This is a genomic window from Thermoactinomyces intermedius (assembly GCF_013912365.1).
Taxonomy (GTDB): domain Bacteria; phylum Bacillota; class Bacilli; order Thermoactinomycetales; family Thermoactinomycetaceae; genus Thermoactinomyces; species Thermoactinomyces intermedius.
Map to the genome: position 1 here is coordinate 1 of NZ_JACETT010000022.1, position 41,050 is coordinate 41,050.

Here is a 41,050-nt window from a genome sequence, read left to right on the forward strand (position 1 = left end):
GATGGACCCGGATCATCAATGGAATCACAAGGTGTTCCCCATTCCTTTCGATACATTTCAGGATCAATTAAAAACGATTTTGCAAGGGATCGGCATCCATGCGTTAAAAACGGGCATGCTGGGATCAGTGGAGATCATTGAATATGTGGCCCAAACCATCCGGTCCCAAGATGTCCCGGTGGTGATTGATCCGGTGATGGTATGCAAAGGGACGGATGAGGTGCTCAATCCCGAAACAGCCGATGCATTGAGGGAAATCCTGATTCCGCTGGCGACCGTGGCAACCCCCAACTTATTTGAAGCCGGCCAGCTGAGTAAAATGCATCCGATCCGCACGGTGGAGGAAATGAAAGAAGCGGCGGCGCGCATTCACGACCTGGGGGCAAAAGTGGTCATTATCAAAGGCGGAAGCAAGTTGGAGCACGAAAAAGCAGTCGATGTCGTCTATGATGGCCATACCTTCGAAGTGATGGAAGAAGAACGGGTGAAAACCCCTTATGTTCACGGGGCCGGTTGCACATTTTCCGCAGCCATTACCGCCGAATTGGCCAAAGGAAAAACGGTTCCGGAAGCCATTCGCTTGGCCAAAGCCTTCATCACCGAAGCCATTCGCGGCGGATTTCCGTTAAATGAATATGTGGGTCCCGTGCTTCATATGGGTTACCGGCTGAAAAACGGGAACGAGGATTTGAAATAACAGGGCAGATGGACCAATCTGCCTTGTTTTCTTTTATTTTTAATGGAAAAAACAAGGGTTTATTTTCCATTTCGGGAAGGGAGTATCCAAAAGTAGAAAGGAAAGGATTTATTTTTTAAAAGGGATTTTTGATTATACAGAGAATATAAGGAATTGATAATATTTTTATTCAAAATAAAAAATAATTAATCGGAAAAATGGGAATCAAAAGAAGAAATCCGCTTATGATCGGATTTAAGAGGTTTTTAACAAATCGTTTGAGGTGATCCATTTGACTCAGCCCGTGTTGGATATCCGGCAATTGAAGCTGCATTTTTTTTCGGAAAAAGGAGTGGTCAAAGCCGTTGACGGGATTGACCTGACCATCCGCCGGGGAGAAATCGTCGGTCTGGTGGGAGAATCAGGATGCGGAAAAAGCGTGACCTCGCTGAGCATTATGGGGCTGGTTCCGCAACCGCCCGGAAAAATCGTCAATGGTTCCATTTGGTTTGAAGGACAAGACCTGACCAAACTTTCACAGAAAAAAATGCAGAAAATTCGCGGTAGAGAGATTGCAATGATTTTTCAGGAACCGATGACCTCCCTGAATCCGTTGTTTACGATTGGAAATCAATTGGTGGAAGCGGTACGGGCGCATGAAAAATGTTCCAAAAAAGAAGCGGAAGCCCGTGCTGTTGAGATGTTGGAAAAAGTGGGGATCTCCCGGAAGGGGATTTTGCGTGATTATCCCCATCAGTTGTCCGGCGGAATGCGCCAACGGGTCATGATTGCCATGTCCATGATCTTAAACCCGAAGTTATTGATCGCTGATGAACCCACGACCGCACTGGATGTCACCATTCAGGCACAAATTCTTGATCTGATGAAACAATTGAATGAAGAATATCAAACGGCGATTTTAATGATCACTCATGATTTGGGGGTTGTCGCGGAGATGTGTGACCGCATTGTGGTCATGTATGCCGGGCAAGTGGTGGAGGAAACCGACCGCCACCGTCTGTTCAGCGATCCGAAGCATCCTTACACCCGGGGATTGTTAAAGTCGATTCCCAAGTTGAATGAGAGGAAAAAACGGTTGTATGCCATTCCCGGCCAAGTGCCGACTCCCCGGAACATGCCCGCAGGATGTCGGTTTGCTCCGAGGTGTGAGTTTGTCATGGATCGTTGCCGCAAAGAAACACCTGAACTGACCGAAGCAGACAAGAACCATTACAGCCGCTGTTTTTTGCATCAGAGGGAGGAAACGGCACATGGCACTGATTAACGTGAAAAATTTAAAGAAAAGTTTCCCGGTTTACGGGGGATTGTGGAGCAAAAAAGTCGGGGAAGTCAAGGCGGTGGATGACGTCAGTTTCACCATTGAAGAAGGAGAAGTGTTGGGGATTGTCGGGGAATCGGGCTGTGGGAAATCGACAACCGGGAGAACCATCATCCGCTTGTATGAACCCAGCGGCGGCGAAGTGGAATTCAACGGGAAAAATTTGTTTGCCCTGGGCAAAGAGGAGATGAGAAAAACCCGCAGAGACTTGCAAATGGTTTTTCAGGATCCTTTTGCATCCCTCAACCCCCGGCAAAAAGTACGGGAAATCCTGGAAGAACCTTTGATTGTCCATTCCATGGGGACGCCCAAGGAAAGAAAAGAACAAGTGCAGGAATTGCTCCGGGTGGTGGGGCTCAATGCATTTCACGGTGAACGGTATCCCCATCAATTCAGCGGGGGGCAGCGGCAGCGGATCGGAATTGCCCGCGCACTGTCGACCAAACCCAAACTGATTGTTGCTGATGAGCCGGTATCGGCATTGGATGTGTCGATTCAGTCGCAGGTTTTGAATCTGATGATGGATTTAAAGGAACAGTTCTCATTGACCTATCTCTTTATTTCGCATGATTTAAGTGTTGTCAAACATATCAGCGACCGTGTCGGCGTGATGTATCTGGGGCGCATGGTGGAAATATCCCCGCGCGACGAGCTTTATGAAAAGCCGCTGCATCCTTACACCCAGGCCTTGTTGTCGGCCATTCCCGTTCCGGATCCGACGGCCAAGCGGGAACGCATCATTCTTGAGGGGGATGTGCCGAGCCCCGAAAATCCGCCGCAAGGCTGCGCGTTTCATCCGCGTTGTCCATATGTGACGGACCGTTGCAAGGAGGAACGTCCGGAATTGAAAGATGCCGGCGGCGGACACATGGTTGCCTGCCACTTGGTCCATGAGGGGTGAAAAAAGATCCTTTTTTGACTTGATGGGGGAGGTGGTTGGTCGGGAAAACGTGATGATGCAATCAAACAAGAAACTTATAAAGGAGGATGAAAGATGAAAAATCGTTTTTGGATTGTCAGTGTGATGGCTATTTTCCTTCTTTCCACCATCCTGGCCGGATGTGTCGAAAAAGATTCGGCGAAAAGCGGAAAGACATTGATTTACGGGCGGGGAGCCGACTCCAAGTTGTTGGATCCCATCCAGGTGACGGATGGAGAATCGTTTAAGCCGACAGACCAGATTTTTGACAATTTGGTCGAATATGACCAAAAAACAACCGAAGTGGTGCCAGGACTTGCTGAAAGTTGGGAAACCAGCGAAGACGGGCTCACATGGACGTTCCATTTGCGAAAAGGCGTAAAGTTTCATGATGGCACCCCGTTTAACGCCGAAGCGGTGGTTTATAACTTCCAACGTTGGATGGATCCGGAACATCCCGAGCATAAAGGCGGGGAATTCCCTTACTACGGATATATGTTTGGCGGGTTTAAAGGGGATGAAGGTCACGTGATTGACAGTGTGAGTGCCCTGGATGAATATACGGTGGAATTTAAACTGAAAAAGCCTTTGGGGCCTTTCCTCAGCAATCTGGCCATGTCTCCGTTCGGAATTGCATCCCCGACGGCCGTGAAAAAAGATCCGGTGCAGTTTGCGCAACATCCGGTCGGAACCGGTCCCTTTAAGTTTGAAAGCTGGAAGAAAAATGACACGGTCGTGCTCGTGAAAAATGAGAACTATTGGAAAAAAGGGCAACCGAAACTGGACCGGGTGATTTTTAAATCGATTCCGGATAATGCGGCCCGCTTTTCTGCATTGAAATCAGGGGATATTGACATGATGGACGGACTCAATCCCAATGATGTCCAACTGGTCAAACAGGATCCAAACTTTGAACTGTACGCACAAGAAGGCATGAATGTGGGTTATTTGGCTTTAAATACCGAGAAGGAACCGCTGAACAATGTCAAAGTGCGGCAGGCGATCAACCATGCGGTGAATAAAGAAGCCATTATCAAAAACTTTTATGCAGGCCAGGCCGTGCCGGCGGTCAACCCCATGCCTTCCATGATGTGGGGATACAATGACCAAGTGAAAGATTATGAATATGACCTGGATAAAGCGAAGCAATTGCTGGAAGAAGCCGGATATCCGGATGGCTTTGAAGTGGAATTTTACGCGATGACCGAACCCCGTCCGTATATGCCGAACGGAAAGAAAATTGCGGAATTTATTCAGGCGGATTTGGCCAAAATCGGCATCCGGGCCAAAATTGTGACTTATGACTGGCAAACGTATTTGGACAAAACCGGAAAAGGGGAACATCAAATGGCGTTGATGGGTTGGAACGGCGACAACGGAGACCCGGATAACTTCTTGTACGTCTTGTTGGATAAAGACAACACGCGGACGCCGGACGCCGGAAACATTGCTTTTTATAAAAGCGATGACGTGCATGACCTTTTGATTCAGGCACAAAGCTTAACCGATCAGGAAGAACGTGCCAAACTTTATGAACAAGCACAGGAAATCATCAAAGCGGATGCGCCTTGGGTTCCCATAGCGCATGCGACTGTCAGCTTTGCCGGGCGGAAAGAAATCACCGGCTTTGTTCCTCACCCGACCACACAGTTGAAATTGGAAGTTGTTGATCTGAAGAACTGAAAACAGGTGTAAAGGCGGCATTGCGGGGAGTCCGCAGTGCCTCCTTATTCATTGCAAGAGTCAGGTGGTGAATGGTTGTTATGTTGGCTTACACGATACGCCGGATTTTGATGTTGATTCCTGTGTTGATCGGCATGTCGCTCATTACCTTTTCCATCGTGCATGCCATCCCGGGGGATCCGGCCAAAACGATCGCGGGTGACAAAGCGACACCGGAACAATTGCAGGAAATCCGGGAAAGTCTGGGATTGGATCAACCGTTTTACATTCAATATTTCAACTATGTCAAAGGACTGTTGCATGGGGATTTGGGGACATCCTTGATCACCAACACCCCCATTTCCGAAGAAATCGTTCCTTTTTTGGCCGCCACGGCGGAACTCACCTTGGCCGCCATGTTGATTGCCGTCTTTTTCGGGGTAAATCTCGGGATTTTATCGGCTTGGAAGCAAAATTCATGGCTGGACTATGGATCGATGCTGATTGCGTTGGTCGGGGTTTCCATTCCCGTGTTCTGGCTGGGGTTGATGGAACAGTGGCTTTTTGCCCAGGTTTTGGATTGGTTGCCGTCCAACGGGAGAGTGGATCCCCGTCTCGGTTTTGAGCCGCTCACCCATTTTTATATCTTGGATTCCTTGTTATACGGGGATTTTGAGTGGCTGGGCGATGTGTTGAAGCATTTGATTCTGCCGGCGGTTGCACTGGGGACCATCCCGATGGCGATCATTGCGCGGATGACGCGCTCCAGCATGTTGGAAGTCATGAGATCCGATTATATTCGTACGGCCCGGGCCAAAGGATTATCCGAGTTTTGGGTGATTTACAAGCATACGTTAAAAAATGCATTCATCCCGATCCTGACCGTGATGGGGCTGCAGATGGGCTTGTTGCTCGGGGGAGCGGTTTTGACAGAGACCATTTTCAGCTGGCCGGGAGTGGGCCGATATATTTATGACGCCATCACACAAAGAAATTATCCGGTGATTCAGTCCGGAATATTGGTGCTTGCAACGATTTTTGTCGTGATCAATCTGATCGTCGACCTGTTGTATGCATGGATTGATCCCCGCATCCAATATGGGAAGGAGTGATGAAGGTGCAGCAAATTTCATCCGGGATTCAGCCGCCCGCGCCGGATGCGGCCGCTCATTCGGGGCTGGAAGAAAACATGGAAACCCATTCCCTTCGTGATTTTTTTCAAGCTTTTGTCCGGCACCGTTCGGCATTGATCGGCACTTCTTTGGTGATGATCTTTATCTTGCTGGCGATTTTTGCCCCGGTCCTGACTCCTTATGATTATCAATCTTCCAGTCCGGATACATTACAGCCCCCGTCGTCGTCCCATTGGTTTGGAACGGATGATTTGGGACGGGATATTTTTACCCGGGTGGTGTATGGTGCGCGGATTTCCTTGTGGATCGGTTTTGTGGCGATCACCGGGTCCATCGTGATCGGGAGTTTTTTGGGATTGATTGCCGGTTATTACGGCAAATGGGTTGATTCGGTTATTTCCCGCTTGTTTGATATTTTGCTCGCTTTTCCGAGTATTTTGCTGGCCATTGCAATTGTGGCCATGCTGGGGCCGAGTTTGAACAATGCTTTGATTGCGATTGCCATCATCAATATCCCCAACTTTGGCCGGTTGATGCGTTCCAGGGTGTTAAGCGTCAAGGCGGAAGATTATGTCCTGGCGGCCAAAGCGCTCGGGATGAAGAACAGCCGCATTTTATGGAAACATATCCTGCCCAACTGCTGGACACCGATCATGGTGCAAGGGACGCTGGGCTTTGCCACGGCGGTGATTGAAGCCGCGGCACTCGGGTTTTTGGGATTGGGAGCCCAGCCTCCCCAGCCGGAATGGGGAACCATGTTGTCCGATTCGCGTGAATTTATCCAGCTCGCACCTTGGACCATGATTTTTCCGGGAGTGGCCATGATGTTGACGGTTCTCGGGTTTAATCTGTTGGGAGACGGCCTCAGGGATCTTTTCGATCCGCGGATGAAACAGTAAGAAAACGGTGTGCCCGGTTTCGGGACACACCGTTTTTGCATTCTCAGGAACCAAAATATTCTTTCCAGCGTTCGTCCACTTTTTTTGTGATGGAGGGGGCGGGCACCAGTTCATCGGGGTATCCCGGCTTCATCCGTGCATCCACGATGAAGGGGAATTGGTAATGTGGATGGTGGTGCTGAAACCTGGTTTGTGCATGGATGTCCGTTGCCGGGTTGAACCGGGTGAAAATGGTCCACAAAAATGCGGTTTGCCCGCCGGCCGCCCGGATGTCATCAACCAAAAAGACAAAGGGCCATCCGGACAAGTCCTCTTTATGGTTGCGGAGGATCTGTTCTGCCAGTTCCGGATTTTGTTCATAAGGCTCCGCTTCCAGGACAAGGGCGCCTTTGCAATATACCCGGGCGTCGCGGATGCCTTTCATCTCCGGCCCGTCAAAGGATGCCGGCAACGTGCGTTTCGGTTTCCCGGTGCCGATCAGCACGGCTTTGCTTCCGTGATTGAGCCGTTTGCCGGTATAATCAAGGGTGTCCATCGAAGTGTGGTTAAAGATGAACAAATCGGTGGCCGGATCCATCCGTTCAAGAACAGTTTCAAATAATGTCGGGAAATCTTCGAGCGATAACGACTGATCGGTTAAGATCAGGAACTTGGTGAGTGTCAGCTGCCCTTCGCCCAAGATCCGGAAAGCATTGGCCAGCACCTCGCGCTGGTAGCTTTCCCGTACGACGGCAGCCGCCAGCGAATGGAAGCCGGTTTCAGAATACGTCCATAAATCACGCACACCGGGCATGACCATGGGGAAGGCCGGGGACAACAAACGCTGCAAAAACTCACCCATGTAATAATCTTCCTGGCGGGGTTTGCCCACAACCGTGGCGGGATAAATCGCATCTTTGCGATGATAAACTTCTTTCACATGGAAGACGGGGAATTCATGCGCCAGGGAATAGTAGCCGTAATGATCCCCAAACGGCCCTTCCAACCGGCGCTCATGCGGGGGGACCATCCCTGCCAGTACAAATTCCGCTTCCGCAATGAAAGGATAGCCGTTTTTACCGGTGACGACCGGCAGTTTTTCGCCCATGATCAAAGAAGTCAGGATCAATTCAGGCAAAAATTCCGGAACCGGTGCAATGGCCGAGGCAATCAGTGCCGGAGGCCCGCCCAGGTGAACATGGACCGGCAACGGCTCGTTAAGTTTTTCGGCTTCATAATGGTGAAATCCCCCGCCTTTATGGATTTGCCAATGCATGCCGGTGGTTTGTTTGTCAAAAATTTGCATGCGGTACATGCCGAGATTGTGTTGTTTGCTTCGGGGATGCTGCGTATACACGAGCGGAAGCGTGATGAAAGGCCCGCCGTCTTCCTGCCATGAAGTGATCACCGGAAGCCGGGTGAGATCGGTTTTGTTTTGTTTGGTTTCCAAAACCGGCGCTTTGTTTGCCGGCACGGTTTTAAGGCCGACTTTCAACAGCTCCTTGAAGACGTTCCGTTCGTTCCAAATCGCTTTTGGGGTCGGGGGCATCAACTTGTCCATGAGCGACACAATTTGTTTCATCAATTGCTCGGGACGCGGGCCAAATGCCATTTCCACCCGCCGGGGGGTGCCGAATAAATTGGAGACCACCGGGAAGGAACTTCCTTTTACCTGTGTAAATAATAAAGCAGGTCCGCCTTCTTCGATTACGCGGCGGTGTATTTCTGCCAACTCGAGGAAGGGATCCACTTCGGCATGGATTTCCACGAGCTCGTTTTCAGCTTTTAATTTTTGGATGAACTGACGTAAATTTCTATACAAATTGCATCTCTCCCAGTTTGATGGACTATTTAGGCTCTAGCCACATTATAACGGAAAACGGACGGTTTGCTTGCGCGGGATCATGAGGAGCAAAGGAGTGTCAGACATTGAAAGTGATCGTATATTCGAGGCCCCATTGTTTGGAATGCAATGTGCTGAAGCGGTTTTTGAATGACTATAAAATCCCGTATGAAGAAAGAGATTGCTCAAAAAATCCGGCCTACTTGGAAGAAGTGAAAAAAATGGGATTTTTGGGCGTTCCGGTGACAGTCGTGCATGGCCGGGCCATTGAGGGATTACAACCGGATGCGATTTTAGCCGCTTTGGAAAAACAAGACAAAAATGTCAATGTGGATTAAACCGGACGAAGGATCAACCCCCTTTGGAAACCAACGGTTTCAAAGGGGTTTTTTCTTTGATAAATTCTTTTGATTAAGCAAGAATTTATTATTTAATTTTACAAAAATTTAATATATAATATATACACAGTTTTATTTTCAAAATAATTTAATAAGAGAGATTTTTCGAAATCAAAAAGGGTTAGGGGGTTTCTGAGTGGAGATTTTCCGTAAGAAGAGTATTCAAGAAATGATTCAAACAACTCAACAAGGCACCACGCTCCGTAAAGAATTAAACGCGGTGGATCTGGCGATGCTGGGCGTTGGGGCGATTATCGGGACGGGGATTTTTGTATTGACGGGACTGGGATCCCTGGTCACCGGACCGGCACTGCCTCTCTCTTTTATTATTGCGGGATTTACGTGTTTGCTTGCCGCATTTACTTATGCTGAATTTGCCTCATTGGTCCCCGTGTCCGGATCCACCTACACCTACAGTTATGCCACATTGGGAGAATTTTTTGCCTGGGTGATCGGTTGGGATCTGATTCTGGAGTATTTGCTTGCCGTCAGTTCCGTCTCGGTGGGTTGGTCCGGCTATTTCCAGTCATTGCTGGCCGGGTTTGGAATCCAAATTCCTCATGTGTTAACCCAGTCACCCCTGATTGACGGCACAAGCATCATGAATTTGCCGGCCTTTTTGATCATTCTCTTCATTACTTGGTTGCTTTCCATCGGCGTGAAAGAATCGAAACGAGTCAACAATATCATGGTTCTGATCAAAGTGGCAGTGATTTTGCTCTTTATTCTGGTGGGTGCCTTTTATGTGAAGCCGGAGAACTGGACCCCCTTCATGCCGTTTGGAATCAAAGGCGTCTTTCAAGGAGCCGCACTGATCTTCTTCGCTTATCTTGGATTTGATGCAGTGAGTACGGCGGCAGAGGAAACCAAAAATCCGGCAAAAGATTTGCCGAAAGGGATTTTGTGGTCGCTTGGGGTCGTCACCCTGCTTTATATGGTTGTGTCTGCATTGATGACCGGAATTGTTCCGTTTCAACAATTTGAAAAGCATGCCGATGCTCCGGTTGCTTACGCCATCAGCATAACCGGACAGGATTGGCTGGTCGGGATTGTCAGCTTGGGGGCTGCCATCGGCATGATCACGGTCATGCTGGTCATGTTGTACGGCCAAATCCGGATCATTTTTGCGATGTCCCGGGACGGATTAATGCCGAAGTTTTTGTCCAAAGTGCATAAAAAATACCGCACGCCGTATGTTTCCACCTGGACGTTGGGGTTGATTGCCGCATTCCTCGGCGCGTTTGTTCCGTTGGATCAGCTTGCTGAACTGGTCAACTTGGGAACATTGGCGGCTTTTGTTCTCATCTCGGTCGCCGTGATTGTCCTGCGTTACAAACAGCCGGATTTGCCCCGGAAATTTAAAACCCCGTTGGTTCTGTATGTCCCGGTTTTGGCCATTATCTTCTGTTGTGTGTTGGCATTCAATCTCGAGGTGATGACGTGGGTCCGTTTTCTGATCTGGTTTGCTGTGGGGCTCCTCTTTTACCTCGTGTACGGATATGAACATTCGAATCTTCGCAAAAAATCGAATTCCAATTCGGAATGAATAAGGGAATGGATTTCAAGCAAGCATGGTGTGGGAAATCACACCATGCTTTTTCCATTTATTCCTCAATCGATCCATCTCCAAGTGTTTTTGAACGAAGCAGATTTTTTCTTTTTTTGCTTTTTTTGTTTGTAAGCTTCCCGTTCCCATTTTTTCAGTTGGGGATAGGGGTCAAATGAAAAAGTGTTTTCCCCGTTGAAACGGTAAATGCCATAATGCAAATGGGGAGGGAACTTGCCGGAGGTTCCCGGGGGTCCGTATCCGGAAGAGCCCACCGTGCCGATCAACTCTCCGGGTCGGACGATATCCCCTTTTTTCAGCCCTTTGCGGAAATGGTTCAGATGGGCGAAATAGTGATAGTTGTTATGGATGTCGCGAATTCCGATCCGCCAACCGCCATAGCGGTTCCAACCGATTAATTCCACATAGCCGTAGCAGGTGCTTAAAACCGGGGTCCCGTAACCGGCAAAAATATCCGTCCCTTCATGAATGCGCAACCCGCCCCAACCACGGCGGTCGCCCCAGGTATCATGGTATGTGTAATTATACCGGATCGGAATCGGAAAATTTTTTTCTTCCAGATCCAATCGGTTGAATTTTTGATAAATTTTCGCAATATGGGTGATCACATCCACTGCCACGGGATGTTGGTAATAGTCCCATAATCTGGCCCGGATCTGGTCTTCTTCCACTCCGTTTCCGGACAGGAAAAGAGCGACGGAATACAGGACGTCGATATCATTCTCCCGATTGGCCAGATGGTCGCCGTTCCCGTCTCTGCCGATGCCTTGAAAAAATGATATCGACTCCGGGATGTTGTCATCCGGATCCGGATTCAGCTTTCCGGCCCAACGTTCTTCCGGGATTTGAATGGATAATAATTTCCGGTCGGGGTTTTTTTCTTTGTCGTCTTTGGCTTGGTTCCGGTTTTTCCGGATATTTTTTTCATACTGGTTCATCGCCGCCAGATAATACCAAGGAACCCCGGATATGGATTCCATGGCTTCAAACAGATGAAGAAGTTCCTCTTGGCCGGCTTGATCCCGGCCGGTGGCGACGGCGGACGGGGAAGGAAAGAGAAATGCAAGAAAGAGAGCGAGTGTGATCAACTGTTTCATCATGAGAATCACCATGTGTCTGAAGTGAATGATAAGGATAGTTTGCACCGACCGGAAAAATTTATGTACGGATAAAAAAACAGCCCGGTGGCAGGCTGTTTACTCCGATGTGGCAGATTCTCTTTGTTTGATCATATTGATGTGCTGATTTAACTGATCCAGCATCAAGAAAGCGGCTTTGGCTCCTCCCGCAGTGTTCCAGATCACATCGTCCACTTTAAAAACCATGTTGTTTTTTACGGCTTTCAAATTTTTCCAAAGCGGATCGGACGTAAATTCTTTTTCCTGGGCATCGCCTTGGGTATCTCCGAAGTTATAAGTAAAGTAGAAAAGAATATCCCCGTCCGCCTGAGGGATTTGTTCTTTGGTGATCACGGTGGCGAAATCGTTTTTGTTTTGGATTTCCGGACGTTTAAAGCCGATATCTTTTAAAATGACTCCCGAAAAACTGTTCAATTGGTAAAGACGGGTGTTTCCCGCTATAAAACGGACGACGGATACTTCTTTGTTGATCAGATCCCCGGCATTTTTCCGTACGGCTTCCACCTTTTTGCGATACTCATTCAAAACTTCTTGTGCTTTCTTTTCCTGTCCCACGGTTTTCGCATACAACAAGAAGTTTTGTTTCCAATCCCCTCTCAGATCTTCAGAGAAGACGGTGGGGGCGATGGCACTCAATTGATTATATACTTTTTCCTGACGCATTTTATTGCCGATGATCAAGTCTGGTTTTAAACTGGCGATGGTTTCCAGATTGGGCTGAAGTTCCGTTCCCACGGATTTCACACCGGACAATTCCGATTCCAGATGGTCATACCACAGATCCCCGTCCGGGGTAAACCCTTGAACCGCACCCACGGGTTTGATTCCGAGTGACAAAAGGGCTTCCAAGCCTTCATTGGTCAGCACCACGATGCGTTTGGGATGCTCAGGAACGGGAGTGGTTCCCATGGCATGCTTAACCGACCGGGTGGGTGAGTTGTTTTCTGTGGTGGTGGAGAAGTTGGCGCATCCGGTGACGATGAGTGTCAGAAGCAAGCAAACGAGGATCCCGTTTTTGATCCAGCGAGGCATGTCCTTGACTCCTTCCTAATTGAAAATGATTATCATTTACCATGTATTTTTAATATAGGGGAGTGTGACATTCTTGTCAAACCTTTTTTGATAATGATTTTCAAAATCGTTGACACCTTTTAATGGATCACATAGACTAAAATTGATTTTTAAAAGAATATGTGCGTGTTTAACGGGGGAATGGGTTGGATAGAAAGGGGACGGGCATGGAGGAAATTTTTGCAACCAAGGGATGGAAATGGACGGGACTTTTTCTGGGAATATTTTTGGCTGGTTTCCTCATTGTGGTAAGTATCAGTGTCGGGGTGACGCCGGTTCCTTTTGAAACGGTGATTGAATCCTTCACCAATTTTCAGAACACGAATGAACATTTAATCATCCGGACAACCCGGGTGCCAAGGACGATCATTGCCGTTGCAGTGGGAGCCAGTTTGGCCGTTGCCGGCGCGGTGATGCAGGTTTTGACCCGGAACCCGCTGGCCTCGCCCTCGACTTTGGGCGTGAACCAAGGAGCTGGTTTGTTTATTGTTTTGGCGGTGTCGTTGTTTTCTGTCACCGCGATGTCATCCCTGATGGCGATGGGTTTTGTCGGGGCCGCGTTTGCCATTTTCATCGTGTATGTTTTGGGATCGGCCGGCCGGGACGGGATGACGCCGGTGAAGTTGACTTTGGCCGGCGCTGCGGTGATGGCGCTTTTTTCGTCGCTTACACAAGGATTTCTGACCATGAATGAAAGAAGTTTGGAAGAATTGTTGTTTTGGCTGGTCGGATCGGTGGAAGGAAGAAGTTTGGATTTGGCCATTCCGGTTTTTCCGTTTCTTTTGGCCGGCGCGGTGATGGCGCTTTGTCTGGCACGGACTTTCAATGTGCTCATGATGGGGGAGGACGTGGCCAGAGGACTGGGAATGAATGTCGGAATCATTAAGCTTTTGGGTGTGGTCATGGTTGCATTTTTAGCGGGCGGATCGGTGGCCATTGCCGGTCCGGTTGTTTTTGTCGGGCTGATTGTGCCGCATTTGGTTCGTGTGCTGGTCGGGAACGACCATCGTTGGCTCTTCCCTTATTGTTTGGTGTACGGTGCCATTTTGCTTTTACTTGCGGACATATCGGGACGGCTGATCATGCAGCAACAGCCCATTCCGGTCGGCGTGATGACGGCACTGATCGGAACGCCGTTCTTTATCAGTTTGGCCAGACGAAAAGGGAGGGAGCGGGGATGAAGCATTATTTTTCCGTGCGTTGCGGCTGGTTTTCCGTCATGATGGACAAAAAAGCGGTGTGGATCATCAGCTCGTTTGCCGTGCTGACGGGATTGGTTTTCACTTTCGGGTTGATGATCGGGGAAACCCCGGTTTCTTTGCCGGAAGTGATTCAGGCTTTTTTCGGCCGGGGAGAAAATGCTTTTGTCATCCTGACGCTGAGATTTCCAAGGATCTTGATCGCCATGATGTCCGGGGCGGCACTGGCCTTGTCCGGAGCGATCTTGCAGGCGGTGATCCGAAATCCTTTGGCTTCTCCGGATATTATCGGGGTCACCGGCGGCGCTTCCGTGGGTGCGGTTGGCGTGATCACTTTTTTCAGCGATTGGTCCAGCAACTTGTCCATTCATTTGTTTTGGGTTCCGTTTGCCGCTTTCATCGGAGCTTCCGTGGTTGGAGCGCTCATTTATTTGCTTTCATGGAACCGGGGGGTTTCCCCGCTTCGTTTGGTCCTGATGGGAATCGGCTTTTATACGGCAACCCAGGCATTGACCAATCTCATTATTTTATTCGGTCCCGTTTTCCATGCCAGCCAGTCCAAGATGTGGATCACCGGAACGGTTTACGGGAGCAATTGGGACCAAGTGGCGGTCTTATGGCCCTGGCTTTTGCTTTTGATTTCGGTCGCCTTGCTGTTTGCCCGCCATCTGAACAGCGGTCAGTTGGGAGAAGAAGTGGTCAAAGGGCTGGGGGGAAACAGTGACCGGATCCGTATCGGGTTCTTGTTGTTGAGTACCGGTCTGGCCGGATCGGGAGTGGCTTTTGCCGGGGGAATCAGTTTTGTCGGCTTGATTGCGCCGCATTTGGCCCGTCGGCTGGTGGGGGCTTCGTATGGGGCGATGTTGCCTCTGTCCGGATTGTTGGGGGCCGTTTTTGTGATGGTGGCCGATATCATCGGCCGGACTGTCCTGGCGCCGGCAGAGACCCCGGCAGGCGTGTTTACCGCTGTGATTGGTGCCCCTTATTTCATTTATCTTTTGATCCGGCAGCGCCGGTGAAAGGCCGGCTTTGTACACGGCTGGTCTTTTGATTATGCAAAAATGATTTTTTGCGTTATAGTATAAAGGAACATCGATTTTGCCATTTTAAGTGAAAATGATAAAAACACTTGTGGAAAAAACATTTTTTTGCAATGGTGAAAACGGAAACGATCCGGCTGTTCCCTCTTGTACTTTGTGAAATTTTTTGCAAGGTTGGGAAAGGCGGTTTGGTGTCGATTTTGATTGTGGAGGGATTCAAGTGGCAAGCGATAACCAAGCAAAAAACCGGCAGCGGAAACCAGAATGGCTGAAAGTGCGTTTAACCACCAATGAAAATTTCCGCGAATTAAAGAAGATGATGCGGGGAAAAACCTTGCACACGGTATGTGAAGAAGCGCGCTGCCCGAACATTTATGAATGTTGGGCGAACCGCACCGCGACTTTCATGATTTTGGGGGACATTTGCACCCGGGCCTGCCGTTTCTGCGCCGTGAAAACCGGGCTTCCGACCGAACTGGACTGGGCTGAACCGGAACGGGTGGCGGAAGCGGTGGAACAGATGGGAGTCCGTCATGCCGTTGTCACATCCGTGGCCAGGGATGATTTGAAAGATGGCGGGGCTGCCATTTTTGCCGCAACCATCAAAGCCATCCGCAAACGGAATCCATTTACCAGTGTGGAAGTGTTGATCCCTGATTTCCAAGGAAATTGGGATGCTTTAAAAGTCGTGATGGATGCAAAACCCGATATTTTGAACCACAATATTGAAACGGTTCGCCGCCGTTCCGACCGGGTCCGTTCCAAGGCAAAATACGACCGTTCTTTGGAATTGTTGAAACGGGCCAAAGAAATGCAACCGGATATTCCCACCAAATCCAGCCTCATGGTCGGTGTGGGGGAAACCTTTGAAGAAGTGGTGGAAGCGATGCAGGATCTTCGCGATCACCAAGTGGACATTGTCACCATCGGACAATATTTGCAACCGACGAAAAAGCACCTGAAAATCGAACGGTATTACACGCCGGAGGAATTTGAAAAATGGAAAGAAATCGGGTTGGAAATGGGCTTTTCCCACGTCGAATCCGGTCCGTTGGTGCGCAGCTCTTATCATGCGCATGAACAAGTCCGGTCTGCCAAACAAAATAAAGAAAAAATGGCTTGAATCTGCAAAAGCAGTGCCGTCCTTTACGGGATGACACTGCTTTTGTTCATTTTTCCAGCGGGTTGATATCCCGAAGCCCGTTGGGTTCGATTTGTTCGTTCACATCCGGTGGGGTGTCGTCTCCCAGCCGGCGCAACAAATCTTCCAAATCTCCCCGGACACCTTCCACATCGTTATTGGTGGACATCCGCATCCCGATATCGGTGATTTTCTCATTCAGGTTTTTGTCGCTGGTGACATGAACCCGGTAATAACGGGGGGTTAAGCTTTCGGCCGTGCGTTTCGCTTCTTTGACTGTCTTCGGGTCGACTTTCCCGTTTTTTGTGTTCACGCCGATGAACACCCGGTCATCCGTGACCAGTGCGGTGGCTTCTTTGACATTGGGCAGGTTGGTCACCATTTCCGCAATATGTCTTGCCAGCAAAGGACGGTCCACAAACACATCGGTTTTTCCCGCGCTTTTTTCGTCATAATTTTGGGGGGTGTATTTGAAATATCCGATTTCGTTTTGTCCCCCGCCGCGTGCTTCTTCATTCCCGTTGATCGAATCGTTGCTCGTTCTGCCGATGCGTGTGTCATTGTTTTGTTCGCGGTAAAGCGGTTCTTCATCACTTTGATTTTCCATTCCCTGATTTCTGTGGTTTTCTCCCCGGTTGTCAGGAGAACAAGCGGTCAGCGAAAAAGCAAAGATGCCAGAGAGTAAAAAGATGATCCATCGATTCATGCCATTCCCTCCTTTTGTTTTATAAACTGCCCAAAAGGAGTCCGTCATAACGGGGCTAAATTTTTCCGGAAAATAGGAGGGATATGGTAACATATAAGTAGAGATTTGTAATGGAAAAGGTAGGTCGTTATGGAGCGAATTTATATACATGGCCATGAGTATGAGTTATTGACCAACCATCGGGAAGGTTGGGATCCGGAAGCGTTTAAACGCCGTTTTAGCGAAATTCTGGAAAAATACGATTATATTGTCGGGGATTGGGGGTACGGACAACTGCGGTTAAAAGGATTTTTTGCCGATCACCGGTCACGTGCCACGGCTGAAACCAAAATCAGTTATTTGGAAGAATACCTCAATGAATTTTGCAATTTTGGCTGTGCCTATTTTGTGTTGAGAAAAGTGAATTCAAAAGCAAAAAGTTAACGTCAAACCGGCCCGTCGTGATTGAAGAGACGGGCCGGTTTTCGATGGAAAGCGGGTTGATTCATTGATCATCGGGTTCATCATGGGTCGGATGGCTGCCTGGAAACTGTCGTTGCAACCCTTCATGAAACTCCCGCATTTCATATGTAAAACGGGGAGAAGCGTGTTGTGCGGGCCGCCAGGGAGATGATTTTCCCGGCTTGCCGCTTACAGCCGCCCCGTAAGGTCCTTCGGGAAATTCTTCCGGAACCAGCTCGTTTTGTTGGGATTCCACCGTTTTCAGTTCCCGGAAATTCTGCTTTTTTTTCATGCACTGTTCCTCCCTTTGGGATTAAGGTGTGTGAACCAAAGGAAGGTTATACATTTAAACAAGGGTATGCAAAAATTGCCGTAATTCGTCCGCTTCGTCTTCTTTCAATTGATACACTTCTTCCAGATAACCCGGCTCATCCACGTCGTCCGGGCCGATGATGGCAAACCGGTTGGATTGGAGGTCCAAAACCAAAAGTTTGCCGTAGAAACGATCCGTAAAGGTAATGGCAAGGTCAAACCGGTTGGTGTTTCCGACAAAACTGACAAAACGGGTTCGGGTGTTTTCCTTTTCATCATATAAAACCATGAGGTCCTGATTTTCCATCTTTCTGCTCCTTTGTTGTCGTTTGACCCCATTATACATGAAAAGGATCCATTATAAGAGTCCGAAAAAACGGGCTTTTTTCTGCCGTCTGGGCAACAGTCCCTGTTCCCCGGTTGCCGCTGTCAGCCGTTGGGTGAAGGTCACATTGCGCAGCTCCATCCGCAATTGATCCTGTTTTTTTCGGATTTCATCGAACATTTGGTGAACTTCGTTGGCAGAGGCGGATTCGTATTGGACCGACAACAGTTTATGTTGCATTTCGTCCAGGGAATTAAACAAGCTCATCATATGCTTTTCGATATGATTGATCCGGTTCATCATCTCTTCCAGTAAATCGGTCATGCCATCCATCATCTCCATCATGTCTTGCAAGCTTCTTTCCGTCTCTTCCATGAACTCCTGGGAAGGGGAAGCGGGATAAGGGCTCATTTTCCCTTCCTGGATCAATTCCTCTTTGACTTGTTTCATGGAACGGTGCGGTTCTTGCAGCCGGCTTTTAATGTGGGACAGGCGTTGAAAGCTTTCTTTGGATAACAGATAATGTCCCCGTTCGTTAATATCGGGTTGAATATATTCTTCAAAAGTATCAATCCATTTCCGGATGGTGCGGGCATGGACTTGCAGTTGTTCCGCGGCTTCTTTGGTGGTCATGTGTGACTCTGCCATAACCGAATCCTCCTTTTTGCGCTGTATATTTGTTAACGATTTCGAGATCTGTAAATAAATTCCTTCCCTCTGACAAAGGAAGTCATTTGCTGACAATTTCCTTGTTCAACGGACAGAAAAAACCTCTCCGCTTTAAGAGGCAGGAGAGGTTTATCCTTCAGGAATAGGGGAATTGTGTACGGTAGTTGCTGAATTGCTGGAATTTCTGGCTGATTTTATCAGGTTGTGCCGCTTCGAGTTTGTACCATCCTTTTTGATGCATCAGATTGAACAGGTCGCGGCTTGCTTTTTGGACATCCGACAAACACTGCATTTGCAATTGAAACAATCCTTCTTGGCTTGCTTCATGGCAGGCTGTGTTGTAACCGTATGCCAAATATTTTTCCGTGGCCAGGATATCATTGATCCGGTCCCGGTCATTCAATTCCGGACCTTTGACTTTCGGCAATCCGGTTGATTGCTGAGGTCCCATGTTTTGTTGGGGTGTGGATTGCATCAATCATTCCCTCCCTTATTGTGTGACCGACGGATTTCCGGCGCCGGGCGCTCCGGTCGGTCCTGTGGCTTGTTGTAATTGATTTAAAAGCATTTCGTAGTGATTTTGATGCATTTGGCCAACTTGGTGAAGCAGTTGGCGAACTTGTTCATCTTGGCACTCCTGGGCGAAGTGATAGCATTTTTTCATCGCCAAAAGTTCCCAGGACATTTCATCGCTCAAGTACGAAAGATCTTTGGTGGAGATCTGCATCACGGATCCTCCTTTACAGGAAATTTACTATTAATCTTTGTTGGATCGTTTTCATTTATTCTTGAACAGGCTTCCCTTATAATTTTTGTTTGAAGGATTCATTTATCGCGGTTGGAAACCGGCAGAAAGAGGGGAAAATCATGGTTTATGATGTGGATGTGGAGCGGATTGAAAAGCAGTTGGAACATTTGGAGCAATGCGCCATCGTGTTGGAACGGTTGGGAAAAGAACCGTCAAACACGGAAGACCGCTTTGCGTTGGAGCGGGCTTTGCACTTGGCCGTGGAATGCATGATTGATGTGGGAACGGTCATGATTGACGGATTTATCATGCGGGATCCCGGCGGATATCTGGACATAGTCGACATTTTGCTGGATGAAAAAGTGATTGATTCAAAAGTGGGCAACCGGGTAAAGGAGCATGTTCATTTGCGGGACCGCTTGGTCCGGTATTATACTGAGGTCGACCTGGACGAGCTGAAGCCGTTTCTCAAAGACAGCGGCCTTTACCGTGAGTTCCGCACGCAAGTGCAGGAATATCTGAAAAGAGAGTTATAACGGAGCCATTTGGCGGGGAGGGGGTGGAAGAAATGAATGAAACCGGATCGACACGAATGCAGATCATGACGATGCTTAAAACCGAAGGGGGCTTGACCGTCAGCGAAATCGCCGAGCGGTTGGGTGTTACGGAAATGGCGGTCCGCCGGCACATGAACCAATTGGAGCGGGACCAATTGATTGTGCCGCAACTGCTTCGAAAGTCCATGGGGAGACCGAGCAACCAATACTTCCTCACGGAACGTTCCGAGCAGTACTTTCCAAAAATGTATGCCGGGTTTGCGATGGAGATCCTGAAGGATCTGGAAGAGAATTACGGGGAGGAGATGATCCAATCCGTCTTCAAAAACCGGGAAAAGCGCCTTTTGAACGAACACTTGTCTGATTTTCAAGGAAAGAGCCTGGATGAAAAGGTGAGACAGCTGGCTGAACTTCAGGACGAAAAAGGATACATGGTGAAATGGGAAAAAGAAGGAGAAGGGGTTTACCGGTTTGTCGAATGCAATTGTCCCATTTCACAAGTGGCCAGTGTATACAATCAGGCATGCCAATGTGAAATGAATTGGTTTTGCCAGCTGTTGGATGCCGAGGTGGAACAGGAAGAATGCAAAGCGATGGGCGGTCAAAATTGTGTCTATGTGATTCGTGAGCGGAAGGAATGAAAACAGGGAAACTGTTAAAACGGCACGAGGATCGGCGTGTCGTTTTCTTTTTCGAAGTTTCTGGTACTTGTGATACAATTTACAAGGAGAATAGTTCCTTTTACACAAGCAGGAGGGAAATCCATGCCGCAATGGTATGAAGAAAGTTTTGGAGAAGATTATCTCATCGTATATAAGCACCGGAATCAGCAGGATGCATCCAAGGAGGTGGAACAAGCCGCCAAATGGCTGAATTTGACCCGGGATGATTTGATTTTGGATTTGTGCTGCGGAATGGGCCGTCACAGTATATCGCTGAAGAGAAGGGGTTATCAAGTGGCCGGCCTTGATTTGTCCGCGGTGTTGCTGAAAAAGGCCCTGGAACAATCGGAAGGCTTGGCGATTCCGTTTATCCGGGCGGATATGCGGACGCTGCCTTTTGTTGACGGGTCTTTTGACGTGGTGCTCAATTTGTTCACCTCGTTCGGGTATTTTCAAGAAGACGCGGATAATGAGCGGGTTTTGTCGGAAATTGCCAGGGTGTTGAAACCCGGTGGCCGCTTTTTGATTGACTTTTTAAACCGGACATCGGTGGAGAAAAACCTGATTCCGGAAAGCCGGCGGCAGGTCGACGGACGATGGATCAAGGAAAAACGGTGGATTGAAGGCGATTTCGTCTGCAAGTCGATCGAATTGAGCGATGAACGTGGAAAACGCACCTATCAGGAACGGGTCAAAATGTACGACTATGAACAATTGATTTCCATGTTGGAAAAATACTCATTAACGTGTCAGCAAGTCTATTCTGATTTTAACGGGGAACCTTATTCTCCTGAAGGAAAAAGAATGATTGTGACAGGTTGTGTGAAAAAATGAAGCAATACAAAGGATATTTAATCGATCTGGATGGAACCTTGTACCGCGGGGATCAAGTGATCCCGGGAGCCTTGGAATTTGTGAAACGGCTTGACGAGGAACAAATTCCTTATCTTTTTTTGACCAATAATTCGACGCGTTCGCCGGAACAGGTGGCCGAAAAATTGCGCCGCTTTGGTTTTCCGGCAGAAGCGGAGCAGGTCTATACCTCATCGTTGGCCTGTGCCCGCTATCTTGAGGAAAAAGAGGATGTGAAGTCAGTTTATATTGTCGGGGAAGAAGGGCTTTACCAAGCGATCACACAAGCCGGGTTTGTGGTGACCGATGACCATCCCGATGCGGTGGTGGTGGGATTGGATCGCGATTTCACTTACGAAAAAATGAAAAAAGCCTTTTTGGGCATCCAGGCTGGAGCCGAATTGATCGGAACGAATGCGGATCGCGCTTTGCCCACTGAAGAAGGTTTTTGGCCGGGATCCGGTTCGCTGGCGATGGGCATCGCCGCAGCGGCGGGAGTGGAACCCCGTTTTATCGGAAAACCGGAACCGGTGATCATGCGCTACGCCCTTGAAAAACTGGGTTGTCAGAAAGACGAAGTGCTGGTGGTCGGCGATAATTTGCAAACCGATATTTTGGCAGGAGTCCGTGGCGGGATGGACACGCTTTTGGTTTACACGGGCATCACGACCCCGGAAATGGCAAAATGTTCGGAGATTCAGGCCACTTATGCGGTGGATCGTTTGACAAGCTGGATGAAATGAAAAGAGAGGAGACAACCCCATGAAACAGTGGGAGGACATTATCGAAGTACCGATTCCTCTGCCGTTTGCTTTAAAGATCATGAATGCTTATTTGATCAAAGGAAAGACAGGATACACCATTGTGGACACCGGCCTTCATGACGAAGCCGGTCTGGCCCGGTGGGAGCAGGCACAAAAAGAAGGGAACTGGTCATGGGCAGATGTGGAAAAAATTGTCCTGACCCATTATCATCCGGATCATTACGGTCTGGCCGGACTGCTGCAACAAAAAACGAAAGCTCCGGTGTATATGTCCAAAACCGACTTTGATCAGGCACAGCTTTTCTTTTCCCGGGAAAGCAACATGCCGGAGCAGTTGGCTGATTTTTACGCGAAACACGGGCTGACACCGGATCGGCTCGCGCAGATTCCCGGCCACATGCAAAGCTTTTACCCATGGGTGGAGCCTCACCCTGAACCGGAATTCATTGAGGCCGGGGAAACGATTCAACTGGGGGACCGTGAATATGTCATCTGCCATACCCCCGGCCATGCGGACGGTCATTTGAGTTTCTACGATCCCGAACGCGAATTTCTCATCGGCGGGGATTTCTTGTTGCCCAAGATAACTCCCAATATCAGTTTATGGCCGGCTTGCCACCCGAATCCCTTGCAAGTTTATCTGCAAACTTTGGAAAAAATGAAAAGCTTGCCGGTGAAACGGGTGTTTCCGGCCCACGGATCATCGTTTACCCATTACCGGGAACGGATTGACGCATTGATCCGGCATCACGAAAAACGGTTGGCTTCCATCAAGGACAAGCTGAAAACGCACGGGGGTTGCACCGCTTATGATCTGTGCAGGGATTTGTTTGGAACCAACTTGAACATCCACAATTTGCGGTTTGCCCTGGCAGAAACATTGGCTCATCTGGAATACTTGAGAATCAACGGAGCGATTGGCCGCGAGTGGTCCGAAGACCAATACCGGTATTTTGTGAACTGAGCAAAAAGGCACGGAGCGATGGGAGAACCCTTGCTCCATGCCTTTTCCGTTACAGATCAAAGCTCTGGCTGTGTGCGATTCTTGCGGATGCGGAAGCGGCGATGGCCCCCACCAGATCGTCCAAAAAGGTGTGCGTTTGTTTGCCGTCATGATTGTTTAACCGGGCTAGCACACCGGGTTTGACCCGGTCGATGTACCCGTAATTGGTCAGGCCGATGCTCCCGTAAACGTTTAAGATGGCAACGGATAAAATTTCGTCGACTCCGTATAATCCTTCATCATTCTTGATGATACTCAGTAAAGGTTCTTCAATCTGTTTTTTTTCAGCGAGTATATCCAGTTGAATGCCGGTCATCACGGCATTTTGGACTTCTCTTTTGGTCAGGACGTGACGGACGCTTTCAAGACATTTCTCCATGGTCAAATCCGGAATATAGTCCTTCTGCAGGAAAAAAGTGAGTTCTGCAATCTCTTCAAGGCGGACGCCTCGTTTTTGAATCCAATCCAGGGTGGCTTGGTAACACTTTTCATCAGCAACCGGTGGAAATGCTTCTTGATCCATGCTATCTCTCCTTTCAGGAGCTCGTGAACATTATTTTTTCCGTAACCGATCGAAATATGAGTTTGATAAAGGAAGGAGACCCTTCAGGAATGAGTCACAAGAAAGTGGCATTGATAACAGGAGGATCCGGTGGTTTGGGAAAAATGGCCGCCGTTGTTTTGAGTCAGGACCAATGGGCTTTAATGGTGAATTGCCGGCGCCGGAGAAAAGAAGTGGATGAATGGGCGGAACAACTGGCCCGCCAGGGGACGGAGATCGGGATCAGTGTCGGAGATCTCCGCCGCCGGGAAACGGCCCGTCAGGTTGTCTCGGAGACCATCAAACGGTACGGGCGGATTGACGCTTTGATTCATGCGGTCGGCCCGTTTATCCGGGAACGAAAATGGTTTGTTGAACACACCCCTGCTGAAATTGAGGAAATGGTGGAAGGGAATTTGTTAAGTGCCATGTGGATGGCGCATTCGGTGATCCCGGTGATGCGCAGGCAAAAGTGGGGAAGAATTTTGTTTTTTGGATTTGGCAGGGCGATGGAGGCCCCGGCCTGGCCGGACCGCTCGGTCTATGCCGCGGCGAAAACCGGATTGGTTTCCTTTGCCAAAACGTTGGCGGTGGAAGAAGCGCCGTTTGGAATCACGGTCAACATGATTTGTCCGGGGGATATCGTCAAGGAACGGAAAGAAATGCGGATCGATGAGGTCAAAGCGATGGACGACGGGGAAACGCCGCGTGGACGGCCCGGTTCGGGGGAAGATGTGACCCGGCTGATCCAATTTTTGCTCGAAGACAAATCAGATTTTGTGACGGGAAACATCCTGCAAGTGACGGGCGGGTTGGATGTCATTCATCCGACTTCCAAGCGCGAAGCGTGACAGGGAACCAACCCTTGCCTCCGCACATATCATGGTGGATGAGAGGTGAGGGATCAATGCCTGTATTGAAAAACAAAGAGGAGTGGGCCTTTTTAACCGGGGAAGAACGGCTGGATGACTGGATCCGCTATCATTACGGACTTGACTTGGTATCGGTGGAACCGGTCGGAGGCGTGTTAAAGCTGGAAACCGACCAAGGTTTTTTTGTATTGAAACGGGTCCGGATGAGGGAAAAAGACCGCTGGGAACAGATTGCCCGGCTGGCTGATTTCTTGTCGCGGCAGAAAGGGCTGTCGTTTACGATGCCAAAGCCGGTCCCGACGAAACGAAAAAAAATTTCTTTTGATGGTTACCGCTATCCGTATGTTCTTCTCCCGTGGCTGGAAGGAGAGACACCGCAGCTGAACAAGGCGGAGGAGTGGCGGCTATTATCCCGGGAAATGGCTTCTTTTCATTTAGCAACCGCCGGGTTTGAAACCCGGAGAATGCCCGATCAGTGGAACCGGATTGGGAAATGGGGAGATTGGTGGTTGCAAGTGTATAAAGAAATGGAAATTTTTCATTTGGCGGCCCGATGGACATCGGTTCCCACGGAACTGGATGAAATCTGGCGGAAAGTTTCCCATTATTCGTTGGGCTTGATGAAAAATTTGTTGAAATACTCGGGGAAAACGGAACTTGACCGGTTATCCCTGGAAACGGCAAAGTACGGGAACATCAGCCACGGACGCTGGCACCGGCGGAATCTGTTGATCCAACCGGATGGGAATTTTGCCTTCATTGATTGGAATGAAATGGTTGCCGATGTCCGTGCAGCCGATCTCGCCGACTGGTTATTGTATGCCTATGGGCGAACCCAAAGCCCGGAAGTGATCAAAACCATCCTGAGCGGTTATCAGGAAGCATCGGAATTGACCAACGCCGATTATGCTTTGATTTATGCCCGGTTGCTCTTTCCCGGACAGTTGGTCCGCCATCTGAGGAATGTTTATCTGAATGATAAAAAACCGGGGGATTTCACCGTCCGGTTGGTACATCAGGCCATTTTAACCGAACAAAAAAAGACGAATTTGCTGAAGTGCTATGCACAATTGGTGCGTAACCATTTTCACGCATCTATTCCGGAAATTGAATGGATTCATAAAAAAGAGGATCCGTTGCCGGAAGGAGGGGATCGTTTCCGGGAAAATGACAACGGTTGGGAAGAGGATTCATTTTTCAATGATCCGTACTCCTGAGCAATCCAAACAAGTATTCAAGCCAAAACGGGTCATCCATTGGACTCGATTCCAATGATGACCCGTTTTGACCAGTCAGCCATTCTTTTGAACCGGACGTTTGAAGAAAGCGACCAAACGATTTCCGTGGGGAACAACAGACACCAGTTCCCAGCCGTTTCTTCCCCAGGCGGCGAGGGCATGGTCCAGATAGGATACCTCCACTTCCCCGCGCCCGGCATTCAGGTAATCGCCGAGGCCGGTTTCCACACTGTATTCCCAGCCGTCGGTTCTTTGCTCTTGCCAGACCCCGCGGTATTTTTGGTTCAGGCGGATCGAAGCGTTGCTGATGGCATTCAGGATCGCTTCTCTTTCTGTTACCTCCAGACTGAACACATCCGGAGCGTGTGGAACGTTAAACCGGACATGGGAGTGGAACACGCGGAGGACCAAGGTTCCCAATGGGGTTCCGGTTTGATCCTTCACCACACACCACATGCATCTTTCCCGCTCTTCCGGCGGACCCCAGTGTTCGATGGAGTTGGGGAGGATAAAGCCCGGTTTGGTGACAAAGCCGGCTTCCGAGAGTTCATGAAACACGGGGATTAACACTTTGCCCAAATACACTCCGTACACCGGTTCCCCGATTTCATAAAATTTCCGGTTCAGCTCTTCGCGATGTTCCTTCAAAATCACTTCCCATTGTTCTTGGATCACGTGCTGAAAATATTTTGCGATCCCCTGGATGGTGATCGTTTGCTCCGGTTTGAAAAATTCGTTCCATGACTTCATTTGGATCATCCTTTCCGCGTACAAGAAAAGAACAACCGGGCTTTTTACCCCCGGTGATCCTTCCGTTCAAATCTCCCAACGATTATCGTGCGGCAATAAAATCGTTTAAGAGGTGTTTTTACCTGATCGAATACTTTCATTCAAATCATAGAATTTTATTCGCAAGCGATCAAGATGGATGTTCTTGCTTCTTCGCGCCGGGTTCCAGGGTGGAGGCCAGAAAGTCAACGAGGTGCATGACTTTGATTTGATTTTGCAATCCGGCTCTTTTCACTCCCAATGCCATTTGCAGAAAACATCCCGGATTGCTGGTGATCAACAGATCCGCCTGCGTGTTTTCAACATGATTCATTTTTTCGTCCAACAAACGGTTGGCCATTTCCGGTTGCAATAAATTGTAGATGCCGGCAGACCCGCAACACCGGTTGGCTTCTTTCAATTCGACAAACGTGGTGTTTTTGACTTGCTTTAACAACGTTCTCGGCGCAAAGACCCGCATGCCGTTGATTAAATGGCAGGAATCCTGATAAGTGATCCGTTGGTGCCGGTCGGAGGAGAAGGAGATGGAGCCGGACTCCGCTTGTTCCAGAATCAGTTCGCTGACATCTTTCACTTTGCGTTGGAATTCGAGGGCTTTTTCGCGCCACTTGGGTTCTTTGAAAAGCTCTGCATACTCGGCAAGCATGGCCCCGCATCCGCCTGCATTGGAGCAGATGAAATCCACCTTCGCATCTGCAAAAGCCCGGATATTTTGTTTGGCCAGCCGGACGGCTTGCTCCCGGTCCCCGGCATGGGCATGCAAAGCGCCGCAACAATTTTGGCCGCCGGGAACAACGACTTCATAACCCGCCGATGTCAACAACCGGATGGTGTTACGATGGGTCCGGTTGAAGAGGACATCCATGACGCAACCTTGAAACAGACCGACCCGCCCGGCTTTTTTACCGGAAGATGGGTACACCCGGATCCCGGGGGAAACTTCGGGGGATTCCACGTCCGGCAGGATCTGTTCCATTTCCCGGACCGGCTCCGGCAACAGGCGGTAAAGAGGCACCTTGTGGATCCATTGGGACATTCCGGACCGCTGATACAGACGGAGCAGGGAACCCAATGCTTTTAAGCGGCGGGGATGCGAAATCACTTCCCGCAATAAAATGTGTTGCAGGATGCGGATTTTTTTGCCGGCCGGCCGTTCCATACGGATGGCCGCGCGCGTGTGTTCCAACAGTTGCCCGTAGGGGACCCCGGCGGGGCAGGCCGGTTCGCAGGCACGGCAACCCAGACAAAGGTCGATTTGGTTGATGAAGTTTTGGTCCGGCTTGATTTGACCGTCATAAACCGCTTTCATCAATGCGATTCTTCCCCGGGGAGAAGCGCCTTCAAAACCGGTTTCCCGGTAAGTGGGGCAAGCCGGGAGGCAAAAGCCGCAACGCATGCATTGGGTCAGTTGGTCTTCATCCAACGTGTTTTGCAACTGTTTGGCAAGCGAATCGTTCCATTTGTCCATGATCATTCCTCCTCGGATGGCCGCAAAATTTTCCCCGGATTCAGGAGATGGTGAGGATCAAATGCCTCTTTGATGCGTTTTAACAGCTCCATGCCTGCTTTTCCCCACTGTTTTTCCATGTAAGGGGCTTTGGCCAGTCCGACCCCGTGCTCCCCGGTGATGGTGCCCCCCAGTTTCAAAGCCGTTTCAAAAATTTCGTCAAATGCTTTATGGACCCGCCGGATTTCTTCTTTGTTGCGGGCATCCGTCATGCATGTCGGGTGCAGGTTGCCGTCTCCTGCATGGCCGAACGTACAAATGCGTATATTGTATTTTTTCGATATCTCGCTAATTTTGCGAACCATCTCCGGAATCGAAGCGCGCGGAACGGTGGCATCCTCCAAAATGGTGGTGGGGGTGGACCGGGCCAGGGCGGAAAGGGCCGTCCGGCGTGCTTCCAACAGCGATCCCCTTTCTTTTTGTGTACGGGCGATGTCGATCTTGGTGGCTTGAAGCCGGCGGCAGATCTCAGCCATTTGCTCCAGATCCCGTTCCACCACTTCCTGCGGGCCGTCCTGCTCCAGAATCAGCATGGCTTTTTGATCCGTCGGCAGCCCGATGTTTGTGAAAGCTTCCACCACTTCCATTGTCCCTTGATCCATAAATTCCAACGTGCATGGAATGATCCGGGAGGAAATGATGTCGGAAACGGCTTCCGCAGCCAAATCCAGCTCCGGGAAATAAGCGACCATGGTTTGTTGGAAAACCGGTTGGGGAAGGAGTTTCAACGTTGCCTCGGTGATAATGGCAAGAGTTCCTTCGGAGCCGACCAAAAGTTTGGTGACATCATAGCCGGAAACATCTTTGGCCAATTTTCCTCCCGTCCGGATGACTTCCCCGTTGGCGAGTACGGCTTCAAGGCCGAGCACGTAATCTTTGGTGGTCCCGTATTTTAATCCTCTCAATCCGCCGGCACCCTGGGCAATGTTTCCGCCAATGGTGGAAATGGACATGCTTCCGGGATCCGGCGGATAAAAAAGCGAGTGGGCTGAAACGGCTTCATGCAAATCCCGGGTGATCACGCCGGGCTGCACCGTGGCCGTTAAGTTTCGGGTGTCGATTTCCAGGATACGGTTCATTCGGTTGAAAACCATGACAATGCCGCCATTTACCGGTACGGCGGAAGCGCTGAGATTCGTTCCGGAACCGCGGGAAATGACGGGGATTCGGTATCGGTTTGCCACTTTCATGACGGCTTGGACTTCTTCTGTGCTTTTCGGATAAACAACGGCATGGGGGAAGGCTTGAAACAGCGGAGTGGCGTCATAGGAATGGGTGAGACGGGCCTCTTGATCCGTCCGGCAGTATGGTTGCCCCACGATTTGTTCAAGTTCACGGATGATTTGAGGATCCAAAGACATCTTTTCACTTCCCATCCATACTAAATGAAAAGGCTTTAACAGAAGATTTATCTTTATGCTATCACAATCTTTGTTTTGCTGGTATCCGCCTTCATTGCCGGGATAATATAAAATATTTAATAAATTTAATTTTTTCAAAAAATAACAAAGTGGATAAATGCCATTGTTTTCAGAGTGGATAGGAGTGGGCGGACGATGGGCAGTTGATGTAACAGTGATAATTTTCTTTTTTAATAAAAAACATTTAATAAATTTCGGTTTCCATGTTATGATGAACTAGGTCATGCCATTTTACTTAAATTGTCAAATGATATACATCAAAGGCGGTGAAAAAAGTGTCAAAAAACAAACAAAAGTTTGTCCCTTATATTCCAGCATCCAAGTCATTGCCGGAATTAACGGTTGTGGCAATGATTCTCGGAATTTTGCTGGCCATTGTTTTTGGCGCGGCCAACGCTTATTTGGGGCTGAAAATTGGATTGACGGTTTCCGCTTCCATTCCTGCGGCTGTGATTTCAATGGCCATCTTGCGCGGATTGTTCCGCAGAAAATCCATATTGGAAAACAATATTGTGCAAACGATGACCACGGCCGGGGAAGCAGTGGCGGCCGGTGCGATTTTTACCCTGCCGGCTCTTTACTTGTGGGATTTGAGTCCAAGCCATGTCATGATTGCTTTTATCGTTGTGACCGGTGGGATGCTTGGCGTTTTGATGATGGTTCCTTTGCGCCGTTTGTTGATCGTCAACGAGCATGAAGTGCTGCCGTATCCGGAAGGAACCGCATGTGCAGAGGTTTTGAAATCGGGCGAAACCGGCGGAACCAATGCCAAACTGATTTTGTCCGGGTTTATTGTCGGCGGCTTGTTCAAAGCGTTGGGAGACGGTTTGCGGTGGTTTAAAACTTCAGTGGAAGCACAAATCATCGGTTATAAAAATGCTGTGCTCAGCATGAGCACCATGCCTGCCTTGCTCGGGGTGGGATACATCATTGGTCCGCGCATCGCGGGACAAATGATTGCCGGAGGGCTTCTGGCTTCCGTTGTTTTCATTCCGATGATCTCCTTTTTTACCCAAGGGAGTCCTGCGGTCTTTTTCCCGTCGGAAGATCCCGTGGGAAAAATGGATGCTTCTGCGATCTATTCCAGTTACATCACATACATCGGGGCCGGTGCGGTGGCCATGGGCGGTTTGATCACGTTGGTGAAGACGTTGCCCATGTTGTACACTTCCGTGCGCGATACGCTGCAAGGTTTGTTGAAGCATGACCGCAATGCGGCCTTGCAAATCGAAAGAACCGACAAGGATCTGCCGATGCATTATATTTTGGGCGGTTCGATTTTGTTGATATTGATCATTGCCTTTGTGCCGGTAACGGAAGTCGGCATCGTCGGTGCGATTTGCATCACTTTGTTTGGGTTCTTGTTTGTGGCGGTTGCTTCCCGGATTGTCGGGATTGTCGGAAGTTCATCCATGCCTGTGTCCGGCATGACCATTGCCACCTTGCTGATCACCACCTTGATTTTTAAGGCGATCGGCCTGACCGGTCAAACGGGAATGATTGTTTCTCTGACCACCGCTGCCATCGTTTGTGTGGCTATTGCCGTTGCGGGGGATATTTCCCAAGACTTAAAAACCGGTTATCTGGTGGGAGCGACTCCGTGGAAACAACAAATCGCCATGATGATCGGGGTGCTGGCCAGCGGTTTGTTGATCGGATACGTTTTGTACCTCTTTGATCAGGCTTATGAAATCGGAAGCGAAGCCTTGCCGGCTCCCAAACCCATGTTAATGAAGATCATCGTGGAGGGCCTGATGCAAGGAAACTTGCCGTGGGAACTCATCATGATGGGGGCGGCAATGGCGATTACGATTGAATTTTTGGGAATCAATTCCTTGACGGTGGCCGTCGGATTTTATCTGCCGATTTCCATCAGTGCGCCGATCATGGTCGGAGGCATTGTCCGCTGGCTTACGACCCGGTTCAGCAAAAGCGAAGCTGAAAAGCAAGGCCGGGAAGAAGCAGGAACGCTCTTTGCTTCCGGTTTGATTGCCGGGGAAGCGCTGCTCAGCGTTGTCGTTGCCTTGCTCATTGTGCCGGGCATCATTGATCCGGAAGCTCCGTTTAAAGTGGATAGCCAGCTCTTGCCATTGGTGCTCTTCCTTGCATTGGTCGCCTTGTTGGGATTTGTTGCAGTGAAATTTGCCAACAAAAATGCGAAAGGATCTTCTTCTTCCAAATGATGAAGAAGAAAAAAGAAAATCTGCTGGAATTAATCCCGTGTTTAAAGCCGCATCTTTCCCTGCAACCGGCAAGGGAAGATGAGGAGCTGGTTTGTGTGGTGATCCCCCGGACCAGCTGGATCGAACGCTTTTCCATCCGTTTTTTGAAACAGCCGGAAACCATCAAGGTGAAACTGGATGAGTTGGGAAGCTTTGTGATCCGGCTGTGTGACGGGCGCCATACCGTGGATGAAATTCAGAAAAAGCTGGAGGCGGCATTCGGGGAAAAGGCTGAACCGGTATTGCCCAGATTGGCGACGTTTTTGCAAATGGTGGAAGAAAACGGATGGATCCGGTGGGAAAAATCCGGCGAAAAAAAAGGCTGTTGATGTTCAACAGCCTTTTTTATTTGGGATTGGAAATGATTATTGAAAAAAGAGGAAAAGAAGCGATGCCAAAATGAGGATGATTCCAACGTTCAGACAAACGAATTGCAGGTTTTTGTAAAAAGCCCTCCGCTCCTCTTTGGCCAAGGGGGAATCATCTTCGTCTTCATCGTCCCGCTTCTGTCCGGGGAGTTTGTTAAATTTTTTAAAAGTGCGCAAAAAGACGGAAAAGAAACCGCCTTGGACGACAAAAATGCCGGCGGCAAGGATCAAAAAGAACAATCCGGTCAAAAAGGATTGATCGATAAAGGCAAGCACGTTTCCTTTGGAAATGAAGCCGAGAAACAAAAACAGGACCAGCGTGATGAAAATGACGGACCAAACACGTTTCTTTCGCATCATCATGGCGTTCCTCCGTTTAAGATCTGACATGGAAATATGGTTTATTTTGGACAATATCCATATAGTCTTTTCTAAAGCTAGCAATTCATTTATAATGTTACAAGTTAACCTGGTCCAGATCACGATCTGAAGGGGAATTGTCAGAAAAGAAAGTATCCAAGGTTCGACTGCAGGGAGGGGGAGTCATGCTCAAGACAGGGAAAGTATTGTTGGCAATCGCATCCTCTTTCAGTTTAGTATTGAGCGGGTGCGGTTTTCAAGCAAACAGTGGTTCCAATACGAAATTGAGTGACAAGCAGGTGCTGAGGATTGCCGAAGAAGGCGGCATCACGACACTGGACACGGTCAAGGCCAATGATGCGATCACGTTTAATGTCCTGAATAATGTGAATGAGGGCTTGATGCGATTGGGAAGGGAAAAGCAACCGGAATACGGGATTGCGTATGAATATGAAATCAGCCCGGACAAAACCAAGTATACCTTCAAACTGCGGGAAGACGCCAAATGGAGTGACGGCGAACCCGTGACGGCGCGCGATTTCGAGTATGCATGGAAACGGGTGCTCAATCCTCAAAGCGATTCCGGGTATGCCTATGTCTTTTTCCCGATTAAAAATGCCAAACAGTATAACCAGGGGCAAGTGGATGCGTCGGCTGTCGGAATCAAGGCGGTGGATGATCACACCCTGGAAGTGCAATTGGAAAAGCCGACGTTGAACTTTATTCAACGTACGACCATGATCGCCTTCATGCCGCAACGAAAAGATGTGGTTGAAAAGTTTGGGGATAAATACGGTACATCCGCGGAAGAAACCATTTATAACGGACCATTTAAAGTCGTCAGTTGGACACCGCAAAAAGTGTTGTTGGAGAAAAACGAAAATTACTGGGATAAAAACGGGGTGAAATTGGAAACCGTTGAAATTAACGTGGTGAAGGATTTGGCAACGGGAATCAATCTGTACAACTCCGGGCAAATTGACACCGCCACACTGAACCAGGCGTTTGTGGATGCCTTTAAAAATACAGAAGAATACGTGGAAGCGGAAAGAGCAAGAAACTATTATATTCTGTTCAATCATGACGATCCTTTTTTTAAAAATGAAAAAATCAGGAAGGCAATCAATCTGGCGATCGACCGGGGAACCATTGCCAATGATATCATGAAAGGCGGATCCAAACCGGCGGATGCTTTGATTCCTTCATCGATCAGCGGGGTGGGCGGCAAAAACTTCCGTGAACTTTCAGGATCCTACGTCAAAACCGATGTTGCCCGTGCCCAAGCCTTGTTTCAGGAAGGTTTAAGGGAGTTGGGAATGTCCGAACCGCCCAAGGATATCGTGATGGTCAGTTATGACGCAACCCCGCTGAGGGATGTGGCGATCAACATCAAAGAGCAATTGCGGAAAAAGCTGAATTTGGAGATCAAGCTGGATTCCCCGACTTGGAAAACCCATGTCAACAAAGTGAAAAACGGAAACTTTGACATGGCCATGCTGGGTTGGGTGGCCGATTACAATGATCCGTTCAATTTCTTTGAAATTTGGGAGTCGGACAATGAAATGAACTTCTCCCATTACAAAAACCCCAAATTTGACCAGTTGATGGATCAGGCAAGGCAAACTTCCGACCCGAAAGCGCAGTTTGAGTTGTTAAAACAGGCCGAAGCGGTCCTCTCCGGAGTGGATGATCAGGGGAGTGCCGGTTTTGTGCCATTGATTTACTACTCTAAAGCGTTTGTGCAAAAGTCTTATGTCAAAGACTTGTACCGCCATCCGTTTGGTCCGGAATACAGTTTGAAATGGGCATATATTGTGGAGAAAAAAGAAGAATGATGAAAAGCTCAAGCCTCTTTTGACAAGGGCTTGAGCTTTTTTGTGCAGCTTGTTTTCAAAAGCGAAAAAAGGATATTTCTTTATTGTAGACTTTTATTTAATATAACAAAAGATAAACCCCTTTACAAATCATTGAAATATGAGTTAAATATAAATAACGCCTAAAATTTGATAAAATTAGAATAAAAAATTGTTAGAAATTTGAGTTGACTTCTCGTTCGATTTTCTTGGTGAACCGCTCATCTTGCCTTAAAATAACAGATGAATTATTTATTTTCAGATTATTGGGCGGGAGGGAACCACCAATCTTTTTCCATTCAGGGTTTATGACCATTTTTTGGTCTAAACTATATACCTTATTTTAAAAAAGGGGGCAGACGTTTTGAGGCGGAGAATCAAATTATTTTCCATGCTGTCATTGGTTTTGGCTTCAGCGATGGTGTTGACGGCTTGTTTTGGCGGGGGGACCGAGACCAAAAACAGTCAGGTGTTGAACTTGGTTGAAAGACAAGAACCGCCAAACTTGGACAGTGCCAAATCGACGGATGTGGTGTCTTTCATGATTTTGGGAAACACCATGGAAGGGCTTTATCGTTTGGATAAAGACAGCAAACCGGTTCTCGGGATGGCAGCCAAGGAGCCGGAAGTGAGCGAGGACAATTTAAAATGGACTTTTACATTGCGTGATGCCAAATGGAGTGATGGAAAGCCGGTGACGGCCCATGACTTCGAATATGCATGGAAGCGGGCGCTGGATCCCAAAACGGCATCCGAATATGCCTATTTCCTCTATCCCTTGAAAGGAGCTGAAGCTTACAATACCGGAAAAGGATCAGCTGACGATGTGGGAGTAAAGGCTTTGGATGACAAAACGTTGGAAGTGGTTTTGGAGCGTCCGATTCCCTACTTTAAAGACATCTTGTGTTTTGCGACTTTCTTGCCGCAGCGTCAGGATATTGTTGAAAAGTTCGGAAATAAATATGCTTTGGAAGCCGATGCGTTGGTTTACAACGGACCGTTCGTTCTTTCCGATTGGAAACACAACCAAAGCTTCCAAATGAAAAAGAACCCCGAGTATTGGGACAGCGGGGTTGTCAAATTGGAAGAAATCAACTGGCAGATTGTAAAGGATAATGCGACACAAGTCAACCTTTATAACACGGGAAAATTGGATTTTACGTACCTGTCTTCGGAATTTATAGACGCTTTTAAAAACGATCCCAACACTTTTAACATTGACGATGGTTCCAGCTGGTATCTGGAAATGAACCAAACCAAAGATTTCTTTAAAAATGAAAAAATCAGAAAAGCGATCAGTTTGGCAATTGACCGCAAAACATTAGTGGAGAATATATCCAAAACCGGATCGGTTCCATCCGGTGCTCTGGTTCCGCCGTTTATCAAAGCCAGCGGTGTGGATGACAACAAAAAATACCGTGATTTGGTGAAAATGGACCCGCAGTATGATCCGAACAAAGCCAAACAGTTATGGCAAGAAGGATTGAAAGAGTTGGGATTGTCCCAAGCACCGTCCATCGAATTGGTTGGAGATGATGTAACGACGGCCAAGCAAGAAATGCAATTTATTCAAGAACAATTGCGTGTCAATTTGGGAGCGAATGTACAAATCACCTCGGTGCCGTTTAAAGAGCGTCTGGAAAGAGGGAAAAACCAACGGTTTGATTTGTTATATTCCGGATGGGGACCCGATTACAACGACCCGATGACTTTCCTCGACCTCTTTACCAGCGACAACTCCTTTAACCGCGGGAAGTACAACAATCCGGAATACGATCAGTTGATTAAAAAGGCAAAAGAAAACGGAAACTTCAAACAACGTTTTGAAGAAATGCAAAAAGCCGAAGAATTGCTGATTAGCGAACAAGCCATTGTTCCGCTTTATTATCGCACGCAAAAAGCTGTGAAAAAACCATTTATTAAGGACTGGTACTGGAGCCCGATTGGTCCGGAATACACTTTGAAATGGGCATCGGTGGATACCGGAAAATAAGATCCGAGTTTTGCCGGGAGAAGGTATATGTCACCTGTTTGACATATACCTTCATCCATGCTGAATCAAGAAGGAAAGGAAGTGAAGCGGTATGCTGCGATATATTCTGAGCCGGTTGGGTTATATGGTGCTTACGCTTTGGATTATTGTCACGGCTACTTTCTTTTTGATGCACTCTTTGCCGGGAACTCCGTTGAAAAATGAAGAAAAATTGCCTCCATTGATCCGGGATCAAATCATGGAAACCTATGGCCTGAAGGATCCGCTCCCGGTGCAGTATGTAAACTTTATGAAGCGTTTGGTGCAGGGGGATTTTGGTCAGTCCTTATCGTATGACGGCCGCTCCGTGACTGAAATGTTGTTGGAAGGATTTGAAGCGTCTGCTTTTATCGGGGCGCAGGCACTGGTTTTCGGAGTTTTGGTCGGACTGTTACTCGGAGTGGGTGCGGCGCTCCGGCGCGGAGGTTGGTTGGATAATGTGGCCACAGTGATTGCCGTCGGGGGAATATCAATCCCAAGCTTCGTTCTGGCGGCTCTTTTATCCTATTGGGTTGGCGTGAAATGGCAAATACTTCCGGCGGGGTTGTGGGGAACTTATGAGCATACCATTTTGCCGTCATTGGCTCTTTCTTTCACCGTCATTGCACAGATTTCCCGTTATGTGAGGACCGAAATGGTGGAAGTGATGGATCAGGATTATATGAAAACGGCCAAAGCCAAAGGATTGGGAAGACAGGCCATCGTTTTCCGCCATGCTTTGCGTAATGCGCTCATTCCTGCGATTACCGTGTTGGGACCTTTGGCGGTGAATATTATTACCGGTTCGTTGATTGTGGAAACCATCTTTGCCGTACCCGGAATCGGGGAATTCTTCGTTCAGTCGATCCAGGTCAATGATTATACCTTGATTATGGGGGTTACCATTTTTTACTCCATTTTGATTCTTGCCACCATCTTTCTTGTCGATATCTTATACGGAGTCATCGATCCCCGGATTCGACTAACGGGTGCAAAGGAGTGAATCAGCGATGAGTGAGAAAACAATCAACGAGATCACACCGGAAATGTTTGAGCCGATTGGAGCCGATGAATCAGGCGGGGAGCAGCTCACCCGGGAGCGGGTCGGTTTTTGGAAAGATGCGGCACGCCGTTTTCGTTCCAACTGGGGAGCGATGATCGGCCTTGTCATTATTTTGGTTATTGGATTTTTCGCTTTTGCCGGTCCCATGATGAATGATTATGATTACCGGACACAGGATTACTCTGCTCAAAACAAGGAACCGTTTGCCGACCATTATTTCGGAACCGACAATTTTGGCCGTGACTTGTGGCAACGGACATGGTACGGGGCCCAGGTTTCCTTGCAAATCGCTTTTTTGGCTGCTTTGTTTGATCTTTGCATCGGTGTGACCGTCGGAAGTGTTTCCGGATATTTCGGCGGCCGGGTGGACATGATCTTGCAGCGGGTGGTGGAGATTTTATATTCCATTCCCAACCTGATCATCATTATTTTGATGCTTCTGATCTTTGAACCGGGGATTATCCCCATTGCGTTGGCGTTGTCAGTCACGGGATGGGTGCCGATGGCCAGGGTGGTTCGTGCACAGATCCTGAAACTGAAATCCCAGGAATACGTGTTGGCGGCCCGTACGTTGGGGGCCGGACACCGGCGCATTTTGCTCAAACATTTGATCCCCAATGTGATGGGGCCGATTATTATTGCGGTGACGTTTGCCATTCCTTCAGCCATTTTCTTTGAAGCATTTTTGAGCTTTATCGGCCTGGGGATCCGTCCGCCGCTGGCAAGCCTTGGATCACTTGTAAATGACGGCGCCAGATATTTGCAGATTTTTCCGTATCAAGTGTTTTATCCGGCAACGATTCTCTGTTTGATCATGCTCGCGTTCAACCTTTTGGGAGACGGCTTGAGGGATGCACTTGATCCAAGAATGCGCAAATAAAGGGGGGAATCAGTATGGAGAAATTACTCGATGTGAAAGACTTGCATGTTTCATTTAAAACGTATAACGGCGAAGTGAAAGCGGTAAGAGGTGTGAGCTTTCACGTCAACAAAGGGGAAACCGTGGCTGTTGTGGGAGAATCGGGATGCGGGAAAAGCGTGACCTCGCAAACCATTATGCGCTTGATTCCCCAACCCCCGGGCATCATCAAAGAAGGAGAAATCCTTTTTGAAGGAAAAGATTTGACAAAACTCAGCGACAAAGAGATGGAAAAGGTTCGCGGGGCCGAAATCGCCATGATTTTCCAAGATCCCATGACTTCTCTCAACCCGACCATGACGGTGGGACGGCAAATCACGGAAGGGTTGATGAAACACCAGAATCTGAGTGCGTCGGAAGCCAGAGAAAAAGCGGTGGAAATGTTGAGATTGGTCGGAATTCCCAGCCCGGAATCCCGGATCAAGCAGTATCCCCACCAATTTTCCGGAGGCATGCGGCAACGGGCCATGATTGCGATTGCCCTGGCTTGTCAGCCCAAACTGCTGATTGCGGATGAACCGACAACGGCTTTGGACGTAACCATTCAGGCGCAAATCATTGAGTTGATGAAAGAATTGCAACGGAAAACAGGAAGCTCCATTATTTTGATCACCCACGATCTCGGGGTGGTGGCCGACATTGCCGACCGGGTCGTGGTGATGTATGCGGGACAAGTGGTGGAATCCGGCACTTTGGAAGAAGTGTTTTATCACCCCCGCCATCCGTACACCTGGGGGTTGATGGATTCCATGCCACGGCTGGACTTGTCGCATGAGCAGGAATTGCTTCCGATTCCGGGCTCCCCTCCCGATTTGATTTCCCCTCCGAAAGGGTGCCCGTTTGCAGACCGTTGCAAGCATGCGATGAAGGTTTGCAAGGAATATATGCCGGAAGTTACCGAGGTGTCATCCACGCATCAGGTGACTTGCTGGCTGGAACATCCCATGGCTCCGAAGCCAAATGTCCAGAAAGGACCGATTGGAGGGGAGAAAAGTGAGTAAGCAGGAAAATAAAAATCAAGGGATACGGCCGGAAAAAGATGTGATTTTGTCGGTGAAGGGATTGAAAAAACATTTCCGGCTCAGTAATGGTCAAGTGGTCAAAGCGGTGGACGGGGTTACTTTTGACGTTTACCGGGGAGAAACCCTCGGGTTGGTCGGTGAGTCCGGTTGCGGAAAGTCCACCATTGGCCGCACCTTGATCCGGCTGTACCATGCGACGGAAGGTTCGGTTACGTTTAACGGGGACGATGTGTATCAATTAAAAGGAAAGAAACTGAAAGAATTTAACCGGAAAATGCAGATGATTTTCCAGGATCCGTATGCTTCGCTCAATCCACGCATGACGGTCATGGATATCATTGCGGAAGGGATCGACATCCACGGGCTGGCTCAAGGGGAAGAACGGAAAAAACGGGTTTTGGACCTGTTGAAAGTGGTCGGGCTCAATGAAGAGCATGCCAACCGTTTCCCGCACGAGTTCAGCGGGGGGCAACGGCAGCGGATCGGAATTGCCCGGGCCTTGGCAGTCAATCCCGAGTTTATCATCGCCGATGAACCGATTTCGGCGTTGGACGTTTCCATTCAGGCACAAGTCGTCAACTTGATGCGAAAACTCCAAAAAGAAAAAGGGCTGACTTATCTGTTTATTGCCCATGATTTGTCGATGGTGAAATATATTTCGGATCGTGTGGGCGTGATGTATCTGGGAAGCATGGTGGAGCTTGCAGACAGTGAGGAACTGTATGACAAACCGTTGCACCCGTATACGGAAGCGCTGCTCTCTGCCGTTCCCATTCCGGATCCGGATGTTTCCAAAAAACGGGAACGCATTATTTTGGAAGGAGACGTCCCCAGTCCCATTGATCCTCCCAGCGGCTGCCGGTTCCGGACCCGGTGCCCGAAAGCGATGGACATCTGTGCCAAGGCCGTTCCGGAATGGAAAGAAGCCGAGCCCAAACACTGGGTGGCTTGCCATTTGTATAATGAACAATAAAGAAAACCCGGTTTCATACCGGGTTTTCTTTTCACAATGATTTTAAGGATGGTCAGACCATATCCATGATTTCGTTGACCGCAAGGATGGCAAACAAGACCAGGCTGATGATCAGAACGGCATTGGCCCACCAACGGTTCCGGTAGGCCGGATCCAATTTTTTGGAATTTAACAAAATCAACAAAGTGACGGAGATAAAAGGCATGAACAAGGAGCCGAGAACTCCGTACAAAATCACAAGGCCGACCGGTTTTTCCAAAAACAAGAGCAACATCGGAGGGAATGTCATCCACAAGAGAAAGCCGCGGTAGAAAGGGTCCCGCACAGAAACAGGAGCGGGTTCCTTTGTTCCGGGGACTTCTTTTTTGAAATGGCGAACCAAGTCGGCGAAAAGATAGGGAACGCCGTTAAACACCCCTAAGACCGATGTAAATGACGCAGACCAAAAACCAAGCAGGAACAACCAATAGACCGGGGTGCCAAATTCTTTGCCCAAAAGGACGGCAAGGTGGATCAATCCTTCTTCGTTTTGCAATTCGATGCCCGATCCGTATAAAAATTCAGCTCCCACGATCAAAAGCGAAAGGGTGAAGATGGCGGTCAGCGTGTAAGCGACACAGGTATCCAGGCGCATGACCGGGATCCAGGGAGGACCCGACCAGTTTTTTTCCCGCACCCAATAGCCATAGGAAGCGATGGTGATGGATCCGCCAACGCCGCCGATCAATCCCAAGGCATACGTGATGGAGCCGTTTGGCGTACGGGGGATGAGTCCCATGGCGATTTGATCCAGCTGGGGAAGAACGATGACAGCGGTCCCGACGACGGTGGTTATTCTGATTAAAAA

Annotated in this window: 42 protein-coding genes; 27 read left to right on the forward strand and 15 right to left on the reverse strand. The window is 48.8% G+C overall.

The window, feature by feature from the left end:
- From thiD to nikC, 6 genes are all read left to right on the forward strand, one after another.
- Positions 1-697: bifunctional hydroxymethylpyrimidine kinase/phosphomethylpyrimidine kinase (thiD, locus tag H1R82_RS05730; protein WP_181821621.1), on the forward strand; the 697-nt coding region annotated here is incomplete at its 5' end.
- A gap of 271 nt (positions 698-968) precedes the next feature.
- Positions 969-1,961: an ABC transporter ATP-binding protein gene (locus H1R82_RS05735; protein WP_181732251.1), complete on the forward strand. Its 993-nt coding sequence runs from the start codon at positions 969-971 to the stop codon at positions 1,959-1,961.
- On the forward strand, positions 1,948-2,916 hold the full coding sequence (locus H1R82_RS05740; RefSeq protein WP_181732252.1) for an ABC transporter ATP-binding protein: 969 nt from the start codon (positions 1,948-1,950) through the stop codon (positions 2,914-2,916). Before H1R82_RS05735 ends, H1R82_RS05740 begins: the two co-directional genes overlap by 14 nt.
- Positions 2,917-3,009: 93 nt before the next feature.
- The gene (locus H1R82_RS05745) at positions 3,010-4,617 is read left to right on the forward strand and encodes an ABC transporter substrate-binding protein (protein ID WP_181732253.1); all 1,608 of its coding nucleotides are present in this window, start codon (positions 3,010-3,012) and stop codon (positions 4,615-4,617) included.
- A gap of 80 nt (positions 4,618-4,697) precedes the next feature.
- Positions 4,698-5,708, forward strand: coding sequence for an ABC transporter permease (locus H1R82_RS05750; RefSeq protein ID WP_181732326.1), 1,011 nt, complete (start codon positions 4,698-4,700; stop codon positions 5,706-5,708).
- Positions 5,709-5,785: 77 nt separating this feature from the next.
- On the forward strand, positions 5,786-6,628 hold the full coding sequence (gene nikC / locus H1R82_RS05755) for a nickel transporter permease (RefSeq protein WP_181732327.1): 843 nt from the start codon (positions 5,786-5,788) through the stop codon (positions 6,626-6,628).
- Between the two features lie 43 nt (positions 6,629-6,671).
- Here the strand turns inward: nikC and H1R82_RS05760 are convergent, their stop codons facing one another.
- The gene (locus H1R82_RS05760) at positions 6,672-8,429 is read right to left on the reverse strand and encodes a menaquinone biosynthesis decarboxylase (protein WP_181732254.1); all 1,758 of its coding nucleotides are present in this window, start codon (positions 8,427-8,429) and stop codon (positions 6,672-6,674) included.
- Between the two features lie 113 nt (positions 8,430-8,542).
- Between H1R82_RS05760 and H1R82_RS05765 the strand changes: the two genes are divergently transcribed.
- Positions 8,543-8,788, forward strand: a complete 246-nt coding sequence (locus H1R82_RS05765; RefSeq protein WP_309544797.1) for a glutaredoxin family protein — start codon at positions 8,543-8,545, stop codon at positions 8,786-8,788.
- 196 nt (positions 8,789-8,984) lie between these two features.
- On the forward strand, positions 8,985-10,394 hold the full coding sequence (gene bcaP / locus H1R82_RS05770; protein WP_483409951.1) for a branched-chain amino acid transporter BcaP: 1,410 nt from the start codon (positions 8,985-8,987) through the stop codon (positions 10,392-10,394).
- Positions 10,395-10,459: 65 nt separating this feature from the next.
- On the opposite strand, the gene H1R82_RS05775 is transcribed toward bcaP, so the two are convergent.
- Together H1R82_RS05775 and H1R82_RS05780 are read right to left on the reverse strand one after the other, a co-directional pair.
- On the reverse strand, positions 10,460-11,512 hold the full coding sequence (locus H1R82_RS05775; RefSeq protein WP_181732256.1) for a M23 family metallopeptidase: 1,053 nt from the start codon (positions 11,510-11,512) through the stop codon (positions 10,460-10,462).
- A 99-nt stretch (positions 11,513-11,611) separates the two neighbouring features.
- Positions 11,612-12,586 (reverse strand): ABC transporter substrate-binding protein, encoded by a 975-nt coding sequence (locus H1R82_RS05780; protein ID WP_181732257.1) that lies wholly within the window; start codon positions 12,584-12,586, stop codon positions 11,612-11,614.
- 206 nt (positions 12,587-12,792) lie between these two features.
- On the opposite strand from H1R82_RS05780, the gene H1R82_RS05785 reads away from it, so the two are divergent.
- The 3 genes from H1R82_RS05785 (at position 12,793) to lipA (ending at position 15,987) form a co-directional block, all read left to right on the forward strand.
- The gene (locus H1R82_RS05785; RefSeq protein WP_181732258.1) at positions 12,793-13,806 is read left to right on the forward strand and encodes a FecCD family ABC transporter permease; all 1,014 of its coding nucleotides are present in this window, start codon (positions 12,793-12,795) and stop codon (positions 13,804-13,806) included.
- Positions 13,803-14,843, forward strand: a complete 1,041-nt coding sequence (locus H1R82_RS05790; protein WP_181732259.1) for a FecCD family ABC transporter permease — start codon at positions 13,803-13,805, stop codon at positions 14,841-14,843. The genes H1R82_RS05785 and H1R82_RS05790 overlap by 4 nt, the downstream gene beginning before the upstream one ends.
- Positions 14,844-15,084: 241 nt before the next feature.
- The gene (lipA, locus tag H1R82_RS05795; RefSeq protein WP_181732260.1) at positions 15,085-15,987 is read left to right on the forward strand and encodes a lipoyl synthase; all 903 of its coding nucleotides are present in this window, start codon (positions 15,085-15,087) and stop codon (positions 15,985-15,987) included.
- Positions 15,988-16,033: 46 nt separating this feature from the next.
- On the opposite strand, the gene H1R82_RS05800 is transcribed toward lipA, so the two are convergent.
- Positions 16,034-16,711 (reverse strand): YhcN/YlaJ family sporulation lipoprotein, encoded by a 678-nt coding sequence (locus H1R82_RS05800; RefSeq protein WP_181732261.1) that lies wholly within the window; start codon positions 16,709-16,711, stop codon positions 16,034-16,036.
- Positions 16,712-16,840: 129 nt separating this feature from the next.
- Here H1R82_RS05800 and H1R82_RS05805 point away from each other — a divergent pair, with 129 nt between their 5' ends.
- Positions 16,841-17,134, forward strand: coding sequence for a YutD family protein (locus H1R82_RS05805; protein WP_181732262.1), 294 nt, complete (start codon positions 16,841-16,843; stop codon positions 17,132-17,134).
- A gap of 61 nt (positions 17,135-17,195) precedes the next feature.
- Here the strand turns inward: H1R82_RS05805 and H1R82_RS05810 are convergent, their stop codons facing one another.
- The 5 genes from H1R82_RS05810 to H1R82_RS05830 all read right to left on the reverse strand — a co-directional run bounded on the left by H1R82_RS05810 (position 17,196) and on the right by H1R82_RS05830 (position 19,185).
- The gene (locus H1R82_RS05810) at positions 17,196-17,444 is read right to left on the reverse strand and encodes a hypothetical protein (RefSeq protein ID WP_181732263.1); all 249 of its coding nucleotides are present in this window, start codon (positions 17,442-17,444) and stop codon (positions 17,196-17,198) included.
- A 54-nt stretch (positions 17,445-17,498) separates the two neighbouring features.
- Positions 17,499-17,771, reverse strand: coding sequence for a DUF3055 domain-containing protein (locus H1R82_RS05815; protein WP_181732264.1), 273 nt, complete (start codon positions 17,769-17,771; stop codon positions 17,499-17,501).
- 51 nt (positions 17,772-17,822) lie between these two features.
- A complete protein-coding gene (locus H1R82_RS05820; protein ID WP_181732265.1) occupies positions 17,823-18,437 on the reverse strand; it encodes a MerR family transcriptional regulator in 615 nt (204 codons plus the stop codon).
- 157 nt (positions 18,438-18,594) lie between these two features.
- The gene (locus H1R82_RS05825; RefSeq protein ID WP_181732266.1) at positions 18,595-18,933 is read right to left on the reverse strand and encodes a spore coat protein; all 339 of its coding nucleotides are present in this window, start codon (positions 18,931-18,933) and stop codon (positions 18,595-18,597) included.
- Between the two features lie 15 nt (positions 18,934-18,948).
- Entirely contained in the window at positions 18,949-19,185 is a 237-nt protein-coding gene (locus H1R82_RS05830) for a hypothetical protein (protein WP_181732267.1), read from the reverse strand.
- A gap of 140 nt (positions 19,186-19,325) precedes the next feature.
- Between H1R82_RS05830 and H1R82_RS05835 the strand changes: the two genes are divergently transcribed.
- The 5 genes from H1R82_RS05835 (at position 19,326) to H1R82_RS05855 (ending at position 23,005) form a co-directional block, all read left to right on the forward strand.
- Positions 19,326-19,742: a DUF86 domain-containing protein gene (locus tag H1R82_RS05835; RefSeq protein WP_181732268.1), complete on the forward strand. Its 417-nt coding sequence runs from the start codon at positions 19,326-19,328 to the stop codon at positions 19,740-19,742.
- 32 nt (positions 19,743-19,774) lie between these two features.
- Complete coding sequence (locus tag H1R82_RS05840) at positions 19,775-20,404, forward strand: helix-turn-helix transcriptional regulator (RefSeq protein WP_181732269.1); 630 nt, start codon at positions 19,775-19,777, stop codon at positions 20,402-20,404.
- A gap of 123 nt (positions 20,405-20,527) precedes the next feature.
- Positions 20,528-21,259 (forward strand): class I SAM-dependent methyltransferase, encoded by a 732-nt coding sequence (locus tag H1R82_RS05845; protein WP_181732270.1) that lies wholly within the window; start codon positions 20,528-20,530, stop codon positions 21,257-21,259.
- Positions 21,256-22,020, forward strand: coding sequence for a 5' nucleotidase NucF (gene nucF / locus H1R82_RS05850; protein ID WP_181732271.1), 765 nt, complete (start codon positions 21,256-21,258; stop codon positions 22,018-22,020). The genes H1R82_RS05845 and nucF overlap by 4 nt, the downstream gene beginning before the upstream one ends.
- Before the next feature lie 19 nt (positions 22,021-22,039).
- Positions 22,040-23,005 carry an MBL fold metallo-hydrolase gene (locus H1R82_RS05855; protein ID WP_181732272.1) on the forward strand — a complete coding sequence of 322 codons (966 nt, stop codon included), beginning with the start codon at positions 22,040-22,042 and terminating at the stop codon, positions 23,003-23,005.
- Between the two features lie 49 nt (positions 23,006-23,054).
- On the opposite strand, the gene H1R82_RS05860 is transcribed toward H1R82_RS05855, so the two are convergent.
- Positions 23,055-23,567, reverse strand: coding sequence for a phosphatidylglycerophosphatase A family protein (locus H1R82_RS05860; RefSeq protein WP_181732273.1), 513 nt, complete (start codon positions 23,565-23,567; stop codon positions 23,055-23,057).
- Positions 23,568-23,656: 89 nt separating this feature from the next.
- On the opposite strand from H1R82_RS05860, the gene H1R82_RS05865 reads away from it, so the two are divergent.
- Together H1R82_RS05865 and H1R82_RS05870 are read left to right on the forward strand one after the other, a co-directional pair.
- The gene (locus tag H1R82_RS05865; protein WP_181732274.1) at positions 23,657-24,436 is read left to right on the forward strand and encodes an SDR family oxidoreductase; all 780 of its coding nucleotides are present in this window, start codon (positions 23,657-23,659) and stop codon (positions 24,434-24,436) included.
- 56 nt (positions 24,437-24,492) lie between these two features.
- Positions 24,493-25,674, forward strand: a complete 1,182-nt coding sequence (locus H1R82_RS05870; RefSeq protein ID WP_181732275.1) for a YutH/CotS family kinase-like spore coat protein — start codon at positions 24,493-24,495, stop codon at positions 25,672-25,674.
- Positions 25,675-25,749: 75 nt separating this feature from the next.
- Here H1R82_RS05870 and H1R82_RS05875 read toward each other — a convergent pair whose 3' ends face one another.
- From H1R82_RS05875 to H1R82_RS05885, 3 genes are all read right to left on the reverse strand, one after another.
- Positions 25,750-26,445 (reverse strand): DUF6022 family protein, encoded by a 696-nt coding sequence (locus tag H1R82_RS05875; RefSeq protein WP_181732276.1) that lies wholly within the window; start codon positions 26,443-26,445, stop codon positions 25,750-25,752.
- A gap of 169 nt (positions 26,446-26,614) precedes the next feature.
- The gene (locus H1R82_RS05880; RefSeq protein WP_181732277.1) at positions 26,615-27,952 is read right to left on the reverse strand and encodes a (Fe-S)-binding protein; all 1,338 of its coding nucleotides are present in this window, start codon (positions 27,950-27,952) and stop codon (positions 26,615-26,617) included.
- Positions 27,953-27,954: 2 nt separating this feature from the next.
- Positions 27,955-29,352, reverse strand: coding sequence for an FAD-binding oxidoreductase (locus tag H1R82_RS05885; protein ID WP_181732278.1), 1,398 nt, complete (start codon positions 29,350-29,352; stop codon positions 27,955-27,957).
- A 326-nt stretch (positions 29,353-29,678) separates the two neighbouring features.
- Between H1R82_RS05885 and H1R82_RS05890 the strand changes: the two genes are divergently transcribed.
- Positions 29,679-31,595 (forward strand): OPT family oligopeptide transporter, encoded by a 1,917-nt coding sequence (locus H1R82_RS05890; RefSeq protein ID WP_370527027.1) that lies wholly within the window; start codon positions 29,679-29,681, stop codon positions 31,593-31,595.
- On the forward strand, positions 31,592-31,963 hold the full coding sequence (locus tag H1R82_RS05895) for a PqqD family protein (RefSeq protein ID WP_181732280.1): 372 nt from the start codon (positions 31,592-31,594) through the stop codon (positions 31,961-31,963). Before H1R82_RS05890 ends, H1R82_RS05895 begins: the two co-directional genes overlap by 4 nt.
- A 36-nt stretch (positions 31,964-31,999) precedes the next feature.
- Here the strand turns inward: H1R82_RS05895 and H1R82_RS05900 are convergent, their stop codons facing one another.
- Positions 32,000-32,362: a DUF3899 domain-containing protein gene (locus tag H1R82_RS05900; protein ID WP_181821623.1), complete on the reverse strand. Its 363-nt coding sequence runs from the start codon at positions 32,360-32,362 to the stop codon at positions 32,000-32,002.
- A gap of 185 nt (positions 32,363-32,547) precedes the next feature.
- On the opposite strand from H1R82_RS05900, the gene H1R82_RS05905 reads away from it, so the two are divergent.
- From H1R82_RS05905 to H1R82_RS05930, 6 genes are all read left to right on the forward strand, one after another.
- On the forward strand, positions 32,548-34,197 hold the full coding sequence (locus H1R82_RS05905; RefSeq protein WP_181732282.1) for a peptide ABC transporter substrate-binding protein: 1,650 nt from the start codon (positions 32,548-32,550) through the stop codon (positions 34,195-34,197).
- A 382-nt stretch (positions 34,198-34,579) separates the two neighbouring features.
- Positions 34,580-36,208, forward strand: a complete 1,629-nt coding sequence (locus H1R82_RS05910) for a peptide ABC transporter substrate-binding protein (RefSeq protein WP_232333990.1) — start codon at positions 34,580-34,582, stop codon at positions 36,206-36,208.
- A 91-nt stretch (positions 36,209-36,299) separates the two neighbouring features.
- Positions 36,300-37,229, forward strand: a complete 930-nt coding sequence (locus tag H1R82_RS05915; RefSeq protein ID WP_181732283.1) for an ABC transporter permease — start codon at positions 36,300-36,302, stop codon at positions 37,227-37,229.
- A gap of 7 nt (positions 37,230-37,236) precedes the next feature.
- Positions 37,237-38,169 carry an ABC transporter permease gene (locus H1R82_RS05920; protein WP_181732284.1) on the forward strand — a complete coding sequence of 311 codons (933 nt, stop codon included), beginning with the start codon at positions 37,237-37,239 and terminating at the stop codon, positions 38,167-38,169.
- A 14-nt stretch (positions 38,170-38,183) separates the two neighbouring features.
- A complete protein-coding gene (locus H1R82_RS05925) occupies positions 38,184-39,209 on the forward strand; it encodes an ABC transporter ATP-binding protein (protein ID WP_181732285.1) in 1,026 nt (341 codons plus the stop codon).
- Positions 39,202-40,203, forward strand: a complete 1,002-nt coding sequence (locus H1R82_RS05930; protein WP_309544796.1) for an ABC transporter ATP-binding protein — start codon at positions 39,202-39,204, stop codon at positions 40,201-40,203. Before H1R82_RS05925 ends, H1R82_RS05930 begins: the two co-directional genes overlap by 8 nt.
- Positions 40,204-40,255: 52 nt before the next feature.
- Here H1R82_RS05930 and H1R82_RS05935 read toward each other — a convergent pair.
- Positions 40,256-41,050, reverse strand: a 795-nt coding sequence (locus H1R82_RS05935; protein WP_181821625.1) for an Nramp family divalent metal transporter, incomplete at its 5' end; no start/stop codon positions are given.

Coding starts and splice junctions, on each gene's coding strand:
- H1R82_RS05830 (WP_181732267.1), bottom strand. CDS start 19,185: ATGCAGATCTCCACCAAAGATCTTTCGTACTTGAGCGATGAAATGTCC.
- H1R82_RS05875 (WP_181732276.1), bottom strand. CDS start 26,445: ATGAAGTCATGGAACGAATTTTTCAAACCGGAGCAAACGATCACCATC.
- H1R82_RS05840 (WP_181732269.1), top strand. CDS start 19,775: ATGAATGAAACCGGATCGACACGAATGCAGATCATGACGATGCTTAAA.
- H1R82_RS05855 (WP_181732272.1), top strand. CDS start 22,040: ATGAAACAGTGGGAGGACATTATCGAAGTACCGATTCCTCTGCCGTTT.
- H1R82_RS05845 (WP_181732270.1), top strand. CDS start 20,528: ATGCCGCAATGGTATGAAGAAAGTTTTGGAGAAGATTATCTCATCGTA.
- H1R82_RS05915 (WP_181732283.1), top strand. CDS start 36,300: ATGCTGCGATATATTCTGAGCCGGTTGGGTTATATGGTGCTTACGCTT.
- H1R82_RS05780 (WP_181732257.1), bottom strand. CDS start 12,586: ATGCCTCGCTGGATCAAAAACGGGATCCTCGTTTGCTTGCTTCTGACA.
- H1R82_RS05870 (WP_181732275.1), top strand. CDS start 24,493: ATGCCTGTATTGAAAAACAAAGAGGAGTGGGCCTTTTTAACCGGGGAA.
- H1R82_RS05740 (WP_181732252.1), top strand. CDS start 1,948: ATGGCACTGATTAACGTGAAAAATTTAAAGAAAAGTTTCCCGGTTTAC.
- H1R82_RS05785 (WP_181732258.1), top strand. CDS start 12,793: ATGGAGGAAATTTTTGCAACCAAGGGATGGAAATGGACGGGACTTTTT.
- H1R82_RS05920 (WP_181732284.1), top strand. CDS start 37,237: ATGAGTGAGAAAACAATCAACGAGATCACACCGGAAATGTTTGAGCCG.
- H1R82_RS05865 (WP_181732274.1), top strand. CDS start 23,657: ATGAGTCACAAGAAAGTGGCATTGATAACAGGAGGATCCGGTGGTTTG.
- H1R82_RS05790 (WP_181732259.1), top strand. CDS start 13,803: ATGAAGCATTATTTTTCCGTGCGTTGCGGCTGGTTTTCCGTCATGATG.
- H1R82_RS05775 (WP_181732256.1), bottom strand. CDS start 11,512: ATGAAACAGTTGATCACACTCGCTCTCTTTCTTGCATTTCTCTTTCCT.
- H1R82_RS05745 (WP_181732253.1), top strand. CDS start 3,010: ATGAAAAATCGTTTTTGGATTGTCAGTGTGATGGCTATTTTCCTTCTT.
- H1R82_RS05825 (WP_181732266.1), bottom strand. CDS start 18,933: ATGCAATCCACACCCCAACAAAACATGGGACCTCAGCAATCAACCGGA.
- nucF (WP_181732271.1), top strand. CDS start 21,256: ATGAAGCAATACAAAGGATATTTAATCGATCTGGATGGAACCTTGTAC.
- H1R82_RS05905 (WP_181732282.1), top strand. CDS start 32,548: ATGCTCAAGACAGGGAAAGTATTGTTGGCAATCGCATCCTCTTTCAGT.
- H1R82_RS05805 (WP_181732262.1), top strand. CDS start 16,841: ATGGAGCGAATTTATATACATGGCCATGAGTATGAGTTATTGACCAAC.
- H1R82_RS05885 (WP_181732278.1), bottom strand. CDS start 29,352: ATGTCTTTGGATCCTCAAATCATCCGTGAACTTGAACAAATCGTGGGG.
- H1R82_RS05895 (WP_181732280.1), top strand. CDS start 31,592: ATGATGAAGAAGAAAAAAGAAAATCTGCTGGAATTAATCCCGTGTTTA.
- H1R82_RS05815 (WP_181732264.1), bottom strand. CDS start 17,771: ATGGAAAATCAGGACCTCATGGTTTTATATGATGAAAAGGAAAACACC.
- H1R82_RS05835 (WP_181732268.1), top strand. CDS start 19,326: ATGGTTTATGATGTGGATGTGGAGCGGATTGAAAAGCAGTTGGAACAT.
- H1R82_RS05900 (WP_181821623.1), bottom strand. CDS start 32,362: ATGATGCGAAAGAAACGTGTTTGGTCCGTCATTTTCATCACGCTGGTC.
- H1R82_RS05860 (WP_181732273.1), bottom strand. CDS start 23,567: ATGGATCAAGAAGCATTTCCACCGGTTGCTGATGAAAAGTGTTACCAA.
- H1R82_RS05880 (WP_181732277.1), bottom strand. CDS start 27,952: ATGGACAAATGGAACGATTCGCTTGCCAAACAGTTGCAAAACACGTTG.
- H1R82_RS05810 (WP_181732263.1), bottom strand. CDS start 17,444: ATGAAAAAAAAGCAGAATTTCCGGGAACTGAAAACGGTGGAATCCCAA.
- nikC (WP_181732327.1), top strand. CDS start 5,786: ATGGAAACCCATTCCCTTCGTGATTTTTTTCAAGCTTTTGTCCGGCAC.
- H1R82_RS05925 (WP_181732285.1), top strand. CDS start 38,184: ATGGAGAAATTACTCGATGTGAAAGACTTGCATGTTTCATTTAAAACG.
- H1R82_RS05800 (WP_181732261.1), bottom strand. CDS start 16,711: ATGAATCGATGGATCATCTTTTTACTCTCTGGCATCTTTGCTTTTTCG.
- H1R82_RS05820 (WP_181732265.1), bottom strand. CDS start 18,437: ATGGCAGAGTCACACATGACCACCAAAGAAGCCGCGGAACAACTGCAA.
- H1R82_RS05750 (WP_181732326.1), top strand. CDS start 4,698: ATGTTGGCTTACACGATACGCCGGATTTTGATGTTGATTCCTGTGTTG.